This window comes from Pseudomonas sp. TE36184 (genome assembly GCF_054060055.1).
The window spans coordinates 2683298-2740968 of sequence record NZ_JBSSCU010000001.1 but is presented as its reverse complement, the minus strand read 5'-3'; the positions used below and the strand labels follow the sequence as shown (position 1 = coordinate 2740968).

52 protein-coding genes and 3 pseudogenes (2 of these 55 running past the window's edge) are annotated in these 57671 nt (G+C 55.4%); 41 read left to right on the top strand and 14 right to left on the bottom strand.

The window, feature by feature from the left end; translation table 11 throughout:
* Together ACVWZP_RS12070 and ACVWZP_RS12065 are read right to left on the bottom strand one after the other, a co-directional pair.
* Window positions 1–46, bottom strand: partial view of a proline iminopeptidase-family hydrolase gene (locus ACVWZP_RS12070; protein ID WP_457369768.1) — the 5' end (the start) only. Its footprint begins 887 nt before the window's first position; only the first 46 of its 933 coding nucleotides appear in the window; the start codon lies at window positions 44–46; the stop codon falls past the left edge of the window.
* A 94-nt stretch (window positions 47–140) separates the two neighbouring features.
* Window positions 141–905 carry a LuxR family transcriptional regulator gene (locus ACVWZP_RS12065; protein ID WP_046384289.1) on the bottom strand — a complete coding sequence of 255 codons (765 nt, stop codon included), beginning with the start codon at window positions 903–905 and terminating at the stop codon, window positions 141–143.
* Between the two features lie 184 nt (window positions 906–1089).
* Between ACVWZP_RS12065 and ACVWZP_RS12060 the strand changes: the two genes are divergently transcribed.
* Genes ACVWZP_RS12060 through ACVWZP_RS12035 form a run of 6 tightly spaced genes read left to right on the top strand, consistent with a single transcriptional unit; the run spans window position 1090 to window position 7265 of the window.
* Complete coding sequence (locus tag ACVWZP_RS12060) at window positions 1090–1977, top strand: proline iminopeptidase-family hydrolase (protein ID WP_457369767.1); 888 nt, start codon at window positions 1090–1092, stop codon at window positions 1975–1977.
* A gap of 3 nt (window positions 1978–1980) precedes the next feature.
* Window positions 1981–2928, top strand: a complete 948-nt coding sequence (locus ACVWZP_RS12055; RefSeq protein WP_046384288.1) for an ABC transporter permease — start codon at window positions 1981–1983, stop codon at window positions 2926–2928.
* Complete coding sequence (locus ACVWZP_RS12050) at window positions 2925–3782, top strand: ABC transporter permease (RefSeq protein WP_017848862.1); 858 nt, start codon at window positions 2925–2927, stop codon at window positions 3780–3782. The genes ACVWZP_RS12055 and ACVWZP_RS12050 overlap by 4 nt, the downstream gene beginning before the upstream one ends.
* Entirely contained in the window at window positions 3779–4735 is a 957-nt protein-coding gene (locus ACVWZP_RS12045) for an ABC transporter ATP-binding protein (protein WP_457369766.1), read from the top strand. Before ACVWZP_RS12050 ends, ACVWZP_RS12045 begins: the two co-directional genes overlap by 4 nt.
* Window positions 4732–5703 carry an ABC transporter ATP-binding protein gene (locus tag ACVWZP_RS12040; RefSeq protein WP_126587945.1) on the top strand — a complete coding sequence of 324 codons (972 nt, stop codon included), beginning with the start codon at window positions 4732–4734 and terminating at the stop codon, window positions 5701–5703. Before ACVWZP_RS12045 ends, ACVWZP_RS12040 begins: the two co-directional genes overlap by 4 nt.
* Window positions 5704–5750: 47 nt before the next feature.
* Window positions 5751–7265 (top strand): ABC transporter substrate-binding protein, encoded by a 1515-nt coding sequence (locus ACVWZP_RS12035; protein WP_457369765.1) that lies wholly within the window; start codon window positions 5751–5753, stop codon window positions 7263–7265.
* 118 nt (window positions 7266–7383) lie between these two features.
* Here the strand turns inward: ACVWZP_RS12035 and ACVWZP_RS12030 are convergent, their stop codons facing one another.
* From ACVWZP_RS12030 to ACVWZP_RS12015, 4 genes are all read right to left on the bottom strand, one after another.
* Window positions 7384–8124, bottom strand: coding sequence for a YciK family oxidoreductase (locus ACVWZP_RS12030; RefSeq protein ID WP_017848858.1), 741 nt, complete (start codon window positions 8122–8124; stop codon window positions 7384–7386).
* Between the two features lie 103 nt (window positions 8125–8227).
* Window positions 8228–8899 carry an N-acetylmuramic acid 6-phosphate phosphatase MupP gene (gene mupP, locus ACVWZP_RS12025; RefSeq protein WP_457369764.1) on the bottom strand — a complete coding sequence of 224 codons (672 nt, stop codon included), beginning with the start codon at window positions 8897–8899 and terminating at the stop codon, window positions 8228–8230.
* A 4-nt stretch (window positions 8900–8903) separates the two neighbouring features.
* Window positions 8904–9602 (bottom strand): bifunctional 2-polyprenyl-6-hydroxyphenol methylase/3-demethylubiquinol 3-O-methyltransferase UbiG, encoded by a 699-nt coding sequence (ubiG, locus tag ACVWZP_RS12020; protein ID WP_017848856.1) that lies wholly within the window; start codon window positions 9600–9602, stop codon window positions 8904–8906.
* A gap of 62 nt (window positions 9603–9664) precedes the next feature.
* Window positions 9665–10996, bottom strand: a complete 1332-nt coding sequence (locus ACVWZP_RS12015) for a TRZ/ATZ family hydrolase (RefSeq protein ID WP_046384283.1) — start codon at window positions 10994–10996, stop codon at window positions 9665–9667.
* 109 nt (window positions 10997–11105) lie between these two features.
* Here ACVWZP_RS12015 and mtnA point away from each other — a divergent pair, with 109 nt between their 5' ends.
* From mtnA to ACVWZP_RS11880, 27 genes and pseudogenes are all read left to right on the top strand, one after another.
* Complete coding sequence (mtnA, locus tag ACVWZP_RS12010; RefSeq protein WP_104903669.1) at window positions 11106–12182, top strand: S-methyl-5-thioribose-1-phosphate isomerase; 1077 nt, start codon at window positions 11106–11108, stop codon at window positions 12180–12182.
* A 424-nt stretch (window positions 12183–12606) separates the two neighbouring features.
* Window positions 12607–15261, top strand: coding sequence for a DNA gyrase subunit A (gene gyrA / locus ACVWZP_RS12005; protein ID WP_046384281.1), 2655 nt, complete (start codon window positions 12607–12609; stop codon window positions 15259–15261).
* A gap of 237 nt (window positions 15262–15498) precedes the next feature.
* On the top strand, window positions 15499–16584 hold the full coding sequence (serC, locus tag ACVWZP_RS12000) for a 3-phosphoserine/phosphohydroxythreonine transaminase (protein ID WP_026140261.1): 1086 nt from the start codon (window positions 15499–15501) through the stop codon (window positions 16582–16584).
* On the top strand, window positions 16584–17678 hold the full coding sequence (gene pheA / locus ACVWZP_RS11995; RefSeq protein WP_017848851.1) for a prephenate dehydratase: 1095 nt from the start codon (window positions 16584–16586) through the stop codon (window positions 17676–17678). The genes serC and pheA overlap by 1 nt, the downstream gene beginning before the upstream one ends.
* Window positions 17679–17687: 9 nt before the next feature.
* Window positions 17688–18800: a histidinol-phosphate transaminase gene (hisC, locus tag ACVWZP_RS11990; protein WP_017848850.1), complete on the top strand. Its 1113-nt coding sequence runs from the start codon at window positions 17688–17690 to the stop codon at window positions 18798–18800.
* 28 nt (window positions 18801–18828) lie between these two features.
* On the top strand, window positions 18829–21039 hold the full coding sequence (locus tag ACVWZP_RS11985; protein ID WP_457370394.1) for a bifunctional prephenate dehydrogenase/3-phosphoshikimate 1-carboxyvinyltransferase: 2211 nt from the start codon (window positions 18829–18831) through the stop codon (window positions 21037–21039).
* The gene (cmk, locus tag ACVWZP_RS11980; RefSeq protein ID WP_017848848.1) at window positions 21036–21725 is read left to right on the top strand and encodes a (d)CMP kinase; all 690 of its coding nucleotides are present in this window, start codon (window positions 21036–21038) and stop codon (window positions 21723–21725) included. Before ACVWZP_RS11985 ends, cmk begins: the two co-directional genes overlap by 4 nt.
* 119 nt (window positions 21726–21844) lie before the next feature.
* Window positions 21845–23539, top strand: a complete 1695-nt coding sequence (gene rpsA, locus ACVWZP_RS11975) for a 30S ribosomal protein S1 (protein ID WP_003218806.1) — start codon at window positions 21845–21847, stop codon at window positions 23537–23539.
* Window positions 23540–23701: 162 nt separating this feature from the next.
* Complete coding sequence (locus ACVWZP_RS11970) at window positions 23702–23986, top strand: hypothetical protein (RefSeq protein ID WP_177030485.1); 285 nt, start codon at window positions 23702–23704, stop codon at window positions 23984–23986.
* A gap of 131 nt (window positions 23987–24117) precedes the next feature.
* On the top strand, window positions 24118–24414 hold the full coding sequence (ihfB, locus tag ACVWZP_RS11965) for an integration host factor subunit beta (RefSeq protein ID WP_017848846.1): 297 nt from the start codon (window positions 24118–24120) through the stop codon (window positions 24412–24414).
* 24 nt (window positions 24415–24438) lie between these two features.
* The gene (locus ACVWZP_RS11960) at window positions 24439–24681 is read left to right on the top strand and encodes a LapA family protein (RefSeq protein WP_046384278.1); all 243 of its coding nucleotides are present in this window, start codon (window positions 24439–24441) and stop codon (window positions 24679–24681) included.
* A gap of 425 nt (window positions 24682–25106) precedes the next feature.
* On the top strand, window positions 25107–26375 hold the full coding sequence (locus ACVWZP_RS11955) for a Wzz/FepE/Etk N-terminal domain-containing protein (protein ID WP_261755090.1): 1269 nt from the start codon (window positions 25107–25109) through the stop codon (window positions 26373–26375).
* Between the two features lie 256 nt (window positions 26376–26631).
* Window positions 26632–27042, top strand: coding sequence for a sugar 3,4-ketoisomerase (locus ACVWZP_RS11950; protein WP_261755091.1), 411 nt, complete (start codon window positions 26632–26634; stop codon window positions 27040–27042).
* A 225-nt stretch (window positions 27043–27267) separates the two neighbouring features.
* The gene (locus ACVWZP_RS11945) at window positions 27268–28221 is read left to right on the top strand and encodes a glycosyltransferase family 2 protein (RefSeq protein ID WP_261755092.1); all 954 of its coding nucleotides are present in this window, start codon (window positions 27268–27270) and stop codon (window positions 28219–28221) included.
* Between the two features lie 77 nt (window positions 28222–28298).
* Window positions 28299–29474 carry a hypothetical protein gene (locus ACVWZP_RS11940; protein ID WP_261755093.1) on the top strand — a complete coding sequence of 392 codons (1176 nt, stop codon included), beginning with the start codon at window positions 28299–28301 and terminating at the stop codon, window positions 29472–29474.
* A gap of 14 nt (window positions 29475–29488) precedes the next feature.
* Window positions 29489–30523: a polysaccharide biosynthesis protein gene (locus ACVWZP_RS11935; RefSeq protein ID WP_457369763.1), complete on the top strand. Its 1035-nt coding sequence runs from the start codon at window positions 29489–29491 to the stop codon at window positions 30521–30523.
* 3 nt (window positions 30524–30526) lie between these two features.
* Window positions 30527–31645 carry a UDP-2-acetamido-2,6-beta-L-arabino-hexul-4-ose reductase gene (gene wbjC / locus ACVWZP_RS11930; protein WP_261754701.1) on the top strand — a complete coding sequence of 373 codons (1119 nt, stop codon included), beginning with the start codon at window positions 30527–30529 and terminating at the stop codon, window positions 31643–31645.
* A gap of 24 nt (window positions 31646–31669) precedes the next feature.
* Entirely contained in the window at window positions 31670–32800 is a 1131-nt protein-coding gene (wecB, locus tag ACVWZP_RS11925; protein ID WP_261754700.1) for a non-hydrolyzing UDP-N-acetylglucosamine 2-epimerase, read from the top strand.
* Between the two features lie 13 nt (window positions 32801–32813).
* Window positions 32814–34067 carry a glycosyltransferase family 4 protein gene (locus ACVWZP_RS11920; RefSeq protein WP_261754699.1) on the top strand — a complete coding sequence of 418 codons (1254 nt, stop codon included), beginning with the start codon at window positions 32814–32816 and terminating at the stop codon, window positions 34065–34067.
* Window positions 34067–35029, top strand: coding sequence for a UDP-glucose 4-epimerase family protein (locus tag ACVWZP_RS11915; protein ID WP_261754698.1), 963 nt, complete (start codon window positions 34067–34069; stop codon window positions 35027–35029). The genes ACVWZP_RS11920 and ACVWZP_RS11915 overlap by 1 nt, the downstream gene beginning before the upstream one ends.
* Entirely contained in the window at window positions 35026–36045 is a 1020-nt protein-coding gene (locus ACVWZP_RS11910; RefSeq protein ID WP_457369762.1) for an MraY family glycosyltransferase, read from the top strand. The genes ACVWZP_RS11915 and ACVWZP_RS11910 overlap by 4 nt, the downstream gene beginning before the upstream one ends.
* Before the next feature lie 105 nt (window positions 36046–36150).
* Window positions 36151–38145: a polysaccharide biosynthesis protein gene (locus ACVWZP_RS11905; RefSeq protein WP_261754696.1), complete on the top strand. Its 1995-nt coding sequence runs from the start codon at window positions 36151–36153 to the stop codon at window positions 38143–38145.
* 129 nt (window positions 38146–38274) lie between these two features.
* Window positions 38275–38409, top strand: a pseudogene (locus tag ACVWZP_RS11900) (ISL3 family transposase); the annotation flags it as partial.
* 88 nt (window positions 38410–38497) lie between these two features.
* Window positions 38498–38857, top strand: coding sequence for an IS66 family insertion sequence element accessory protein TnpB (tnpB, locus tag ACVWZP_RS11895; protein ID WP_261754694.1), 360 nt, complete (start codon window positions 38498–38500; stop codon window positions 38855–38857).
* Window positions 38858–38884: 27 nt separating this feature from the next.
* The gene (gene tnpC / locus ACVWZP_RS11890; RefSeq protein ID WP_457369761.1) at window positions 38885–40408 is read left to right on the top strand and encodes an IS66 family transposase; all 1524 of its coding nucleotides are present in this window, start codon (window positions 38885–38887) and stop codon (window positions 40406–40408) included.
* Window positions 40409–40475: 67 nt separating this feature from the next.
* A complete protein-coding gene (locus ACVWZP_RS11885; protein ID WP_261754692.1) occupies window positions 40476–40736 on the top strand; it encodes a DUF6429 family protein in 261 nt (86 codons plus the stop codon).
* A gap of 45 nt (window positions 40737–40781) precedes the next feature.
* Window positions 40782–40934: pseudogene (locus ACVWZP_RS11880) on the top strand (transposase family protein); the annotation flags it as partial.
* 163 nt (window positions 40935–41097) lie between these two features.
* Here the strand turns inward: ACVWZP_RS11880 and ACVWZP_RS11875 are convergent.
* The 6 genes from ACVWZP_RS11875 to ACVWZP_RS11850 all read right to left on the bottom strand — a co-directional run bounded on the left by ACVWZP_RS11875 (window position 41098) and on the right by ACVWZP_RS11850 (window position 48114).
* Window positions 41098–43062: an acyltransferase family protein gene (locus tag ACVWZP_RS11875; RefSeq protein WP_261754691.1), complete on the bottom strand. Its 1965-nt coding sequence runs from the start codon at window positions 43060–43062 to the stop codon at window positions 41098–41100.
* A gap of 90 nt (window positions 43063–43152) precedes the next feature.
* The gene (locus ACVWZP_RS11870) at window positions 43153–44415 is read right to left on the bottom strand and encodes an O-antigen translocase (protein ID WP_261754690.1); all 1263 of its coding nucleotides are present in this window, start codon (window positions 44413–44415) and stop codon (window positions 43153–43155) included.
* Between the two features lie 61 nt (window positions 44416–44476).
* A complete protein-coding gene (locus tag ACVWZP_RS11865) occupies window positions 44477–45586 on the bottom strand; it encodes a DegT/DnrJ/EryC1/StrS family aminotransferase (protein WP_457369760.1) in 1110 nt (369 codons plus the stop codon).
* On the bottom strand, window positions 45579–46520 hold the full coding sequence (locus ACVWZP_RS11860) for a GNAT family N-acetyltransferase (RefSeq protein WP_261754688.1): 942 nt from the start codon (window positions 46518–46520) through the stop codon (window positions 45579–45581). Before ACVWZP_RS11860 ends, ACVWZP_RS11865 begins: the two co-directional genes overlap by 8 nt.
* A complete protein-coding gene (locus ACVWZP_RS11855) occupies window positions 46514–47431 on the bottom strand; it encodes a glycoside hydrolase family protein (protein WP_261754687.1) in 918 nt (305 codons plus the stop codon). The genes ACVWZP_RS11860 and ACVWZP_RS11855 overlap by 7 nt, the downstream gene beginning before the upstream one ends.
* An 8-nt stretch (window positions 47432–47439) precedes the next feature.
* Window positions 47440–48114: an acetyltransferase gene (locus tag ACVWZP_RS11850; RefSeq protein ID WP_261754686.1), complete on the bottom strand. Its 675-nt coding sequence runs from the start codon at window positions 48112–48114 to the stop codon at window positions 47440–47442.
* 437 nt (window positions 48115–48551) lie between these two features.
* Here ACVWZP_RS11850 and ACVWZP_RS11845 point away from each other — a divergent pair, with 437 nt between their 5' ends.
* From ACVWZP_RS11845 to ACVWZP_RS11835, 3 genes and pseudogenes are all read left to right on the top strand, one after another.
* Window positions 48552–48884, top strand: a complete 333-nt coding sequence (locus ACVWZP_RS11845) for a ComEA family DNA-binding protein (protein WP_261754685.1) — start codon at window positions 48552–48554, stop codon at window positions 48882–48884.
* Window positions 48885–49314: 430 nt separating this feature from the next.
* Window positions 49315–49551 (top strand): annotated as a pseudogene (locus ACVWZP_RS11840) (GntR family transcriptional regulator); the annotation flags it as partial.
* A 15-nt stretch (window positions 49552–49566) separates the two neighbouring features.
* Window positions 49567–50415, top strand: coding sequence for an urea carboxylase-associated family protein (locus ACVWZP_RS11835; RefSeq protein WP_046384258.1), 849 nt, complete (start codon window positions 49567–49569; stop codon window positions 50413–50415).
* 57 nt (window positions 50416–50472) lie between these two features.
* Here the strand turns inward: ACVWZP_RS11835 and ACVWZP_RS11830 are convergent, their stop codons facing one another.
* Window positions 50473–50640 carry a DUF2897 family protein gene (locus tag ACVWZP_RS11830; RefSeq protein ID WP_079443146.1) on the bottom strand — a complete coding sequence of 56 codons (168 nt, stop codon included), beginning with the start codon at window positions 50638–50640 and terminating at the stop codon, window positions 50473–50475.
* A gap of 109 nt (window positions 50641–50749) precedes the next feature.
* Window positions 50750–52114 carry an ethanolamine permease gene (gene eat / locus ACVWZP_RS11825; RefSeq protein WP_079443147.1) on the bottom strand — a complete coding sequence of 455 codons (1365 nt, stop codon included), beginning with the start codon at window positions 52112–52114 and terminating at the stop codon, window positions 50750–50752.
* Between the two features lie 412 nt (window positions 52115–52526).
* Here eat and kdpF point away from each other — a divergent pair, with 412 nt between their 5' ends.
* The 5 genes from kdpF to ACVWZP_RS11800 form a co-directional block, all read left to right on the top strand.
* Complete coding sequence (gene kdpF / locus ACVWZP_RS11820; RefSeq protein ID WP_003218754.1) at window positions 52527–52616, top strand: K(+)-transporting ATPase subunit F; 90 nt, start codon at window positions 52527–52529, stop codon at window positions 52614–52616.
* A 9-nt stretch (window positions 52617–52625) separates the two neighbouring features.
* On the top strand, window positions 52626–54326 hold the full coding sequence (gene kdpA, locus ACVWZP_RS11815; RefSeq protein ID WP_177030662.1) for a potassium-transporting ATPase subunit KdpA: 1701 nt from the start codon (window positions 52626–52628) through the stop codon (window positions 54324–54326).
* 19 nt (window positions 54327–54345) lie between these two features.
* Window positions 54346–56403 carry a potassium-transporting ATPase subunit KdpB gene (gene kdpB / locus ACVWZP_RS11810; protein WP_026140253.1) on the top strand — a complete coding sequence of 686 codons (2058 nt, stop codon included), beginning with the start codon at window positions 54346–54348 and terminating at the stop codon, window positions 56401–56403.
* Window positions 56404–56470: 67 nt separating this feature from the next.
* On the top strand, window positions 56471–57016 hold the full coding sequence (gene kdpC / locus ACVWZP_RS11805) for a potassium-transporting ATPase subunit KdpC (protein WP_026140252.1): 546 nt from the start codon (window positions 56471–56473) through the stop codon (window positions 57014–57016).
* Between the two features lie 106 nt (window positions 57017–57122).
* Window positions 57123–57671: the beginning of a sensor histidine kinase gene (locus ACVWZP_RS11800; RefSeq protein ID WP_057003736.1), read on the top strand. 2103 nt of this gene lie beyond the right edge of the window; 549 of the gene's 2652 nt are visible here — the first part of the coding sequence; it begins with the start codon at window positions 57123–57125; its stop codon lies off the right edge, out of view.

Here is a 57671-nt window from a genome sequence, read left to right as displayed (position 1 = left end):
GGCCGAAGGGCGCAAACCCTTCGCGGACTTTTTCGATGAATTCCATTTCGTATCCTGCTTTGAAAAAAAAGTATCAGGGACACGATAATCGGCACGCGACGTTTAGGTAACTAGCAAAACAGCTAGGTTTTGCCGAAGGGTCAATCTTCCAGCAAGCGGTAATGAGTGGCGCGCACCACGGCCTGTACGCGATTTTTCGCCCCCAGTTTGTGCATTGCCGAGGCAAGATGCAGGGTGACGACCGCCAGCGAGCGGCTCAGCTGCGTGGCGATTTCGGCGGCGGTCAGGCCGTCGGCGGCCCATTTCAGGCACTCGCGCTCGCGTTTGGTCAGACGGATATGCGGGTAGGTGCGTAGTTCATTGCTGAACAGTGGGTAGGCCGCTTCCTGCAGGGCATGGGAAATCAGGCCGAAATCCGACAAGCTCTGTTGCGCGTCCTCCAGCACCGTATGCGCCTTGCCGGTGCGCAAGCCGGTCAACGATGCGAAGCCGCCCCGGGGCAGATGAATCGGCACGCTGACGCCGCAGGTCAGTTGCTGGTCATGCAGGTAAGACGAGACGGGGGCGTGGCACGGGTCGATGATCTTCTGCAGCGCCGTCTGCGCCTTAGCCTCGTAGGACCAGACAAACGGCGACACCGTATTCAAGGCCAGGTGCTGCACCGGATCGATCTGGTAGAACCCTTCGCCGCACCATAAGGCATGCCAATCGGAAGGCGTGTTGCGCAGTTGCAGCACCGAAGGTGTGATCAACGTGCCGTTGAGGTCGATGGGCACCGGTGAGTAGTCATACACCAGCGCATCGAAACCCAACTGTTGGGCTAGGATAAACGCATTGTCCATCTGCTCGTCCAGGCTCCTGCCCGGCATGAGACGGTGATTGAAGGCAGTTAGCTTGGCCAGCATCCGTTCTGCTCCCGAATTCATATGAATCTCGACTTGCTGCAAGTAGAATGCCACGCCCCGGCGAAGGACTGCCAGGCCAAACCTATAAGAAATACTAGGTTATGGATGCACGGCATCCTCGGTAGCTTATGGCCTCATAAGCGGCCGCAACCCGCCAGGCCGATACCACACAAGGAACGTATGCATGTGGCGTGAAATAGCCCCCGACCAGCAGTACACCGTGCAAGTCGATGGCCATGACCTCGCGGTCTACAGCTTTGGCGAAGGCGATGAGGTGCTGTTGTGCCTCAACGGCGGGCCAGGGCTACCGTGTGACTATTTGCGCGACGCCCATGGCTGGCTCAAAGAGCATGACCTGCGAGTGGTTGCATTCGACCAGCTTGGCACCGGTGCTTCAGCCAGACCGACCGATGTTTCCCTGTGGGAAATCGGCCGTTATGTCGAAGAAGTCGAAACCGTGCGCCAAACCCTGGGCCTGGGCCGTGTGCATTTGCTCGGGCATTCCTGGGGCGGCTGGCTGGGCATCGAATACGCCATCCATTACCCCGATGCGCTGAAAAGCCTGATCCTGGAAAACACCGTCGGCGACATTCCGCACCTCTCCCAGGAACTCGAACGCCTGCGCGGCGCCCTCGGCAGTGAAACCGTGGCGATGATGCAGCGCCATGAAGCCATGGGGACGCTGGATCATCCGCAGTACCAGGCCGCGATCACCTTGCTCAATTATCGCCATGTGTGCCGCCTGGACGAATGGCCGGCGCCGCTCCGGCGCTCCCTCGACGACTGGAACATGGGCCCTTACGCAACCATGCAGGGCCCCAACGAATTTCTGTATATCGGCAACCTCAAGGACTGGAACCGCATCGCCGAGATGGCCGATTTCAACATGCCGATGCTGATCACCACCGGTCAGCACGACGAGCTCACCCCGGCCTGCGCCCTGCGCATGAAACTGGCCGCCCAGCACGCCGAATTGCATGTGTTCCGCAACAGCAGCCATATGCCATTTTACGAAGAGCCCCAGGCGTACTTCCCGGTACTGCTGGACTTCCTCGCTCGTCACCGAGGCTGACGGATGAACCTGGCGCGCTACCGCTTCGTGCTGACCCGGCCGCTGCAATTGCTGCCGGTGCTGTTCGGCATCAGCCTGATCACCTTCGTGCTGGTGCGCTCGATTCCCGGTGACCCGGCGCGCGCGCTGCTCGGCTCGCGCAGCACGCCGGATGCGTTGCTGAAGATCCGCGCACAGTTCGGGCTCGACCAGCCGCTGTGGCTGCAATATTTTTACTTCTTGAAAAACCTGCTCAAGGGCGACCTCGGCCAATCGCTGTTGTACAAGGTCGACGCGTTGAAGCTGATCGTCACCCGTATCGAGCCGACCCTGGTGCTGGTGCTCGGCAGTGTGCTGCTGGCGCTGCTGATCGCAGTGCCGCTGGCCACCGTCGCGGCGCGGCGCAAAGGCGGCTGGGCGGACAACCTGATTCGCGTGTTCACCACCGTCGGCCTGGGGATGCCGGCATTTTGGCTGGGGTTGATGCTGATCCTGCTGCTTAGCGTGCAATGGGGCCTGTTTCCGGTGTCTGGCTACGGTCGCACCTGGCTGGACAAGGCGCACCATATGGTCCTGCCGTGCCTGACCATCGCCCTGGCCCTGTCGGCGGTGCTGGTGCGCAACCTGCGGGCGAGCATGTTGATGGAGTTGCAGGCGGACCATGTCACCGCTGCCCGGGCGCGCGGGTTGTCGGAAGCGGCGGTGTTTCGCCGGCATGTACTGCCCAATTCCCTGGTGCCGACGGTCAACCTGCTGGCGGTGAATATCGGTTGGCTGATCAGCGGCACGGTGGTTATCGAAAGCCTGTTCGCCATTCCCGGCATCGGCCAGTTACTGGTGCGCGGCATCTTTACCCGCGACTACATGGTGGTGCAGGGCGTGGCCATGGTGCTGGCCTGTGCGACGGTGGTGGTCAACTTCGTCGCGGATGTGGTGACCGTCGCCCTCGACCCACGAGTGAAGATGCAATGAGCACTCGTCCACTGATCGCGCCATGGCGCTTGCGCCTGCGCTTTGGCTTGCGCGACGGGCGGCTGACCGCCGCGTGGGGTTTGCTGATTCTGTTGACGTGGCTGGGCCTGGCGTTGTTTGCGCCGTGGCTCGCGCCGTTCGACCCGATCGCGCAGAACACCGATCTCAGCTTGCTCGGGCCGAGCCTGGGCCATCCCTTCGGTACGGATAATTATGGCCGCGATATTCTCTCGCGGGTGATCTGGGGCGCACGCATCGACCTGCAATTGGCGATTGTCGGGGTGATCTTCCCGTTCATGATCGGTACCTTTATCGGCGCGGTCTCCGGCTATATCGGCGGGCGTTTCGACAGCGTCTGCATGCGCGTCATCGACGTGATCCTGGCGTTCCCGTTCCTGGTGTTGATGCTGGCAATCATGGCCATCCTCGGTCCGGGCTTGAAGAGTTTCTATATCGCCATGGCGTTGGTGGGCTGGGTGTCGTATGCGCGGTTGATCCGCTCGCAGATCCTGGTGCTCAAGGAAAGTGACTTCGCCCTGGCGGCCAAAAGCCTCGGCTTTGGCCATGGGCGCATTCTGTTCCGGCACTTGCTGCCGAATGCGATGTTTGGCTCGATTGTGTTTTCCATGTCTGACGCGGTGCTGGTGCTGCTCAACGGCGCAGCGGTGAGTTACCTGGGCCTGGGCGTGCAACCGCCGACCGCCGAGTGGGGAACGATGGTCGCCGAAGGGCAGGCCTTCATTACCACCGCCTGGTGGATCTGTACTTTTCCGGGGCTGGCCATCGTGACCCTGGCCATGGGCTTCAGCCTGCTGGCCGATGGCGTGGCGCAAGTGTTGGGAGAGCGCCCATGAGCCTGCTGCAAGTGCGCGACCTGAGCGTGATCGCCAACAATGCCGGGCGCGACGTGACCCTGGTCGACCGCGTCTCCTTCGACCTGGCCGAAGGCGAGATCCTCGGCCTGGTAGGCGAAAGCGGCTCGGGCAAGACCATGGCCTGTCGCGGGCTGATCCGCCTGTTGCCGTCGCCCAACCTGCGCGTGCAGGGCGGCGCGGTGCGCCTGGCCGGCCAGGACTTGCTGCCACTGGACGACGCAGGCATGCGCGCAATACGTGGCGGGCAATTGGGCATGATCTTCCAGAACCCCAGCAGTCACCTCGACCCGCTGATGCGTATCGGCGAACAGATCGCCGAGGGCATCCGTCTGCATCAAGGCGCGTCGAAAAAAGACGCGCGCCGGCAAGCCATCGAAGTGTTGCGCCAAGTGGGCATTCCCGATCCCCAGGCGCGGGTCGACAACTACCCCCACGAGTTTTCCGGCGGCATGCGCCAGCGCGCCATGATCGCCGTGGCGTTGGGCTGCAACCCGACAGTGCTGATTGCCGACGAACCCACCACGGCCCTCGATGTGACCGTGCAGGCGCAAATCCTGCGGCTGTTGCTGGAGCTGCGCGACCAGCGTGGCTTGTCGATCATCATGATCACCCACGACCTCGGCGTGGTGGCGCAAACCTGCGACACCATCGCGGTGATGTACGCCGGGCGCCTGTGCGAGCACGCCAGTAAATACGAGCTGCTCGCCCATCCCCGACACCCGTACACCGCGGGGCTGATCGATTGCCAGCCGGCCCACAGCAGCGGCCACGCCTTGCTGCGCACCATTGCTGGCCAGCCGCCGTTGCTCGATGCGTTGCCCGTCGGGTGCCGCTTCCACCCGCGTTGCCCGCAAGTCGGCAGCCTGTGTCGCGAACGCTTGCCGGAAGGTGCGCGGGTGGCCTGTCACTATCCGTTGGGAGATCGCTCATGAGCCTGTTGCAGATCAAGGACCTGGAGGTACGGTTTGCCGCGTCCGGCAGCGGGATGTTCGGCCTGCACAAACAGTGGGTGAGGGCGGTCAACGGTGTGTCGCTGAACCTGGCGGCGGGCGAGACCCTGGGGCTGGTGGGCGAATCCGGCAGCGGCAAAAGCACCCTCGGCCGGGCGATTCTGCACCTCAACCCGATCAGCGCCGGGCAGGTGCTGTTCGACGGCATCGACATGGCCCACGGCAGCGCCGTCGACATCGCCCGCCTGCGCCATGAAACCGCGATGATCTTCCAAGACCCGTATGCCGCGCTGAACCCACGCCACACCATCGGCGAAACCCTTGCCGAAGTGTTGCGGGTGCAGCACAAAGTCGCGCCGCAGCAGATCGCGCGGCGTGTCGACGAGTTACTCGAGCTGGTCGGCCTGCGCCCTGAATTGGCCGCTCGCAAGCCCGGCTCCCTCAGCGGCGGCCAGTGCCAGCGAGTCGGCATCGCCCGGGCGCTGGCGGTGGAGCCGCGCTTGATCGTTGCCGATGAATGCGTGGCGGCACTGGATGTCTCGATCCAGGGGCAGATCATCAACCTGTTGCTGGAACTGCAACAGCGCATGAACCTGGCGATTCTGTTCATCGCCCATGACCTGGCCATCGTGCGCCGCCTGTGCGACCGCGTGGCGGTGATGTACCTGGGCCAGATCGTCGAGGAGGGGCCGGTGGAAGCGGTCTTCACTTCACCGCGTCACCCGTATACGGCGGCGTTGATCCAGGCGATTCCCGAGATCGATCCGCATCGGCCGTTGCCCACGGAACCCTTGCCCGGCGAGCCGCCGAGCCCGCTGAATCTGCCTACAGGCTGTGCTTTTCACCCGCGTTGCCGGTATGCCCAGGCCATGTGTTCCGTGGTGTTGCCGCCGACCCATTTCCTGCACGAGCATCGGTACAGTTGCGTGCTTGAAGAACCTTTGCTTTGACCCCTGCCATTCTTGAACAACCGCCGTTATAAACAAGGAGTTATGACATGCAATCGCGCCACTTGAAGTTGCTCGCCGCCGCCACATTGACCGCCTGGTCGCTGACCGCCGGTCTTGCCCAGGCTGCCGGTGTTCTCACCATCGGTTGCCGGGAAGACAGCACCACGTTCGATCCGATCAAAAGCGCGCAAAACCGCGACACCTGGGTCTTTGCCAACGTCTACGACACCCTGGTGCGCGTGGACAACCTGGGCACCAAGATGGAGCCGGGGCTGGCTGAAAGCTGGGAGATTTCCAGGGACGGCCTGACGTACACCTTCAAGCTGCGTGCGGCGAAGTTCTCGGATGGCTCGCCGATCACCGCAGAGGATGCGGCGTTCAGCCTGTTGCGCATCCGCGACAACAAGGCCTCGCTGTGGAGCGACCCGTTCAGCCTGATCGACACGGCCAAGGCCGCCGACCCGCAAACCCTGGTGGTAACGCTGAAGACTCCGGCGGTCGCGTTCCTCTCGCAACTGGCGTCGCCGACGGTGTCGATCCTGTCGGAAAAGGCCATGAGCAAAATGGGCGAAGACGCCTACGCGGAAAACCCGGTGACCTCCGGCGCGTTTACCGTGGGCGAATGGCGCAAGGGCGATCGGGTGATCCTGAAGAAAAACCCGAACTTCTGGCAGGCCGGGAACGTCAGCCTGGATGGCGTGGAGTGGGTCTCGGTGACCGACGACAACACGCGCATGCGTATGGTGCAGAACAACGAGCTGGACACGGCGATCTTCGTACCGTTCTCCCGGGTTGAAGAACTGAAGAAAGACAAAAACGTGGTGATCCATTCCGACCCGTCCACCCGCGAAGATCACCTGCTGATCAACCACGAGCACGGCCTGCTGGCCAAGCCGGAAGTACGCCAGGCGCTGGACATGGCCATCGACAAACAATCGCTGGTGAAGACGGCCACTTACGGTCAAGGCACCGTGGCTTATTCCTACATCCCCAAAGGTTCGCTGTACCACTACGCCAACAACCTGCAGCGCCCGTATGACCCGACCGCGGCGAAGAAACTGCTGGCCGACGCCGGCGCCAAGGACTTGAAGCTGAACTACGTGGTCAACGCCGGCAACGAAGCCGACGAGCAGATCGCGGTGATCATCAAGGACCAGTTGGCCAAGGTCGGCGTGACGGCCAACCTGCAGAAAGTCGACCCGACCCAAAGCTGGCAGATGCTGGTGGACGGTGAGTACGATATTTCGGTGATGTACTGGACCAACGACATCCTCGACCCGGACCAGAAGACCACCTTCGTGCTGGGCCACGACACCAACAAGAACTACATGACCCGTTACAGGAACGACAAGGTCAAGGAACTGGTCGCCGCCGCACGCATCGAGGCCGACCCGGCCAAGCGTGAGCAGATGTACGTCGACCTGCAGAAACTGGCGAAACAGGATGTGAACTGGATCGACCTGTACTACAGCCCGTACATCAACATCTCACGCAAGAATGTGAGCAACTTCCTGCAAAACCCATTGGGTCGCTTCACCCTCGAGGAAGTCGTGAAAAACTAAAGAACACCGCTAAATAAATGTGGGAGGGGGCTTGCCCCCGATAGCAGGGTGTCAGTCACTGCATCTGTGACTGACCCACCGCTATCGGGGGCAAGCCCCCTCCCACATGTGTCAGCCGTTACTGCGCGTCGAACGCTTGCCCGTTGATCCCGCTGCTGTCCGGCCCCATCAGGTACAGGTACACCGGCATGATGTCTTCCGGCGCCGGGTTGTCGGCCGGGTTTTCCCCCGGGTACGCCTGGGCCCGCATGCTGGTGCGTGTGGCGCCGGGGTTGATGCTGTTGGCCCGTACTGGCGCAACGGTGTCGAGCTCGTCGGCGAGGGTTTGCATCAGGCCTTCGGTGGCGAATTTCGATACGCCATAGGCACCCCAATACGCCCGGCCCTTGCGCCCGACGCTGCTGGAAGTGAACACCACCGAGGCGTCCTGGGACAGCTTGAGCAGCGGCAACAGCGTGCTGGTCAGCATGAACATCGCGTTGACGTTGATGTGCATCACCCGCATGAAGTTCTCACCGGACAACTGCTCGATCGGCGTGCGTGGGCCGATGATCGAGGCGTTGTGCAGCAGGCCGTCGAGGTGGCCGAATTCCTTTTCGATCATCGCCGCCAGCTCATCGTATTGATGGGGCAGGGCGGTCTCCAGGTTGAACGGGATCACCACCGGTTGCGGGTGGCCGGCGGCTTCGATCTCGTCGTACACCTGGGCCAGGTTGGCTTCGGTCTTGCCCAGCAACAGCACGGTCGCGCCATGGGCGGCATAGGTTTTCGCCGCCGCCGCGCCAATCCCGCGACCGGCACCGGTCACCAGGATGACGCGGCCTTTGAGCAGTTCGGGACGTGCAGAGTAATCAAACATAAATAGCCTCGACAAAATTCACTAGGTGACCAACACCGAGCTGGAAAACACTGAAGATCCCCTGTGGGAGGGGGCTTCATAGGTCAGCAAGACCGGTAGACCATCAGCAACTGCACAGCGCGTTATCCAGCACCTTGCGCAATTCCAGCGGGTGATCCACCACCACATCCGCGCCCCAGTGACGTGGGTTGTCGTCCGGGTGGATGTAGCCATAGGTGACCGCAGCCGTGCGGGTGCCGGCGTCGCGGCCGGACTCGATGTCGCGCAGGTCATCGCCGACGAACAGCACGCAGGCCGGGTCCAGGTTGAGCATCTGGCACGCCAGGATCAGCGGCTCCGGGTGCGGCTTGCTGTTCGTCACGTGGTCTGGGCAGATCAGCAGCGCCGAGCGCTCGGCCAGGCCCAGCTGCTGCATGATCGGCTCGGCAAACCGCAGCGGTTTGTTGGTGACCACGCCCCAGATCAGCTTGGATTTTTCGATGTCTGCCAGCAGCTCGGCCATCCCGTCGAACAACGCGCTGTGGATCGCGCAGCCCTTGAGGTAGCGCTCGAGGAACTCCAGGCGCAGTTCTTCAAAGCCCGGGGATTCCGGGTCCATCGAGAAGGTCACGGCGACCATCGCCCGCGCGCCGCCGGAGATTTCATCGCGGATATGCTGGTCGTTGATCGGCGCCAGGTTACGGTCGGCGCGCATGGCCTGGCAGATGGCGATAAAGTCCGGCGCGGTGTCCAGCAGGGTACCGTCCATATCGAAGAGAACCGCTCGCAACTTCACAGGCTTACTCCTCGCGCAGGGTCTGGATCATGTAGTTGACGTCGACGTCGCTGGCCAGCTTGTAGTGCTTGGTCAGCGGGTTGTAGGTCAGGCCGATGATGTCCTTGACGCTCAGCCCGGCCTGACGGCTCCAGGCGCCCAGCTCGGAAGGGCGGATGAATTTCTTGAAGTCGTGGGTGCCGCGCGGCAGCAGCTTCATGATGTATTCGGCGCCGATGATCGCGAACAGGTAGGCCTTGGGGTTGCGGTTGATCGTGGAGAAGAACACCTGGCCACCGGGCTTGACCATGCGGAAGCAGGCGCGGATCACCGAGGAGGGGTCCGGTACGTGTTCGAGCATTTCCAGGCAGGTGATCACGTCGAACTGCTCGGGCATTTCCTCGGCCAGGGCTTCGGCGGTGATCTGGCGGTATTCGACGTTCACCCCGGATTCCAACTGATGCAACTGGGCCACGGCCAACGGCGCTTCGCCCATGTCGATCCCCAGCACGGTGGCGCCGCGCTGGGCCATGGCTTCGCTGAGGATGCCGCCGCCGCAACCGACGTCCAGCACCTTCTTGCCGGCCAGGTTGATGCGTTCGTCAATCCAGTTGACCCGCAGCGGGTTGATGTCGTGCAGGGGTTTGAACTCGCTTTCGCGGTCCCACCAGCGGTGGGCCAGGGCTTCGAATTTGGCGATTTCGGCGTGGTCGACATTGCTCATGGTGGTTCCTCTAAATCGGATAAATCGGTTTGTCGGCCCTGAACACGGGTTCAGGACCGGCGTTATTCGCGGTGCCCGCTGATGCGCTGGCCCCAGGCAATGGCCATGGCGGTCAACTGTGGTTCATCCATGCGGGTCAACTGCCGGTTGTCGAGCAACTGCTTGCCGGCGACCCAAAGGTGTTTCACGCTATCGCGTCCGGTGGCATATATAAGCTGTGAGACCGGATCGTAGATCGGTTGTTGCGCCAGCCCCGAAAGATCAAAGGCGACGATATCCGCCGCCTTGCCGACCTCCAGCGAGCCAATCTCGCCCTCCAGGCCCATGGCGCGGGCGCCGTTGAGGGTCGCCATGCGCAAGGCACGGTGGGCATCCAGGGCGGTCACCGAACCGGAGACGGCCTTGGCCAGCATCGCGGCGGTACGGGTTTCGCCCAGCAGGTCGAGGTCATTGTTGCTGGCGGCGCCATCGGTACCGATGGCCACATTGACGCCAGCCTGCCACAGACGCTCCACCGGGCAGAAGCCGCTGGCCAGTTTCAGGTTCGATTCCGGGCAATGGATGACGCTGGTGTTGCTTTCTACCAGCAAAGCCAGGTCGTCCTCGCTGATTTGGGTCATGTGAACGGCCTGAAAGCGCGGGCCCAGCAGGCCAAGCCGGCCGAGGCGCGCCAATGGGCGTTCGCCGGTCTGCTCGACAGACTGTTGTACCTCGAACGCGCTCTCGTGCACATGCATATGGATCGCCGCGTCCAGCTCCTCGGCGATCACCCGGATCTTTTCCAGGTTGGCGTCGCTCACGGTGTAGGGCGCGTGGGGGCCGAAGGTGATCTTGATGCGCGGGTGATGCTTGAGGTCGCCGAACAACTCGATGCCCTGGCGAATCGCCTCGTCGGCGCTGCTGGCGCCGGGAATCGGGAAGTCGAGGATCGGAATCGCGATCTGCGCGCGCATCCCGCTGTTGTGGACGCAATCACTGGCGACCTTGGGAAAGAAGTACATGTCCGAGAAGCAAGTAATGCCACCCTTGAGCTGTTCGGCGATGGCCAGGTCGGTGCCGTCGCGCACGAAGGCTTCATCGACCCACTTGGTCTCGGCGGGCCAGATGTGTTTTTCCAGCCAGGTCATCAGCGGCAGGTCATCGGCCAGGCCGCGAAACAGGGTCATTGCCGCGTGGCCGTGGGCGTTGATCAGGCCGGGGCTGAGCAGCATGCCCGGCAGCTCGCGCACTTCACTGGCGGAAAGTTTCAGCGCCGCGGCCCGCGGGCCGATAAAGGCAATGCGCCCATCGCGGATGCCCAGGCCATGCTCCTTGAGCACCACGCCGGCGGGTTCGACAGGTACCAGCCACGTCGGCAGTAGCAATAAGTCGAGCGGGGCGGCAGTGGAGGTCATCGCAGGCTTCTTCCCGGGCAGCAATAAAAGAAGGGCGAAGTATACCCGAGCGTCCTGGCTGGCGGATCGCTATAATCGGCGGCTTTTGTTCATGAGTGCGGGGTGAGGGATGCGCGATCGACTGTTGGCTGCGGAGAAAGTGAAGGCCATCGATTGGCGCGATGGCGCACTGCACCTGCTCGACCAGCGTGTTTTGCCGTCCCGGGAAAGCTGGGTGACCTGCTCCACGGTCGATGAAGTGGCCGCGGCCATACGCTCGATGGTCGTGCGCGGCGCAGCGGCCATCGGCATCAGTGCCGCCTACGGCCTGGTACTCGCCGCCCGCGAACGGATCGCCGAGGGCGATGACTGGCAGGCTGGATGGGAAGAAGACTACGCACTTTTGGCCGATACTCGCCCGACCGGCGCAAACCTGCTCTGGGCCCTCAAACGCATGCGCGACCGCCTGGACCGTCTCAAACAGCACGCCGATCCGCTGGCGGTGCTGGAGGCCGAAGCCATCGCGATCCATGAGAGCGACCGCGAAGCCAACGTCGTCATGGCTCAGTTGGGCGTCGAGCGGATTCGCAAGCACCAGGGCAACGCCCAGGCGATCCTGACCCATGGCAACGCAGGCGCCCTGGCCACAGGAGGTGTCGGCACGGCCCTCGGCGTGATCCGCGCCGCCTTTCTGGAGGGTCTGGTCGAGCAGGTCTACGTCAACGAGACCCGGCCATGGTTGCAAGGTTCGCGGCTGACGGCGTGGGAATTGGCTGGCGAGGGGCTGCCCGTCACGGTCAATGCCGACTCGGCGGGCGCGCATATCCTCAAGACCAAAGGTGTGACCTGGGTGATCGTCGGCGCCGACTGCATTGCGGCCAACGGTGATGTGATCGGCAAGATCGGCACTTATCAATTGGCGGTGTGCGCCATGCACCATGGCGTGCGTTTCATGGTGGTGGCGCCGAGTTCGACCCTGGACCTGATGATGGCCTCCGGCGACGACGTGGCCCTGGAAGAGCGCGCTGCGGGCGAGTTGCTGGACGTCGCCGGGCAGCGTTTTGCTGCGGATGTGAATGCCTTCAATCCGGTGTTTGATGTGACCCCGGCCGACTTGATCGACGTGATCGTGACCGAAAAGGGTATTGTCGAACGGCCTGACACGGCCAAGCTCGCCAAGTTGATGTGCCGTAAACGCCTGCATTGAGGGCTTTGGTGGTTGTTAGATTGCCATCGGGAGCAAGCTCCCTCCCACATTTGACGGTGTTCACAATTTGAGTGTGGCAGGGGGGCTTGCTCCCGATAGGCCTTGAAAGGCCATGGTTTCTTCGGATCTGCCGCGCAAAAACAGCACCACCCCGGCTCTAAGCCCCTCTCGTCGCCCTCAAGCCTGTCATCCGTCAACTTACTATGCTCCATGCCCGTCAGGGGGATAGGTGCGTGGCGGCGATTGTGATAACATCCGGCGGTTTCCAGGGTCGCCCCGAGGGGCTGCCTTTAACGTGCAGATCCGTGTCATAACTCGTTGATTTGTCGTAAGTCGTTGCCAGGCACCATGCCGGCAGCGGCGAGCTTCGTTCGTCCCATATGGATGTGACGAGGTTTCACCCGAAAAAGGAATCAGGCTTCTCATGGGCGAACTGGCCAAAGAAATCCTCCCGGTCAATATCGAAGACGAGCTGAAACAGTCCTACCTCGACTACGCGATGAGCGTAATTGTCGGTCGGGCACTGCCTGATGCGCGCGATGGCTTGAAGCCCGTGCACCGGCGTGTGCTGTTCGCGATGAGCGAGCTGGGTAACGACTGGAACAAGCCGTACAAGAAATCTGCCCGTGTTGTCGGTGACGTGATCGGTAAGTATCACCCTCACGGCGACACTGCGGTGTACGACACCATCGTTCGGATGGCCCAGCCGTTTTCCCTGCGCTACCTGCTGGTAGACGGCCAGGGCAACTTCGGTTCGGTCGACGGCGACAACGCCGCTGCCATGCGATACACCGAAGTCCGCATGACCAAGCTGGCGCACGAGCTGCTGGCCGACCTGCACAAAGAAACCGTGGACTGGGTGCCGAACTACGACGGCACCGAAATGATCCCGGCGGTCATGCCAACCCGTATTCCCAACCTGCTGGTCAACGGCTCCAGCGGTATCGCCGTGGGCATGGCCACCAACATCCCGCCGCACAACCTCGGTGAAGTCATCGACGGTTGCCTGGCCCTCATCGACAACCCCGAGCTGACCGTCGATGAGCTGATGCAATACATCCCAGGCCCGGACTTCCCGACCGCCGCGATCATCAACGGCCGCGCCGGCATCATCGAAGCCTATCGCACCGGCCGTGGCCGCATTTACATGCGCGCCCGCTCGATCATCGAAGACATCGACAAGGTCGGTGGCCGCCAGCAGATCGTCATCACCGAGCTGCCTTACCAGTTGAACAAGGCGCGTCTGATCGAGAAGATCGCCGAGCTGGTCAAGGAGAAGAAGCTCGAAGGCATCACCGAGCTGCGCGACGAGTCCGACAAGGACGGTATGCGCGTCGTGATCGAGCTGCGTCGTGGCGAAGTGCCTGAGGTGATCCTCAACAACCTCTACGCCCAGACCCAGCTGCAAAGCGTGTTCGGTATCAACGTCGTGGCCCTGATCGACGGTCGCCCGCGCATCCTGAACCTCAAGGATCTGCTGGAAGCCTTCGTCCGTCACCGTCGCGAAGTCGTGACCCGCCGCACCGTGTTCGAACTGCGCAAGGCCCGCGAGCGCGGCCACATCCTGGAAGGCCAGGCGGTTGCGCTGTCGAACATCGACCCGGTCATCGCCCTGATCAAGGCTTCGCCGACCCCGTCGGAAGCCAAGGAAGCGCTGATCAAGATGCCGTGGGAATCCAGCGCCGTGGTGGCGATGGTTGAACGCGCCGGCGCCGATTCCTGCCGTCCCGAGACCCTCGACCCGCAATACGGTCTGCGCGACGGCAAGTATTTCCTGTCGCCGGAACAGGCCCAGGCCATCCTCGAACTGCGCCTGCACCGCCTGACCGGTCTGGAGCACGAGAAGCTGCTGGCCGAGTACCAGGAGATCCTCAACCAGATCGGCGAGCTGATCCGCATCCTCAACAGCGCCGTGCGCCTGATGGAAGTGATCCGCGAAGAACTGGAAGTGATTCGCGCCGAATACGGCGACGTGCGCCGCACCGAAATCCTCGATGCGCGTCTCGACCTGACCCTGGGTGACATGATCCCGGAAGAAGAGCGCGTCGTGACCATCTCCCACGGTGGCTATGCCAAGACCCAGCCATTGGCTGCGTACCAGGCCCAGCGTCGTGGCGGTAAAGGCAAATCGGCTACCGGCGTCAAGGATGAGGACTACATCGCTCACCTGCTGGTCGCCAACAGCCACACCACGCTGCTGCTGTTCTCCAGCAAGGGCAAGGTGTACTGGCTGAAAACCTACGAAATCCCGGAAGCCTCCCGTGCCGCCCGTGGGCGTCCGCTGGTCAACCTGCTGCCGCTGGACAGTGATGAGTACATCACCACCATGCTGCCGGTCGATGAATACACCGAAGGTCACTTCATCTTCATGGCCACCGCCAAGGGCACCGTGAAGAAGACCCCGCTGGAATCCTTCAGCCGTCAACGCAGCGTGGGCCTGATCGCCCTGGAGCTGGATGAAGGCGACGTGTTGATCTCCGCAGCCATCACCGATGGCGAGCGTGAAGTCATGCTGTTTTCCGATGGCGGCAAAGTGACGCGCTTCAAAGAATCCGACGTGCGTGCCATGGGTCGTACCGCCCGCGGTGTGCGCGGGATGCGCCTGCCGGAAGGGCAGAAGCTGATTTCCATGTTGATCCCGGAAGAAGGCAGCCAGATCCTCACCGCTTCGGCGCGTGGTTATGGCAAGCGCACCGCCATCAGCGAGTTCCCGGAGTACAAGCGTGGCGGCCAGGGCGTTATCGCCATGGTCAGCAACGACCGCAACGGCCGTCTGGTCGGCGCGGTACAGGTGCTCGATGGCGAGGAGATCATGCTGATTTCCGACCAGGGCACCCTGGTGCGTACCCGTGTCGCTGAAGTATCGAGCCTGGGCCGTAACACCCAGGGCGTGACGCTGATCAAGCTGGCCAACGACGAAACGCTGGTTGGCTTGGAACGCGTCCAGGAACCGTCGGAAGTCGAAGGCGAAGAGCTGGAAGGCGAGGCATTTGACGGCGAGGTGATCGCAACCGGCGATGACAACGTCGACGAGCCGACCCTCGACGCTGCCGCAGACGAAGAAGAACCGCAGGAATAAGCGGACAAACAGGGGGGCGGATGAAGATTCGCCCCTTGTTGTTTGTCACCTTTGAAATATCAATGCTCCCCCTGTAGGAGCGGGCTTGCCCGCGAAAATCGTCAACGATAACGCGTGCATCCTGGATAAACGCGGTGATCTTGCGTTTTTCGCGGGCAAGCCCGCTCCTACAGGCAGCGTTAGCAGTTAATATTCGATTTATTGCACCACCCCCACCAGATCAGAGTGAGATTGGATGTGAGCAAGAGAGCCTATAACTTCTGTGCCGGTCCCGCGGCGCTTCCTGAAGCAGTCCTGCAGCGCGCGCAGGGTGAACTCCTCGATTGGCATGGAAAAGGCCTCTCTGTGATGGAAATGAGCCATCGCAGTGATGAGTTCGTGTCCATCGCCACCAAGGCCGAGCAGGACCTGCGCGACTTGCTGGACATTCCCTCCGACTACAAAGTGCTGTTCCTGCAGGGCGGCGCGAGCCAGCAGTTCGCCCAGGTGCCGCTGAACCTGCTGCCCGAAGACGGCACGGCCGATTACATCGATACCGGTATCTGGTCGCAGAAAGCCATCGAAGAAGCTGCGCGCTACGGCAACGTCAACGTCGCCGGTACCGCCAAGCCTTACGATTACTTCGCGATTCCAGGTCAGAACGAGTGGAAGCTGTCGAAGGACGCGGCCTACGTACACTACGTGGCCAACGAAACCATCGGCGGCCTGGAATTCGACTGGGTGCCGCAAGTGGGTGACGTGCCGTTGGTGTGCGACATGTCTTCGGACATTCTCTCGCGGCCGATCGATGTGTCCAAGTACGGCATGATCTACGCCGGCGCGCAGAAGAACATCGGCCCGAGCGGCATCCTGGTCAACATCGTCCGTGAAGACCTGCTCGGTCGCGCCCGCTCGCTGTGCCCCACCATGCTCAACTACAAGGTCGCGGCCGACAACGGCTCGATGTACAACACGCCGCCAGCGTTTGCCTGGTACCTCTCGGGCCTGGTGTTCGAGTGGCTCAAAGAGCAGGGCGGCGTTGCCGCCATGGGCAAGCTCAACGAAGTGAAGAAGCGCACCCTGTACGACTTCATCGACGCCAGCGGTTTGTACAGCAACCCGATCAACCTGACCGACCGCTCGTGGATGAACGTTCCGTTCCGCCTGGCCGACGACCGTCTGGACAAGCCGTTCCTGGCCGGTGCCGAGGCGCGCGGCCTGCTGAACCTCAAGGGTCACCGTTCGGTGGGCGGCATGCGCGCCTCCATCTACAACGCTGTCGATATCAATGCCATCAACGCGTTGGTGGCCTACATGGCAGAGTTCGAAAAGGAACACGGCTAATGTCTGAGCAAGAACTCAAGGCCCTGCGTGTACGCATTGACAGCCTGGACGAGAAAGTCCTGGAGCTGATCAGTGAGCGCGCGCGCTGTGCCCAGGAAGTGGCGCGGGTGAAGATGGCGTCCCTGGCGGAAGGCGAAGTGCCGGTGTTCTACCGTCCGGAACGTGAAGCTCAGGTGCTCAAGCGCGTGATGGAGCGCAACAAGGGGCCGTTGGGTAACGAAGAGATGGCGCGGTTGTTCCGTGAAATCATGTCTTCCTGCCTGGCGCTCGAGCAGCCGCTGAAAGTGGCTTACCTCGGCCCGGAAGGCACCTTCACCCAGGCGGCAGCGATGAAGCACTTCGGTCACGCGGTGATCAGCAAGCCGATGGCAGCGATCGACGAAGTGTTCCGTGAAGTGGCGGCCGGCGCGGTGAATTTTGGCGTGGTGCCGGTGGAAAACTCCACCGAAGGCGCGGTCAACCACACCCTGGACAGCTTCCTTGAGCACGACATGGTGATCTGCGGCGAAGTCGAGCTGCGCATCCACCACCATTTGCTGGTGGGTGAAAACACCAAGACCGACAGCATCAGCCGTATCTACTCCCACGCCCAGTCCCTGGCCCAGTGCCGCAAGTGGCTGGATGCCCATTACCCGAATGTCGAGCGCGTGGCGGTGTCCAGCAACGCCGAAGCGGCCAAGCGGGTCAAGGGCGAGTGGAACTCGGCGGCGATTGCTGGCGATATGGCGGCGGGCCTGTACGGCCTGACGCGCCTGGCCGAAAAAATCGAAGACCGCCCGGACAACTCCACGCGCTTCTTGATGATCGGCAGCCAGGAAGTGCCGCCGACTGGCGACGACAAGACCTCGATCATCGTCTCCATGAGCAACAAGCCCGGCGCGCTGCATGAACTGCTGGTGCCGTTCCATGACAACGGGATTGACCTGACGCGCATCGAGACTCGTCCTTCGCGCAGCGGTAAATGGACCTACGTGTTTTTTATCGACTTCATCGGCCATCACCGTGATCCGCTGGTCAAAAGCGTGCTCGAGAAAATCAGTCAGGAAGCCGTGGCACTCAAGGTGCTGGGCTCTTACCCGAAAGCGGTTTTGTGAGGCGTTAACATGAGTGGCAACTTCCTCGCCCTGGCGCAGCCGGGCGTGCAACAACTGTCGCCTTACGTTCCAGGCAAGCCTGTGGACGAGCTGGCGCGTGAGTTGAACCTGGACCCGGCGAAGATCGTCAAGCTGGCCAGTAACGAGAACCCTCTGGGTCCAAGCCCCAAGGTGCTGGCGGCGATTCGTGAAGAGCTGGCCGAGCTGACCCGTTATCCGGATGGCAACGGTTTTGCCCTCAAGTCCCTGCTGGCGCAGAAGTGCGGGGTCGAGCTGAATCAGGTGACCCTGGGCAACGGCTCCAACGACATTCTTGAACTGGTCGGTCGTGCCTATCTGGCGCCCGGCCTGAACGCCGTGTTCAGCGAGCACGCGTTTGCGGTCTACCCGATCGTCACCCAGGCCGTCGGTGCCGATGCGCGGGTGATTCCTGCCAAGGACTGGGGTCACGACCTGCCGGCCATGCTGGCGGCGATCGATGCACAGACCCGCGTCGTGTTTATCGCCAACCCGAACAACCCGACCGGCACCTGGTTCGATGCACAGGCACTGAACGACTTCCTACAGGATGTGCCGGAACATGTGCTGGTGGTGCTGGACGAGGCCTACATCGAGTACGCCGAAGGCAGCGACCTGCCCGACGGCCTGGATTTCCTCGCGGCCTACCCGAACCTGCTGGTCTCGCGCACGTTCTCCAAGGCTTATGGCCTGGCGTCGCTGCGCGTCGGCTACGGCCTGTCGACGGCGGTGGTGGCTGATGTGCTCAACCGTGTGCGTCAGCCGTTCAACGTCAACAGCCTTGCCCTGGCGGCGGCCTGCGCAGCGTTGCAGGATGCCGAGTACCTGGAAGAAGGGCGTCGCATCAACGAAAGCGGCATGCTGCAGTTGCAGGCAGGCTTTCGTGAGCTGGGCCTGGGCTGGATTCCGTCCAAGGGCAACTTCATCTGCGTCGATCTCGGCCAAGTGGCGGCCCCGGTGTTCCAGGGCTTGCTGCGCGAAGGCGTGATCGTGCGTCCGGTGGCCAACTACGGCATGCCGAACCACCTGCGCATCACCGTCGGTCTGCCGGCTGAGAACAGCCGCTTCCTGGAGGCGCTGGCCAAGGTTCTGGCCCGTGGTTGATGTCACTGCATTGCAACCTGCTGTGCCTATGATCGGTCGCCTGGTGGTGGTCGGTCTGGGTTTGATCGGTGGTTCCTTCGCCAAGGGCCTGCGCGAGAGCGGGTTGTGTGGCGAAGTGGTCGGCGTGGACCTGGACCCGCAATCGTGCAAGTTGGCGGTTGAGCTGGGTGTCGTCGATCGCTGTGAAACCGACCTGGCGCTAGCATGCCGGGGCGCCGATGTGATCCAGCTCGCCGTGCCGATCCTGGCCATGGAGAAGTTGCTGGCGGTGCTGGCCGGCATGGACCTCGGCCAGGCGATCCTCACCGACGTCGGCAGCGCCAAGGGCAATGTGGTGCGGGCGGCGCAGCAGGCGTTTGGCGAGATGCCCGCGCGTTTTGTGCCGGGCCATCCGATTGCCGGTTCCGAGCAGAGCGGGGTGGAAGCGTCCAATGCGCAGTTGTTCCGTCGGCATAAAGTGATTCTGACGCCGCTGGCACAAACCGACCCGGCGGCCTTGGCCGTGGTCGACCGTCTGTGGCGCGAGCTGGGCGCGGATGTCGAGCATATGCAGGTCGAGCGCCACGACGAAGTGCTGGCGGCGACCAGTCATCTGCCCCATCTGCTGGCGTTCGGATTGGTGGATTCGTTGGCCAAACGCAACGAAAACCTCGAGATTTTCCGCTATGCCGCCGGTGGCTTTCGCGATTTCACGCGGATCGCCGGCAGCGACCCGGTGATGTGGCACGACATCTTCCTCGCCAACCGCGAGGCCGTGTTGCGCACCCTGGACACCTTCCGCAGCGACCTTGACGCCTTGCGCGACGCGGTCGATGCCGGGGATGGCCACCAATTATTGGGCGTGTTTACCCGTGCGCGGGTGGCGCGTGAACATTTCAGCAAGATCCTGGCACGCCGGGCCTACATGGAAACCGCTGTGAACGCCGACGACCTGACTTTCCTCGCCAACCCGGGCGGCCGCTTGAGCGGGCGTATCCGGGTGCCGGGCGACAAGTCGATCTCCCATCGGTCGATCATGCTCGGTTCGTTGGCCGAGGGCGTGACCGAAGTCGAAGGTTTCCTTGAGGGTGAAGATGCCCTGGCGACCTTGCAGGCGTTTCGCGACATGGGCGTGGTGATCGAGGGGCCGCACCACGGGCGCGTGATCATTCATGGTGTCGGGCTTCATGGTTTGAAGCCGGCGCCGGGGCCGATTTATCTCGGTAACTCCGGCACCTCCATGCGCCTGTTGTCCGGCTTGCTCGCCGCGCAGGCCTTCGACAGCGTGCTGACCGGCGATGCTTCGTTGTCCAAGCGCCCGATGAACCGCGTGGCCGAGCCGCTGCGGAAGATGGGCGCGGTGATCGAAACCGGGCCGGAAGGGCGCCCACCGCTGACCATCCGTGGCGGCCATAAGTTGAAAGGCCTGACGTATGTGCTGCCGATGGCCAGTGCGCAGGTCAAATCCTGCCTGCTGCTGGCGGGCCTGTATGCCGAGGGCAAGACGTCCGTCACCGAGCCGGCACCGACCCGCGACCATACCGAGCGCATGCTGCGCGGTTTCGGTTATCCGGTAGAGGTCGTGGGTGCAACGGCGACGGTCGAGTCGGGCCATGCGCTGGTCGCCACCCATATTGAAGTACCGGGGGATATTTCCTCGTCGGCATTTTTCCTGGTGGCGGCGTCAATCGCGGAAGGTTCCGAGCTGTTGCTGGAACATGTCGGCATCAATCCGACGCGCACCGGGGTGATCGATATCCTGCGGCTGATGGGCGCGGATATCAGCCTGGAAAACCCGCGCGAAGTGGGCGGCGAACCGGTGGCCGACCTGCGGGTGCGGGCGGCCGCGTTGAAAGGGATCGAGATCCCCGAAGCGCTGGTGCCGTTGGCAATCGATGAATTTCCTGTGCTGTTTGTGGCTGCTGCCTGCGCTGAAGGGCGAACCGTCCTGCGTGGTGCGCAAGAATTGCGGGTCAAGGAGTCCGACCGTATCCAGGTCATGGCCGACGGTCTGCTCGCCCTTGGCGTGAAGTGTGAACCCACCCCCGATGGGATTATCATTGACGGTGGCCTGATGGGCGGTGGCGAAGTGCATGCCCATGGCGATCACCGGATCGCCATGGCGTTCAGCGTGGCTTCGCTGCGGGCAACGGCGCCGATTCGTATCCGTGACTGCGCCAATGTTGCTACGTCTTTTCCGAACTTTCTTACACTGTGTGCCCAAGTCGGCATCCGTGTTGCCCAAGAGGCTCAATTGTGAATATCAAAGCACCGGTGATTACCATCGACGGGCCAAGCGGCTCGGGCAAAGGCACGATCGCCGGCATCCTGGCCAAGCGCCTGGGCTGGTGCCTGCTGGATTCCGGCGCGCTGTACCGCCTGCTGGCATTTGCCGCCCGCAACCACGGCGTCGACCTCACCAACGAAGAATCCCTGAAGCTGCTGGCGGCGCACCTTGATGTGCAGTTCGTCGCTGCGACGGAAGGTCATCCCCAGCGCATCATCCTGGAAGGGGACGATGTGACCGATGACCTGCGTAACGAACAAGTCGGTTCCTGGGCCTCCCAGGTTGCCGCGCTGCCGGCCGTGCGTGATGCGCTGCTGCAGCGCCAGCGGGCGTTTCAGGAGCCTCCGGGCCTGGTAGCCGATGGCCGCGACATGGGCACGGTGGTATTTCCCGAGGCGCCGCTGAAGATTTTCCTGACCGCCAGCGCCGAGGAGCGGGCGCGTCGCCGCTACTTGCAGTTGAAGGGCAAAGTGGATGGTGTTAGTCTGTCGAGTCTGCTAGATGAGATCCGTGCACGCGACGAGCGTGATACCCAGCGCGCAGTAGCCCCGCTCAAGCCGGCGGCTGATGCCATACAGCTGGATTCAACGGAGTTGTCCATCGAGCAGGTGCTGGAACGCATCTTGAGTGAAATCGCTATTCGCGATATCGCCGGGTGACCAAGAAGTCTGCAGGGGACCAGTCATAGTCCTGCGGTGCTTCTTTTAATTGAAACTAACCCACACCGTCTGGGGCGTGGAGATGGGCGTATTCTTCGCCCTTATCAACAGGAATTAAAATGAGCGAAAGCTTTGCGGAACTCTTTGAAGAAAGCCTAAAAACCCTGAACCTTCAGGCAGGCTCCATCATCACCGGTGTTATCGTTGATATCGATTACCAAGCTCGCTGGGTAACCGTTCACGCTGGTCTGAAGTCTGAAGCACTCATCCCGCTTGAGCAGTTCTACAACGACGCTGGCGATCTGACTATCAATGTCGGTGACGAAGTTCACGTTGCTCTGGACTCGGTTGAAGACGGTTTCGGTGAAACCAAGCTGTCCCGTGAAAAAGCCAAGCGCGCTGAATGCTGGATTGTTCTCGAAGCAGCCTTCGCAGCTGAAGAAGTGGTCAAGGGCGTTATCAACGGTAAGGTTAAAGGCGGCTTCACTGTCGACGTTAACGGCATCCGTGCGTTCCTGCCAGGTTCTTTGGTCGACGTCCGTCCAGTGCGCGACACCACGCACCTGGAAGGCAAGGAACTCGAATTCAAGGTCATCAAGCTCGATCAGAAACGCAACAACGTTGTCGTTTCCCGTCGCAGCGTCCTGGAAGCAGAGAACTCCGCCGAGCGTGAAGCTCTGCTGGAATCCCTGCAGGAAGGCCAACAAGTCAAAGGTATCGTCAAGAACCTCACCGATTACGGCGCATTCGTCGATCTGGGTGGCGTCGATGGCCTGCTGCACATTACCGACATGGCTTGGAAGCGTATCAAGCATCCTTCCGAAATCGTCAACGTTGGCGACGAGATCGATGTCAAGGTTCTGAAATACGATCGCGAACGCAACCGTGTTTCCCTGGGCCTGAAGCAACTGGGTGAAGATCCATGGGTCGCTATCAAAGCCCGTTACCCAGAAAGCACCCGCGTGACCGCGCGCGTTACCAACCTGACTGACTACGGCTGCTTCGCTGAGCTGGAAGAAGGCGTTGAAGGCCTGGTACACGTTTCCGAAATGGACTGGACCAACAAAAACATCCACCCTTCGAAAGTCGTACAAGTCGGCGACGAAGTGGAAGTTATGGTTCTGGACATCGACGAAGAGCGTCGTCGTATCTCCCTGGGCATCAAGCAGTGCAAATCTAACCCATGGGAAGATTTCTCTGGCCAGTTCAACAAGGGCGATAAAATCTCCGGCACCATCAAGTCGATCACCGATTTCGGTATCTTCATTGGTCTGGACGGCGGCATCGACGGCCTGGTTCACCTGTCCGACATCTCCTGGAACGAAGTGGGCGAAGAAGCTGTTCGTCGCTTCAAGAAGGGCGACGAGCTGGACACCGTTATCCTGTCGGTTGACCCAGAGCGCGAGCGCATCTCCCTGGGCATCAAGCAACTGGAAAGCGATCCGTTCTCCGAGTACGTTCAAGAGAACGACAAAGGCGCAATCGTTAAAGGCATCGTGAAAGAAGTTGACGCTAAAGGCGCCATCATCACCCTGGCCGACGATATCGAAGCGACTCTGAAAGCCTCCGAAATCAGCCGTGACCGCGTTGAAGACGCGCGCAACGTTCTGAAAGAAGGCGAAGAAGTAGAAGCCAAGATCATCAGCGTTGACCGCAAGAGCCGCGTAATCCAGCTCTCCATCAAGTCGAAAGACGATGCTGAAGAGAAAGAAGCCATCCAGAGCCTGCGCGACAAGCCAGCTACCTCTGAGCCTTCTGCTGGTCCTACCACTCTGGGCGACCTGCTGCGTGCACAAATGGAAAAACAGAACTGAGTTCTGTCAGACCATAGAAAAAGGGCGACTTCGGTCGCCCTTTTTTGTGCCTGAAATTTGTTGAATCAACAACTTGGAGCCACGTAGAGCTGATCGGTGTCAGAACTGATTATAGTCTTTGGATAAGCTATTCCCGTGTTGCTGATTCAGTAAGGATTTTCAATGAACAGGCTCATCTTAGTGTTCGCAATGGCCATGCTTGCAGGTTGCGCCGCCACCAATGCCAAGACTCACGCACGGCATGGCGTCAGTGGCATCGAGATCGACTGCTCAGGCTTGGGTTCCAACTGGGAGAAGTGCGAGAAGCGCGCGGCTCGAGAGTGCAAGACGCAGGGGTACAAGGTCGTCACAAGGTCCAGTGACGCCAAGGACGAGGAAGGGGATTACTTGTTCGGCTGGAACCCGGCAGGCGCCGTTACCCGCACGATGCTGGTGATCTGCAATTGAGCGCGTAAGCGCTTGATAGTGAAGTCGATCTGGCGTGTAGATAAGTTATTGGATGGGCTGTTCAAATTCATCAAGTCATGCTAAAACCTTTGAAGCGCTTTTCCTAGCTGCTTGAAAAAGAAGGGAAAAATATGACGAAGTCGGAGTTGATCGAACGAATTGTCACCCATCAAGGGCTGCTCTCATCCAAGGATGTGGAGCTGGCCATCAAGACCATGCTTGAACAAATGTCCCAATGCCTGGCTACGGGCGATCGTATTGAGATCCGAGGGTTTGGTAGCTTCTCGCTACACTACCGCGCCCCGCGCGTAGGCCGTAACCCTAAGACCGGGCAATCCGTCAGCCTGGACGGCAAGTTCGTGCCTCACTTCAAGCCGGGCAAGGAATTGCGTGATCGAGTGAACGAAGACGAAGAAGAAAACGTCTGAGTGTCTTTAGGGTAGGAGAAGATTATGCGTGGGATTAAGCGCGCCGTGGTGTTGCTGACAGTGCTGGTGGTCGCACTGGTGGTTATAGCGTTTGTGCTCGAAAACCAGCAGGGCGTGTCTCTCTCGTTCCTTGGCCTGGCGACCGGGCAGATGCCGGTGTCGGTGTTCGTGACCGTGGCGTTGATTGTCGGCATGCTGATAGGGCCGTTGTTAGGCATATTGGTGCGCAGTCGGCGTCATAAGTCGACCCCTGCAGGGCGTGCCTAGGGAGCTCTCTCCCGTTCCACAAAAATCGCATGCATGCTGAGACAACCGCTCGTCAGAAAACTGCCCTAAAATAGCCCGTCAATTTCAGCGCCGCCTTGTAATGATGCGGCCGCCCTCAAGTAAAAAATCCGCGGATTCATTGGGTTTTAGCTCGATAGTTCGGAGTTTTCTTTCTGTTTCAAGATTCCTCGGGCGTGTTCCATGAGGTTTGGCGCTATACGTGTAAGAAAACCTGATGCCTATGTCAATACTTGCAATATGTCAGAGAGATGGCAAAATGAAATCTGTTCTCGATAACGGGCAATTTGTGCGCTCAAAATTTGGCAGCGACGCTGGTTTTTGACGGTCATCTAATTAGAATAAAAAAGACACAATTTTGTCTGCATAACGAGCCCGCAGTTTCTTTTTGAAGGCAGGTTTTTGTTGTGAGTAGCAGCCTCCGTGTTTCCCCGCTCTCCGCAGTTGACAAATTTGATTTTGTTGTAGTTTTTAAGGCTGTTTGGCAGCAAAGAAAACTTATAGCGGCACTTATTGTGATCGGTGCCGCAGTTGGCTTCGGTTATGGCCTGCTGGCTACTCCTGAATACCAGGTAAGCAGCACCTTACGCCCTGCAGCGTTAAATGAGTTTGATGCTTTGAATCGGTCTGGGATTTATGTGCTACCGCCGCGTGAGGCGCTGACGAGATTAGGCGCTTCTCTGGAGTCTTACGAAACCCGCTTAGAATTTTTTAGGGCGAACCAAGACTTATTTCAGGCTTTCATGAAGCCAGGTCGTACATTGGAGCAAAGTTTCGAAGAGTTTAATATGAGCTCAGTAAGTGTTATGTTGCCTGATCCAAATAAGCCGGATTCGCTCAATACATATATAGAATTGAAGTTGAACTATCCGGGGAGGGTGGATGGCGTTGCCATTTTAAACGGGCTCGTAAATTATGCGATTAAAAAAGAGATTTCGCAAATTGGCGCTGATGTCAATGTTATTGTCGGCAATCGCTTAAATGAACTCAATGAGAAATTTTCAGCTGCGCGTGCAAGTTATCAATCTGAAAAAGAAGCGAAGATTGCCTCTTTGTTGGAAACCGATAATATTAAGCGTGCGAAATTGAACGATGAGCTTCGCGCATTACGAGCTCAATTAATAGTAAAGCGCGGTAATCGAGTAGCTCAGCTTGATGAGGCTATATCTATTGCTAAGAAATTAGGAATTAGAAAGCCTTCGACACCGTCGTCCATGTCGGAGTCATCCGGTGCTGGCGGCGCTAATGTAATGCATACGGAAGTTAATAATCAGCAATTCCCGCTTTATTTTATGGGGGTGGAAGCGTTGGAGGCTGAGCGCGTTGCGTTGCTAGGGCGTAAGTCAGATGACTTTAGCTCTTCCCGTATTTCACAAATTGCTAAAGAGCTACAGCTGCTTAAAAGCAATCGCGAAATAGATGTACTGTCTGGGCGGGAGAATGAAGATATTTTTTTGAGCGGTGTACAGCCCTTGCGTGCGGAAATTTCTCGATTAGGTAATATCAATACCGATATGAGTAAATTGAAGCTTGTGACGGTGGACAAGCAAGCGCTCGAACCTCTGGGTCCTGTGAAGCCGCAGAGAGGATTCAACCTCGTCCTCGGGCTCTTAGTGGGGGCTTTGGTAGGTGCCGCATTCGCGGTAATGCGCTACGCATTCCGTTCTCCTGAATAGTATTCTTTGTTCATATCGCATACTTAATCACAATTCAGCCTCTCGGAGGAGGGGCTTACCCATCCCCTGTGGACAGAGTTCGTGTGCTATGAGGCAGAGATCAAAAGCCTGTTGGCTGTGGTCTTCGTTAAAGAGAATGTGCTAAATTAAGACTAGCTTCTTGCTCAGCACCATGTTAGTCGGAAAAGGCTATTTAAGGCTATGGCATTGCAATTATTCTAAAAACAACCATTTTTTTGAGTTTTAGGTGTGGGATATGAATTTAGTTAGGTGGATTGATTTTCAGGTACTGGGTGATCATCGAGGTAGTTTGGTCGCTATTGAGCACGGAAAAGTTATCCCGTTTGATATAAAACGTGTGTATTACATATATGGTACCGCAAAAGGCGTGAGCAGGGGGTTTCATGCTCATCGTGAATTAAAGCAGGTTGCTATATGCGTTGCAGGAAGTTGCCGGATGATATTGGATGATGGTACTCATCGTGAAGAAGTAATCTTGGACTGCCCTAAAAAGGGGATAGTTATTGATGAGATGGCTTGGCATGAGATGCACGATTTCAGCGAGCATTGTGTACTCCTTGTATTAGCTAGCGATCATTATAATGAGTCGGACTATATTAGAGATTATGCGCAATTTATTGAGTTGAGCAAGGTGGCGCGTATTTAGAAGTATGCTTCGAGTTTATGAGTAATAAGTGTGCGCTTTTGTTTCGTTGTGTTGTCTTTGTCGTGCGTGCAAATATTTATGGTGATGCTGAAGTTGGATGGCGTAAAGTATAATAATATTGTGGTGGTGAGGTTGTAAATGATTTTATCTGAGGCTAAACAGCATTGCTGTTAAACGTTAGTGTTTTGGCAGTTGCGAAATGAATAACTGATTTTGGAGAAAACGGTGGCTGCAAAAATTAGCGTAATGGTACCAGTTTATAACTCTAAAGAATATCTACAAGAGTGCCTGGATTCCATATTTAGCCAAAATTATGAAAATTTTGAAGTTGTCGTTTCAGATGATGCTTCAACGGATGGTGGTCAGGAAATATTAAAAAAGTATGCTGCTCAGTACAAGAACATGATTTTGTTGCTTAATGAAAATAATTTAGGAATCACAGATAATTGTGACCAGGCTCTTCAGGCGTGTGACGGAAAGTATATAGTTTTATTTGCGGGTGATGATGTAATGTTGCCTGGAAAGTTGTCAATGCAAGTTGAGTTTATGGAGAGTCATCCTGATGTGGCGATAAGCTATCATTCTGTAGAGGTTTTTAACTCTGATACTAATACAGTGCTGGGATATACTAGTAGTACGCCTGCTGATGAAACGAATAATACCGTTGATATAATAACTAAGATGGGGATTGATGGCTCAATGAGCATCATGTCCAGATCCAGCATGGTGCCTAAGGATATATATAAAACGGATGTTAAATATATTAGTGACTGGCTTTTTCAAATAGAGGTATCTCTGGCGGGCAGGGTGGTTATGTTGCCAGGCGTATGGTGCAAATATCGAAAATATGGCACTAATAATGGGAAAGACCTTTCCAGATATCTTCATGAATTTGAGGAAGTTATTGGCTACGTGAAGACAAAGTATAGCAAAAATTCCCAGCTCGTGAATGCTTGTAATGTTGGTCTCGCCCGTTTTCTGGCAGGCGAAGCGTTTCGAAATATAGCGGCGGGGCAAAAAAAGCAAGCCAGAACCAACTTGAAGCGTGCTATCGGGTTAGACAGGAAACTCATTTATGTGGTGGCCTATCTATTTGCTTTTGTTCCTCTGGGCGCAAGTGTGTTACAGAAGATGAAATATAGTTTAAAGAAGGTCTTGAGCAGGCTGGGCTTGCTATGAGGAGTGTGTTAGTCGTTGGTCGCAGTAATGTTATGTTTTTTTGCGGATATGTAATTTTTATATTTTATATGTTTCATATGGCGCGTGGACTTTTTTACGTCTATCCGCTTCTGGTGTTTTTTTTAGTGTTGTGCGTAAATATTTGGGCAATATCCCATGCAGCCTGGAATGAACTGGACTCGGGCGGTTTGTTTCTTATTAGTATTATGATTGGATACTCGCTGTTAGTCATACCTATCATTTCATTGGTTTGTTACCCCGAATATTTTACGCTCACGTCTGTCGCACGTTTTTTGTTTGTGCTGCCTTTATTAGTGTTGACATTGGTTTTCGTGAGGGTTGATCGGTTTTCAAAGATATTAAAATTTTATATTTTGTTTTCGATTCTGTGCGGTGCCTCAGTTTTGTATCAAATAAAATTTGGTCCTGTCAGCTGGTTTGCTGAGGCATCTAGTCGCGATGGGCTGGTGCGGTATTCCTCTCTGGCCGGTAGTTTAACTATACTGGGTGTGTCCGGAGGGCTAGCGTTACCCTTCGCATTTTTTCTGATTAGGCGAGGTTTGTTGAGGTGCGTTGTGCTTGCTGCGATAGCAATTGGTATGTTGTTGTCGTTGCAAAAAGCGGCAGTTATTAATTTGGTTATTTTCGCTGGATTGGTGTTTTGGTATTTTTTGAAGAAGGGTGAGTTGGGTTTTATCGTTTTGATTGGAGTGCTGCTGACTGGTTTCGTTGCACTGCTGTATAGTTTCGATGTTAGTTATGCGGTTTCTGTTGTCAATAATGTTTTCAGGATTGGTCAGGCAAGTGAAAGCTACACCGATTACTCATTTTCCGAGAGTATTCTTTCTCGTTTATGGGGGCTGCCTTCCGTCGTTTTGGACTACCATGGTCCGTATTCGCTGATAGTTGGAGTAGGTATTGCTGGCGGAGCAGGAGTATTTGGGAATGAAGAATTACCCATGTCTCACAATGCGCTTCTTGACTATCTCTTCATTGGTGGAATTCCTTACCTGCTGATTTTCATGATTTCGGCAAGCTACGCAATTCAAAAATGCCTTCGTTGTATTCAACAGGATACGGCAAACCAGGGGTTGCATCGCGCTTGTCTATGGTTTTTCTTGATTTTTTTGGCTAATATGCCCTTTGCGTCTGGGATGCAGTTTCAGCCGGTTCTTGGTGGGATTTTCTATGCAGTACTAGGCTGGTATTTGATAGTTCCCAAGAAAACAGTCGACTCATTACAGAAAGATTAGATTTTGGAGGTAGTGTGTTTTCAGGTAAGAAGTTATTGATTAGTGGCGGCACGGGATCTTTTGGAAATGCCGTGCTTAGGCGTTTTTTAGCGACTGATATAGCAGAAATCAGAATCTTCAGTCGCGACGAAAAAAAACAAGACGATATGCGCAAGCGGTATAATAGTTCTAAACTGAAATTTTATATCGGTGATGTACGAGATTATCAGAGCGTGCTCAATGCTACGCGCGGCGTCGATTACATTTTTCATGCTGCAGCGTTGAAACAAGTACCTTCTTGCGAATTTCATCCAATGGAAGCAGTAAAGACTAACGTTATCGGTACTGATAATGTGCTTGAGGCCGCAATCCAGAACGAGGTCAAACGTGTTGTTTGTCTTAGTACGGATAAAGCGGTCTACCCTATTAATGCAATGGGTATTTCGAAGGCAATGATGGAAAAGGTTATGGTTGCCAAATCCCGAAATGTGGATGAAAGCAAGACTGTGATCTGCGGAACGCGTTACGGGAATGTTATGGCATCTCGTGGGTCGGTGATTCCGCTTTTCGTCGAGCAGATCAGGGCAGGTAAGGCGCTATCAATTACTGACCCTCATATGACCCGATTCATGATGACCCTGGCTGACGCTGTAGATCTTGTTCTTTATGCTTTCGAGCATGGTAACAATGGTGACTTGTTTGTTCAGAAGGCGCCTGCGGCGACGGTTGACACCCTCGCTCGTGCAATAACTTTGCTGATGGGGCTTCCTCAGCACCCTATTCAAGTTATTGGTACTCGTCATGGCGAAAAACTATACGAGGCATTATTAAGTCGCGAAGAAATGGCTTGTGCAGAGGATCGGGGTGACTATTTCCGCATACCGCCTGATTTACGAGATTTAAACTACAGTAAATTCGTTGAACAGGGTGAGGAGAAGATTTCCTCAACTGAAGACTATAACTCTCACAATACCGAGCGATTGGATCTTGATGGGATGCAAGAACTTCTATTAAAACTTGATTTCATGCGCTCAATTCAGTGTGGTGAACACGCAACGCCTGAGGAGTAAGTGATGAAAGTGCTAATCACCGGTGCGCAGGGATTTGTCGCTAAAAATCTGTACGCACACTTACGTGAGCGTCAGGACATAGAGATTTTTTCTTTTTCTCGTCAAGATAGCTTGGCCTCGTTAAAGAGCATGATTTCAGAAGTGGATTTCATATTTCATCTGGCTGGCGTTAATAGGCCGGATGATCCGGAAGAATTTCGGACTGGAAACACTGATCTGACGAAAGCAATTTGTGACGAAATAGCAGCTGCCGGTAGAAAAATACCCATTATTTATACATCATCGAGCCAGGCGGAACTTGATAATCTCTATGGAGCCAGCAAACTGGGCGCTGAGCGTGCGCTTGTTGACTTAGCCGCGAACTATGCTGTTCCTATTCATATTTTTCGTTTGCCCAATGTTTTTGGCAAGTGGGCGAAACCTAACTATAACTCAGCTGTTGCGACATTCTGTAATAATATCGCACGTGGGCTGCCGATTAAAATCAATAATTCGGATGCGCCTGTCACATTAGTTTATATCGACGATGTGATTGCTCAATTTATCGCCGTAATGGATGGCAAAGTTTCAGGTAACCCATTTATATCCGTCAGTCCGGCCTATGAGACCACCATCGGTAATTTGGCCGCTCAATTGGGTAAGTTTCGTGAAAGCCGCGAGACGCTTATTACAGAGTCTGTAGGCGCCGGCTTTGCCCGTGCCCTTTATTCGACTTATCTGAGCTATATTCCTCCAGAACGGTTCACCTATGAGGTTCCGAAGTATGGAGATCCTCGTGGTGTTTTTGTGGAGATGCTAAAAACCAAGGACTCAGGGCAGTTCTCGTATTTCACTGCACACCCCGGTGTTACGAGGGGTGGGCATTATCACCATTCCAAAACGGAAAAATTTCTAGTAATTAAAGGGTTAGCTTGTTTTCGCTTTCGTCGTATCGACTCTGGTGAGTTTTATGAACTTTTCACCTCAGGTGAAAAGCCGGAAGTTGTGGAAACGGTACCTGGTTGGACGCATGATATTACCAATGCCGGAAGTGATGAGATGATCGTGATGTTATGGGCTAACGAAATATTCGATCGCGAACGTCCCGACACCTATACCATGCCAGTAAGCATCGAAGCTTAAATATATTCGCACATAGAGACAGCTATGAAAAAAATGAAAGTTGTTACCGTAGTAGGAACTCGGCCAGAGATCATACGGTTATCGCGAGTTATTTATTCACTCGACAGGCATTGCGATCATGTGTTGGTCCATACTGGTCAGAATTATGACTACGAGCTCAACGAAATTTTTTTCCAGGATCTTGGGATACGTAAGCCGGACCATTTTCTAAATGCCGCCGGTGCGACTGGCGCTGAAACTATTGGTAACGTTATTATCGCGGTAGATCGAGTACTATCGGAGGTCAATCCTGAAGCGCTATTGGTCTTGGGCGACACCAATAGCTGCATGGCAGTTATCCCCGCAAAGCGTCGGAAAATTCCGATATTCCATATGGAAGCAGGTAACCGATGCTTCGATATGCGGGTTCCCGAAGAAATCAATCGTCGTATCGTCGATCACACGGCCGATATCAATTTGACTTATAGTACTATTGCACGAGATTACCTTCTTCGAGAAGGGCTGTCTCCTGACATGGTGATCAAAACGGGCAGTCCGATGTACGAAGTCCTTTCTCACTATAGATCAGGCATCGAAGCGTCTGATGTTCTTGATCGCTTGCGTTTAGAGCACGGCAAGTTTTTTGTTGTCAGTGCTCACCGTGAAGAAAATATCGATTCAGACAAGAATTTTTTGAAATTGGTTGATGTACTTAATACAGTGGCGAGTGAATATGGTTTCCCTGTAATCGTTTCCACTCATCCGCGTACGCTAAAACGTGTAAATTCAATGGGTGTAAAGTTTCACGACAATGTTCAGTTGCTGACGCCCTTGGGATTCAAGGACTATAATAAATTGCAACTGACTGCAAAGGCGGTGTTGTCAGACAGTGGCACAATCAATGAAGAGTCTTCGATTCTCAACTTCCCGGCCTTGAATATACGCGAGGCGCACGAACGTCCTGAGGGTATGGAAGAGGCCGCCGTGATGATGGTCGGCCTGGAAGTCAATCGAGTTCTTCAGGGTTTGACGATTTTGGAAAGTCAGGAAACCGGTTGTGCTCGCACTTTACGTTTAGTTGGTGATTACAGTATGCCCAATGTTTCTGAAAAAATTACCAGGATTATTCATAGCTATACTGACTATGTAAATCGTATTGTTTGGAAACGCTACTGATTGAGTTATTCAAATGTCTAAGGATAAGCTGAATATTCTTGTTGTCACACAGTATTTTTGGCCCGAGAATATGCGGATCAATGATCTTGTTAGAGATATGTCCGAAAAAGGCCATCAAGTGACTGTGCTGACGGGCTTGCCTAATTACCCCGAGGGCGAGGTTTACGAGCAATATAGAGATCATCCAGAGAAGTTCAGAGAGTTTGCTGGAGCCAAAATCGTTCGTATACCGCTTATACCTCGTGCGAAGCGCAGCTTGAACTTAATACTTAATTATCTTTCTTTCTTTACCATCGCGAGTGTAATAGGTCCGTGGAGGTTACGTCACGAACGGTATGACGCCATTTTTGTTTATGCAGTGTCGCCGATTATGGCGGCCATACCAGCACTGGTGATAGGGCGGTTAAAAAAAACACCGGTGTTCGTTTGGGTGCTGGATTTATGGCCGGAGACGCTCAGGGCGGTTGGCGTCCTTAAGCAGCCGCTGTTACTGGGGGGAGTGGGGCGACTGGTGTCCTGGATCTACAATCGGACCGATTATTTGTTACTGCAGTCGCACGGCTTTTTCGAAAACGTAAAACATTACTGCACGAAAGATATTTCTTCAGATCGTTTGGTTTACTTTCCAAGCTGGGCTGAGGACGATTTCTCGAATTCGAGCCAGCAAACCTCTACGTTACTTCATCCGGACTCAACGGTGTTTACTGTATTGTTCGCCGGAAACTTGGGGGAGGCTCAGGACCTTCCTGCCGTTATCGAAGCCGCTCAGGCGCTCGCGGGAAAGGTGTCCGTGCGTTGGGTCATTGTTGGTGACGGTCGAATGAGCCAATGGCTGGCTGACGAAGTGACGTCCCGTGGGTTGGGTAACGTTTTACTATTGGGTCGTCATCCACTTGAGGAAATGCCTGCGCTGTTTGCGTGTGCTGACGCGCTTCTTGTCTCGTTGAAGACGAATGATGTCTTTGAAAAGACAATTCCAGGTAAAGTCCAGGCTTATCTCGCATCTGGTAAGCCGATTCTCGGCATGATTAATGGAGAGGCGGCCCGTGTCATCAACGAATCTGGCGCTGGTTTATCTTGTGATTCAGGTAATGCAGCAGCGCTTGCGGAAATCACGTTCCAACTGGCCATGATGGATCCTGAGCAGCGTGTGTCCATGGGGAGATCTGGCCGTGATTACTATTTGGAAAACTATTCTAAATTCAGCCTTTTGAATCGATTGGAGCAGCTTTTTCGCGATGCAACCTTGCGTAAGGGACAACAGTGATGTCGCAATCTGTATTTTTGACCGGTGCTACTGGTTTCGTGGGCGGAGATTTACTGCGACGGTTGGTAGCAGATAGCTTCTCAGTAACAGCAGCTGTCCGTAAGGGAGCCGTGCTAGATGCAAGTGGCATCACTATTGTTGCGTTTGAATCCTTTGAAAGTGCTCGCTGGGATGAGGTTTTAACTGGTATTGATGCGGTGGTGCATTGCGCTGCGCGCGTTCATGTCATGGACGACAAAGAGGCTGATCCTCTGGCTGCGTTCCGTAAGGTCAATGTCGAGGGTACCCTGAGTCTTGCTCAACAGGCGGCTGAGGCGGGGGTACGACGCTTTGTCTTCATCAGCTCAATAAAGGTCAACGGAGAGGGGACGTCACTCGGCCGTCCTTATACAGCGGATGATCATCCCGAACCAGGCGATCCCTATGGTGTCTCCAAGATGGAAGCCGAACAAGGGCTACGAGCTCTTGCGGCTCGGACCGGTATGGAGGTTGTTATTATCCGACCAGTGCTTGTGTACGGTCCAGGTGTAAAAGCCAATTTTCTGAATATGATGCGGTGGCTGGACAAAGGTATACCGTTGCCCTTTGGCGCGATAAATAATCGTCGTAGTCTAGTTGCCTTAGGCAACTTGGTGGATCTCATAGTGACTGCCCTCACTCACCCCTCAGCTGCAAATCAAACGTTTTTGGCAAGCGACGGAGAAGACCTATCGACTACTCAATTGCTGCGTCGAATGGCAAGCGCACTGGGTAAGCCTGCGCATCTTTTACCCTTACCCAGTTGGGTGCTTAGCATCGCTGCAAATATGCTTGGTAAGCAATCGTTATCTCAACGACTTTGCGGGTCGTTGCAGGTAGATATCAGTAAAAACAAGGAATTGATGCACTGGACTCCACCCATATCAGTGGATGATGCGTTGAAAACCGCTGCGCAGCATTATACGGAACTGAAAAAAAAATGATTTATTGGTGGTTGATCCCCGGGGTTGTACTTGTTTCATTTGCGCTGACCGTAGCTCTGCGTCGTTATGCGCTTGCTCGTAGCATCATTGATGTCCCGAATGCCCGAAGCTCCCATTCGGTGCCTACGCCGAGGGGAGGAGGGATTGCGATTGTCCTTGCCTTTTTGTTGGTGTTGCCGTTCCTAACCTGGTCGCAACTGCTTCCTTTGCAGGTATTGATCGCAATTTGGTGGGCGGGTGCATTAGTGGCAGTAGTCGGGTTCCTAGATGACCATGGGCACATCGCAGCACGATGGCGCTTGCTTGGGCATTTCGCCGCAGCGGCTTGGGCCTTGTTCTGGTTGGGAGGATTACCCGTAATCCTTGTGTTCGGCATTTCTGTCGATTTGAGTTGGGCGGGTGGTTTTGTTGCCGCGTTTTACCTAGTTTGGATGCTCAATCTTTATAACTTCATGGACGGAATTGATGGGATCGCGAGTATAGAGGCCATCTGCGCATGTCTCGGAGCCTGTCTGATCTATTGGCTAGGTGGGTTTGAAGGTCTATTTTGGCTCCCATTGCTTCTTGCGATGGCAGTTGCAGGTTTTCTTTTTTGGAACTTCCCTCCTGCTCGTATTTTCATGGGAGACGCCGGGAGTGGATTTCTAGGTTTGGTGCTAGGTCTTATTTCTATCCAGGCTGCATGGGTGTCCTCACAACTGCTGTGGGCTTGGTTGATTCTATTGGGTGTCTTTATCGTAGACTCCACTTTCACATTGATTCGTAGGCTGCTACGTGGCGATAAAGTATATGAAGCTCATCGCAGTCATGCTTATCAGTTTGCCACCCGACGCTTCGGAAAACATTTGACGGTAACGCTTACGGTCGCAGTGCTTAACTTATTTTGGCTATTGCCGATCGCCATGGCTGTAGCCTTGCTGAATTGGGACGGCGCGTGGGGGGTGATTCTTGCTTACGCACCCCTCGTTGGTTTGGCGATTAAATTCAAGGCTGGTAGCGTTGAACGTAACGACTGAAGCAATCGCGCTGTGGCTCAGGATTAACCATCCAGTCAATGTCGGAAACGTAGAATGAACGCCTGGTAACAGTTATGGGAGCAGCTTCAAGTGGGTGAAGGGGTTATGGAAAAGTTACGAGCGTTTCTTGTTGGACTACCTCGCCGCAAGAAGCGACTGATACAGGTAACAGCGGACGTCTTTATAGTCTGGGTTGCATTATGGCTGGCATTCGTCGTGCGCTTGGGTATTGATGAAATGGTCAATCCGTTTCGGGATCACTTGTGGTTGTTCTTAGTGGCGCCCGTGGTGGCGATTCCTCTGTTCATTCGCTTCGGAATGTACAGGGCTGTGATGCGGTATTTTGGTAACGATGCACTGATCGCTATCATCAAGGCCGTTAGCCTGTCCTCTTTGATCTTGGGCGTCGTCGTCTACTGGTACAGTAATCATCAAAATGTTGTGCCGCGTTCCATTATCTTCAACTACTGGTGGCTCAGTCTGATTATGGTGGGCGGCCTGCGGTTGGCGATGCGTCAATATTTCCTTGGTGACTGGTTCGCGGCAGCACAGCATGTCCCTTTCACCAGTCGTGAAGATGGCCTCCCCCGTGTTGCAATCTACGGCGCTGGCGCAGCCGGCAATCAGTTGGTTGCCGCGCTCCGTATGGGCCGTGTCATGCGACCGGTGGCCTTTATCGACGATGATGTCAGTATTTCTGATCGCGTGATTTCCGGCCTTCAAGTCTACAAACCCAAGCACATCCAACGCATGATTGATACCACAGGTGCGCAGGAAATCCTGTTGGCAATTCCCTCATCTAATCGCGGTCGTCGCAGAGAGATTCTCGGTTTCCTTGAAGGGTTTCCGCTCCATGTGCGAAGTGTGCCAGGTTTCATGGATCTCGCCAGTGGCCGGGTTAAGGTGGATGATATCCAGGAAGTGGATATCGCCGACCTGTTAGGGCGCGATGCTGTTCCTGCCCAAGCTGAACTGCTGGAACACTGCATCAAGGGGCAGGTCGTACTGGTGACTGGGGCTGGAGGGTCTATCGGTTCAGAACTTTGCAGGCAAATCCTGTTCTTACGTCCGACGGTTTTGTTGTTATTTGAGCATAGCGAATTCAATCTATATAATATCTTGTCGGAGCTTGAACAGCGCGTCATTCGTGAATCATTGCCCATAAAATTATTACCAATATTGGGCTCGGTACGTAATTCATCCAAACTGCTGGATACTATGAAAGCTTGGCGGGTGAACACTGTTTACCATGCGGCGGCCTATAAACATGTTCCGATGGTAGAGCACAATATCGCCGAAGGCGTTTTGAATAATGTAGTAGGCACATTAAATACCGCTCAGGCCGCTCTACAGGCCTGTGTGGCAAACTTTGTGTTGATCTCTACCGATAAAGCAGTTCGCCCCACGAATGTAATGGGGAGCACCAAGCGTCTCGCCGAATTGACGCTGCAAGCCCTCAGCCGCGAGCTAGCCCCCGTCTTGTTTGGTGACAAGTCTAATGTCTCGCATGTAAACAAAACACGATTTACTATGGTGCGTTTTGGTAATGTGCTGGGCTCTTCGGGTTCGGTCATTCCGTTGTTCCACAAACAAATTAAGTCTGGTGGACCTTTAACGGTCACTCATCCTAAAATTACACGCTATTTCATGACTATCCCTGAGGCTGCTCAACTGGTGATTCAGGCTGGCTCTATGGGGCTTGGCGGTGATGTATTTGTATTGGACATGGGGGAGCCGGTAAAAATCGTTGAGTTAGCTGAGAAAATGGTCCATTTGTCCGGTCTGAGTGTGCGCTCAGAAAAAAATCCACATGGGGACATTTGCATTGAATTCTCCGGCCTGAGGCCAGGCGAAAAGCTGTATGAAGAGCTGCTGATCGGCGATAACGTTGTCCCCACTCAGCACTCAATGATCATGAGTGCCAATGAAGATCACCTGCCGTGGGAGAAGCTCAAAGAGATGTTGTCCGAGTTGCTTGCCGCAGTGGATAAGGATGACTACGATCGCGTACGACAGCTGCTTCGAGATACGGTCAGCGGTTATACGCCTGACGGTGAGATCGTAGATTGGATATATCAGCAGCGTCGCCTTGAGCCTTGAAGTCAAGTATGGATCCATGAACCCCACATTTAAGGTTCTTCACGGAATCCCGGGAAACACAGAAACAAGAACGCCGATTTGATGGATGATGTTCGTGCGAGCAAACACATCTAAAAAACCGGCGTTCTTATGCGCAATATTAATACTTTCCTTTCTTTTTGGGAGGGCTTTTCTGTCGTTGCGATCAAACCTGACGGCGATGCCCTTCAAATCGACCTGATCCCCCAGGCCACGCGATTTCCCACCTGTGGTGGCTGCCAAAAGCTCGTAAGCGCTCCATAAACCTCACATTCAAAGCCGCCACCTGACCCTCGATGATGTGCTCCCGATTTCTTTCCGGAGCCAGCACCTCATGATGCGTCCCGACGCAAAAGTCGAAAAAGTCTATCTGTACCCCAAGCCCGTCGACTTCCGAAAATCCATCGACGGCCTCGCCGCTCTGGTCGAACTGGACATCAAGGCCGCGGTGTTTGATCCGGTGCTTTTTGTCTTCCTCAACAAGCCTCGAAACCGAGTGAAGATTTTATATTGGGAACGCAACGGCTTTTGCCTTTGGCTGAAGCGCCTGGAGTCCGAGCGTTTCAAAACATCGCCGGATTGTTCGGATGAAGCCATCGTGCTGACGGTTCAAGAGCTCAACTGGTTATTGGACGGTTTTGATTTGTGGCGCAACCGGCCGCATCAAGTTTTGACGCCTCGATTCGTCGCCTGATTCGGTATAATCCACGGCACGATTTCCATGCCCAAAGACCTTCCTGACGACCCTGTTTTGCTCAAGCAACTGCTTGAGCAAATGCTGAGTGAGCGCGAGTCGGATAAGGGCAAGATCGTTCATCTTGAAGAAGAAAACGCGCTGTTGCGTCAGCACCTTTTCGGGCGCAAGTCAGAGCAGACAGCCGATCCCGCGACCCCGCAAATGGCCTTGTTCAACGAAGCTGAAAGCGTGGCCGAGTCTGTCGACGAAACGGTTGAAGAAGAGGTCGTAGCGCCGAGCAAACGACGAGGCAAGCGCAAGCCTCTGCCCGCCGATCTTCCACGTATCGAAGTCATTCACGAACTGCCCGATCACGAGCTGACCTGTGCCTGCGGTTGCCGTAAACACAGCATTGGCGAGGAAATCAGCGAGCAGCTGGAGATCGTGCCGATGCAAATCTGCGAGATCAAACATGTGCGCAAGGTCTACGCCTGCCGTGGCTGTGAAACCGCGCTGGTCACCGCCGACAAACCGGCGCAGCTGATCGAAAAGAGCATGGCTAGCCCCAGCGTTTTGGCGATGTTGCTGACGACCAAATACGTCGATGGCCTGCCCCTGCATCGCTTCGAAAAAGTACTCGGTCGCCACGGCGTCGATATTCCACGACAAACCTTGGCACGCTGGGTTATCCAGTGCGGCGAACACCTGCAACCCTTGCTCAACTTGATGCGTGATCGACTGCTGGAAAGTCGCGTCATCCACTGCGACGAAACACGCGTGCAGGTGCTGAAAGAGCTTGATCGAGAGCCGACCAGTCAATCCTGGATGTGGGTGCAAACCGGCGGGCCGCCGGATCAGCCTGTCATCCTTTTTGACTACTCGACCAGCCGGGCGCAGGAGGTTCCATCGCGCCTGCTCGAAGGTTATCGCGGCTACCTGATGACCGATGATTACGCTGGTTATAACTCCTTGGGCGCGCAATCCGGTGTCGAACGTTTAGGCTGTTGGGCACATGCGCGACGCAAGTTTGTCGAGGCGCAAAAGGTGCAGCCTAAAGGCAAAACCGGGCGTGCGGATATCGCCCTGAATCTGATCAACAAGCTGTACGGTATCGAGCGAGATTTAAAAGAAGTCGGCGATGAACATCGCCATGAAAGCCGACAGCAAAACAGCCTGCCGGTGTTGGCGCAGTTGCACACATGGCTGGAGAAAACCCAGCCACAAGTGACGGCGCAAAATGCATTGGGCAAAGCCATCAGCTACCTGGCCAGCAACTGGATCAAGTTGGTTCGCTACACCGAAGCCGGTTACTTGCCGATCGACAACAACGCCGCCGAGCGTGCGATCCGGCCCTTCGTGATCGGGCGCAAGAATTGGCTGTTCAGCGACACGCCCAAAGGCGCGACGGCCAGCGCTCAACTTTACAGCCTGGTCGAGACGGCTAAAGCCAACGGCCAAGAGCCCTATGCGTGGCTGCGCCACGCACTTGAGCGCCTGCCGACAGCTTCTTCGGTTGAGGACTACGAAGCTTTACTGCCCTGGAACTGCTCGCCGGTATCGCATAGTTAAACGCGCTGTCCATCTTGAGGGCCGGTAGGGTTTACGGTGAGTTTAAAGAACGAGCGGAGCAACGATCATGGAATACGACGATAAACTGATTGAAGAAGCCATGCTTGCCCTGTTGGTAACCTTCAGTTTTGATAACGGCGATGCTTGGAAAGGGTTCGACTTCGAGACCATGAGCCGATTGCATGAACATGGTTTCATCAGCAATCCGGTGAGCAAGAACAAATCGATTTGGTTGACGGCTGAAGGGCTGGAGCGCGGTCGACAGATAGCCGACCGATTGTTTGGGGTAAGAACTCAAGTGGAGCATGGATCCGACTCGGATACCTGACCTCATACCACGGCCATACTGTAGGTGGGGTTTATGGATCGCATACAAAAGCTCTGTCCAACAACTCATGAGTACTGCGATCGAGTCGTGCGTGACTTGCCGATTCTCGGTCGCGCAGTCCGCCTCAACGTGCAGCTCAGGCGTGTTGGCTGCCGTGATTGTGGCAAGCGCATGGAGGTCGTCAGTTGGATGGATCGCTTACGTTCATACCCTATCCACGAGAGCTAACTATGCATCCTTATCCCATAGCTCGCTTCGGCGTCAAAACCCAAGGCAGGAGCCGTATGCGGTAATTCTGCACGTACGGATCTGTGCGGGGGGGCTGGTGACTTTTTGATCTATATTAGCTATCCAGCCTATACTATTTTTTCAGAATCCCGGGCGCATGTATCGTGGCCCAAGTGACAAATAGATCAGCTAACTTTGAGCTGGCGTATTCTGAATAATGATAATACTCGTCTCTGAATACGGGCATTCCGTCAATTACCATTGAGCATTGCGTGTCGTCACAATACATTGAGTTTTGGTCAAAAAATTGCACCGTTGGGAAAGCATTCTTTATCTCGTTTTCCAAAGGTGCGAAGTCTGCTTCCAACTTGTTCAGTTTCTCCAGACCAATCGAACACTGGCTGTCAGACCCGGAATACAAGTGGGTTGAACGTGTAAAGCACCCTTTGACGTTGTAGTCAAAGGTGAGGTGAGGTTTAAATATAATAACTTTCTTATTGTTATCAAGTAAAAAGGCTATTCTCTGTTTTACGCTTTTTATATAGTCACCATCAAATACTTGAGGGAAGCCGTCAATGATAACGTACTCGATTGGCTTGGATCGTCTCACAATATTGTGAATGAAAATTTCCTGTCGCCGAGGACGCCCCCCGCTACAGGGCCATCCGCCGATCTCGGGCGTGCCATCGGCTTTATCAGCCCCGGCTATCCCACACACACCTATAGATAAAATAGTATTGCCCCTCAATTTTTCGTTATTGACGAGGCCAGGATATAAGTGGTTTGCAAAGCTATTTCCATATAGGAGTACGGTCGGTTCTGCATCTCGATTAATTACACAGAACCACCACCCGTAGGTCTTGCTTTCTTCAAACGGATATCTATTCAGGCATTGCTCATTCGACGCGTACTTCCAAATCGGCCCTACGAGTTGGGAGAGAGCACGCTCAGATTTCTCTACAATTGGTCTGTTGGGCAATCCGTTGCTATAGTTAGTGAAGTAACCAAGCGATGCCACTGACAGCATAGCGACGACCAGCAACGGGGTGATCGACTTATGGCCGCTGTGCCTTATGGGATGTTCAATGAAATTATAGGTCAGCCAGGCCAACACTACTGACAAGGTGACTAAGCTTGCGCGCATTTGCCAACTGGGCAAACCATTTTCCAGAAGTCTCGCAAAAGTGAGTATGGGCCAATGCCACAAATAAAGAGGAAAACTGATCAGTCCGATCCAAACCATGGGTCTATTCGATAACACTACTTTATTGAGCCAGGCATGCGGGCCGGCGGCAAGGATCAATACGGCACCTGTTGTAGGAACCACAGCCCACCAACTGGGAAAAGCCGCATGCTTATCAATAGCAATGAAAGAAAATGTAACAAGCAGGGCGCCGCTTACAGACAGCATGTTAGGCAGTGTGTTGTGATTAGCATCTAAAGGAGGAAAAAAATGTGGGTGTTGAAGTTTAATTAGTGCTAATAAAGCGCCAGCCAATAGCTCCCATGCTCTATTTTGAATTGTATAAAAGTCAGAGGCTGGATCAATAGTTGCATTATGGATATTTAATCCAAATGAGATGAGTGTGATGGTGATAACTGGAGTCGCATAATTAAGTCTTATTTTTTTTGATGAAAAAGCAAGTAGTGGCCATAACAAGTAAAATTGTTCTTCGACGCCTAGTGACCAAAGGTTAAGTAAGATTTTGGAGTCGGATAAATTATCAAAGTATCCAACCTCATTGAGTAAAATGACGTTTGATGAAAAAAAGGCACCTCCCAGAATATGTTTTCCGAGTTGGGCGTATTCATCTGCAAATAATGAAAACCAACCGAAGCACCAACAGCTGATGAAAACAATGATCAGGGCCGGAAAAATCCTATTGATCCGGCGTCGATAAAAATCCGTGAATGAAAATGTATGTTCTTCTAACCCGCCGAAAATGATAGTTGATATGAGAAAACCAGAAATTACAAAGAAGATATCAACGCCAACAAATCCACCAGTTATTGAGCTTGGAAAAGCGTGAAATAATACCACTGCGAGCACGGCGACTGCGCGAAGCCCATCTATGTCTGGCCTGTATATAGTTCCCACAAACTACCTGTACTTGTGAATGGTTGTTTAAAACTCTTTAAATAGCCCGTCGCTAGAGGTGGGCCCTGTTATTTATCTCTGGGTGTTTAATTAGGTGGGTGGGTCTAGTTTTCTCACGTAACGACATGCGATATACGCAGTAAATAGGAAATATAAAACGTAATTTACAATAAACGCATACATGGCGCCTATAAGTCCAAAATAGTCAGTGAGAGTGTAAACCCAGAGCACATAGGTCAATCCGAAAAATATTTCGGAAAATAGAAACGTTTTGGTCATCGCTTTGGCGAGCATTATAAAAGATAGTATAAAGGACGCTATTTTTATTACGTCGCCCACTAGTTGAGGAGCATAGAGATAGAGGCTGCTTAAAAAACTCTCGGAGAATAGTATTCGTGTTATTATGTCGCGCAATAGGTAAATAATTAATGCGAGAATACTTACCGTAGGTATCAAATATGCGTAGGCTTTTCTTATTTCAGATATGAGCAAATTTCTCTGTGTGGTTGCTGATAGCTTTGGAAGGTAATAAATGTTTATCGCCATTGTTATGAATAGTAGATAGGCATCTGAAATCTTACTGACCGCCTGCCAATAGCCTACTTGCTCCCAGGAAAACCGTTCGCTTAGGATGTTTCTTACTAGAATCTGCATTAGAGGTGCGAGAAGGGCGGACGTTAATGTCATTAGCGAATATTGTGCGAGCTTATTCATCATCGGTTTATTCCAGGTTACCTGGAAATAAAACCAATTGAAATAATTGCTTCTCTTAAAAAAAATCAGGCTGATTGCCAATAAACTTGCTTGGCCCAATAAAAAGGCAAGTAGTACGCCATAGAGTTGGTAGTAATACCCTAGCAGTAGGGGGGCCAAGATACCTATTATCGCGCCCCCCACATGTATTACAGCAAGGCGTTTAACGTCCATCATGCCATTGATGATGGCAATGATAAGATTGTTCAGTGCTACAAATATCTGCACAAATGCTAAAATCACTATCAAACTTTGGTAACGTAGATCGCCCAGCAGCCATTTGGTTATGTATTCACTCAGCGTCAATACGCTGATGCACATGACTAAGGATGAAACCAGCGAGAAACTGAATGCGCAGTTTAATAGAAGTTTAAAATCCTTGTTTTGCTCTCTGTACTGTGCGAGATACTTGACAACTCCAGATCCTACACCACCACCGGCAAACACTACCAGCAATGCCGTCAAGCTCATGAACTGTCCAAATTGGGCAACTCCTTCGGGGCCAGCCATTACCGCAACAAGTTTCATGACGAGGAATCCCGAGAGTAACCTTGCTAATGTAGCAACGAAGGTTAAAGCTCCCGTTTTTAATATATTCAAAGTCGTACCAATTTACTATTTTGCGGAATCGAAGCGTGGCCCGCCTTCACTGAGGTTCTGGTCAATCAGCAGCTTTAAAGTTATTCAGGCATTTGATGATTGTCTCGGCATCTGCTTCGCTTGTTTCAATGCTCAGTGGAACGCTTAATACACGCTCGTGAATGGCTTCAGTGATCGGGTAGCTGTGTGCGACGAATTCTTTATAAGCATTTTGTTTGTGCGCAGGAATAGGATAATGGATTAACGTTTGAACTCCATTGGTTTGTAGGTGTTCTTTCAAACTATCCCGATTTTTGGTTTGTATAACAAACAAATGCCAGACATGCTGTTCCTGCAGGGTAATATTGGGTAGGTGAATCAAGTTGTTTTTTACTTCCTGAATATATAGATTCGCAAGTTTTCTGCGCTCAAAAATTTCACTGTCAATGTAGTTAAGTTTTACTCTGAGCATCGCAGCTTGAATTTCGTCCAGCCGGCTGTTGACTCCCCTGTATTGATTTTCATATTTTTTGTAGCTGCCATAGTTTCCGAGCGCTCGGATAACGGAAGCCAGTTCTTCATCATTCGTTGTTACGGCGCCCGCATCTCCCAAGGCACCCAGGTTTTTACCGGGATAGAAGCTGAATCCCGATGCATGACCCCAGTTGCCGGACTTGCGGCCGTCGATACTTGCACCGTGAGATTGTGCGGAGTCTTCAAGTATTAACAAATCATGTTTTTTGGCGATGTTGCACAGGACTGGCATATCTGCTAACTGTCCATAGAGATGCACGGCGAGAATAACTTTTGTGCGTGGGGTAATTATTTTTTCTACAGATTCAGCGGAAATATTATACGTTTTAGGATCAGGTTCAACCAGAACAGGTATAAGGCGATTTTCACTGATCGCGAGGATACTGGCGATATAGGTGTTAGCCGGCACAATGACTTCATCGCCCTCCGATAACTTGCCCATCTCCTTCCAGGCGCGAAGCGTAAGAGTTAATGCGTCCAAACCGTTTGCCACACCGACGCAAAATTTTGTACCGCAATAGTTGGCAAATTCTTGTTCAAAGCTTGATAGTTCTTGCCCGCCAATATACCAACCCGAATCAATTACTCTTGCACACGCTTCTTTTAATTCCAGTGAATAACGCTGGTTGATTTTCTTCAGGTCTAGAAAGTTAATCATTTAAATTGATCTCATAAAAGTCAATAATTGCGCCGCGACCGCCGAAACTTTCTTTTTGAGCGATCAATCCACTATTCAGTTGGCGGCCCTGCTCCTCTGTTGAGATACCAAAGCTGAAGTACTCAAAGTTTTTTTGCTGGCTCTCTTGAATACAAGATTCAATTAGATGGTCAAGCGCGCCGACTTCCTTACCCTCTGCACTGGTCGCCAGATATTGAGTATGGACTACCGTATCAAATGTAAAAAGCACAGTGGCAGCGAGCATTTTTCCTTCGCTCTCAATGACCCTAAGTGAGATGTTTTCAGGAAATTTACTTGATAATAAGATTAGCTCCTCTGCGGTATGCACCGGAATCGCATCATGTCGCTCAAGTACGCGGCTCAAGAGTTCAACGAAGCCTTGCCAGTTTGTTGACGTGGTCATCGCCAGGTTGTTTTTCTTCGCTCGAGCGATCAGCCATTTTCTACCCTTGGACAGCTTTAGACGACGCTTAAGGTAGATGACACTGGAAAGGTCACGCCGGACTAAACTCGCACCTGCCCTGAACAAAGCGTAGAGATCTTCCTGTGCTCCTTGGTTTGCAAAAATAAAAGGTATGGCTTTGTAAATAATTTTCTTGACACCCGCTTCTCGGGAGAAATCGGCTACTGCTTCAAGGCAGGATAAAACGGTATCTGCTTTGACTTTTTGCGACAGAACCAACCCACCATAAGTTAATCCGGCGTGGCTAGTTAAAATATCATCTTTACGTGAAGCTGGTAACACAGCCAGCAGTACGTCATCTTCGTAGATCATCAGCGAAGCATCGGTAAACCGATCTGCGTGATACTCCATGAAATCGCGCTTGAATAGAAATAATGGCGTTTTGGAGTCAGCAATAAAGCTGTCCCAAATTGATTTGTCCACAGGGGAGTAAAAGCTGCAAACTACCACTCTATAAGCTCCGCAACACCAAAACCATCAATGCCCATATTGTTGCCATTATAGATGCAAAATACTTTGCCATGGGCGCAAACCAAACGCGGGTAGCACAGATGCGTAGAATCGAACTCTCCAGGGGAAAGAGTCAAACCGAAATCGCCATCTCGCCGTTCCCATTGTTTACCATCTTTAGAAAGTGCGATGCCCGGGAAGTAGTCTTCTCCAGAAGTGCTGCCTTTCGTATAAAACATATAGTAAGTGCCATCATGTTTGTACACGGACGGCCTTCCAATACGGTACTCGTCCCCTTCTACATCAACGCACAGTACTTCGGCCTGGTCAAAGCGTATACCATCAGCTGATTCCGTATACCATATATTGTAGTTAGGATATTGTTTACCCTTGATCTCTTCCCAAGAGTCGCCTACCGCAAACCATGCCTTCCAAAGGCCATCTTCAAATAGGATCGTGTGGATAGCACGGATGGTGGTACCTCCTTGGGCGCGATCCAGCACTGGGGTTTCTATTACCCGCTGAAAAGTATTGCCTCCATCGGTGCTTTCAGCTAACCCCGTAAAGGCCAGAAACTTGGCGCGCTTAACCAATTGGAATCCAACATAATACATTCTCAACACGTCGCCGTGTCTTACGATGTCTCCAAGAATTACGCCATTGTCATCGAAACAGCCATCTCGGCCGCGGTCCAATACTGGCTTATCGGAAATACCGAGGACTTTCGTCGGATCCTTAGCTGAAATATCAACATAACCGATTCTACTTATTCCCTCATTATCTCTGAAACCGGCATAAACACGGATGATATCGTCATTCAATAAGAAAGGCGTTGGTGTCATTGCAAAGTCTTTCTTCCAGTCATTGCTCCCTGCGGGGGAGAAAACATGACCTAATTTATTCCATTTCATGACGATACCTATAACTTAACGCTGAGTGAACTTTTCTTGGGTAATTCTTTAGCGGGAGCCCCGTAGTAGATACGCTCAGGCTCTTTCAGGCTTTTCGACACCAATGCGCCGGAGGCGACTATGCAGTCGCGGGCGATAGTGATGCGGTCGTTGATCGTCGCATTGACACCTAAAAAGCTGCCGCTTCCTATCCTGCAATAACCGGAAACTACAACATGTGAGGAAAGGAAACAGTTATCTTCTATCACTGTCCGGTGGCCGATGTGGTTGCCGCTCCACAGAATAACGTTGTTTCCTATCTCCACAAACGGTTGGACGGTATTGTTTTCAAAGATAAAGCAGTTATCCCCTATCTTTGCATTGCGCCAAACGAATGCTCGTGAACTGACATAGGTGGCGCAAGTGTAATTTTTTGACTTTGCCTCGTTGTATAGTCGAGTTCTTAGTCGATTAAGTTGTGAGGCGGGGATTGCTACGAACGCTTGAAAGCTACTCGGCGGGAAGTGCTGTTCTATCTCTTCAAATGGCACGATCGGTAAACCATAGAGTGTCTTCTCCACAATATATTCACGCTCGACCGCAAAGCCAGCGACGTCATAACTCGAATCATATGTGAAGTATTCGTAAGCAATCATCGCCATTTCTCCTGCTCCGATGATTACCAATTTCTTATCCTTCGTCATTCCGACCCCCTATTTGATTTTGATGTTTTTACGTCATGGTACACAAATTGGTAAAAAACGTTCTGCTGCCTGCGTTTCCCATCATGGATGCGTCAAAGCCTGCGCAAAAGCGGGCTTGGTTACTTCGCGCTCGCCGTTTGAGCACCGGAACCTTGTAGGCCGGAAGGGCTAATGCTTGAGGTTTTCGCATGCCCTCGAATCGTTTGTCAGTTGCTAGTGTACTGATAGCTGTGACGAAAATCTCCTTTGTACTCTCAATGCTGCAGCAAGCGGAATTGCCACCATGCACATTGCTCGCGGGGTTCGCGTCTCTGGGATGTCCAGGCGGATCTCACACTCTGTAACTCAGTCGTTTTTGAATCTTGCCGAACATCACCTAAGTTTGAAGAGCAGCTTAGGAAAGCTGCTTTTTTCACTGATTTCACGGAGCATCACCTATGCGTAAAGCGAGTTTTTCGTCCCTTGTTTTTGCTTTTCTTGCCAGTATTTCGCTAGCGGCCACTGCAGCGCCCCTCAGCAAACCGGAAGTGTCGGCTCCGACCACCGTCCAAATCGCCCAGCCGGGGATTTCTAATAAGGTGAGCCTCAACTCAGCTGACGCAGATACGCTTCGCCGTGATCTGTTTGGTATCGGCGCTGCGAAGGCCAGGGCGATCATTGCTTACCGCGAAAAAAATGGACCCTTCATTGCGGTAGATGAGTTGCTGGAGGTTAAAGGTATCGGCAAGGCGCTCCTGGAAAAAAATCGCGAACGGCTGGAGATCAAATAACTAGGCGGAAGCGGCAAGGGAGGCCGGTCATGAACCGGCCTTTTCATTATGAGATATCTAGGCGTTTAGGCGTTTACTCACTAGCGTCGAGATCATCATCAACCTTTGTTCGTCAGCATTCGCACAACCCAACATCCTTCCAAATTGCTCCATCCAATTGCTGAGCAATGTATCTGTCGTAGCACTGTGCAGCAATCTAGAATTCGACGCTGGTGACAGGGTCGACAGCGTGTATCCACGGCAAAGGGGAGGTCTGGCTGGCCTTCTATGAGCGCCTTAAACGACCTCCCTTTCTCCGAACGAATAAACCTTGAATAAATTTGCACAGTTCTCGCGGACTTGGCATGAATAATTATTACTCTATAGCTGGAGATTGTTCAACAATCATAGGTGGGTCATGACACTTAATTTGTCCTTAGCTGACCAGTTTGTCGGACCGATGCGCAGCCCGTTGTTCGACGAGTTTTTCGCCCAGGTGATTGCGCAGTTGCGTCTGGTGTTCTGCGCCGCGCCCGATGAGCAGCGTTTCCAGTCGCCCTGGCTGGAACGGGACCTTGAGATCCACACGTTATTAGCCAATAACAACAAGCTGGCGGCCGGGGAGGCGATGAGCGTGTACCTGGATGATTCAGAACGGCAGTCGTTGGCCCTGTTTACTTTCCCTTGATCGAGGATTCGCACCATGTACAAAGACTATCCAGCCGCTTACCAGGTCAGCAAAGGTTCGGCGTTGCAGGTCGACACCGCGTTTTACGAGCGTATCCGTGAGCGCAAGGATCAACGCACCTTGGTCGAACAGTTCGAGGTGCCGATTCGCACGGGCAGGGCGTGGAAGGTGCCGGCCGGGCATGTGTTCCGTGTGACTACGCCGGTGGGGCCACAGGTGGGCGACTTCAATGTGTGGAACGCCAACGACCCGCGCGAACGCCTGTGGGCCGCGCGCACGCGTCAGTTGCAGGGCGCGCATGTCAGCACCCATGACCGGTTGTGGTCGAACCTGCCGTTCCTGCGGCCGCTGGTGACCATCACCGATGACAGCCTGGCCAGCTACGGCATCGATGAGCACGGCGGGCGCCTGCATGATTTGCTCGGTACGCGCTGCGATCCGTATGTGAACCGCATGCTCACTGGTGAAGATTTCCATCATCACTGTCACTCGAACCTGACCCGTGCGGTGTTGCCTCACGGTCTGACGGAATTCGACGTGCATGACGTGCTGAACATCTTCCAATGCACCGGCCTCAATCACGACGACATGTATTTCATGAAAGCCTGTCCGGCGCAGAAGGGCGATTACCTGGAGTTTTTTGCCGAGATTGATTTGTTGTGTGCGCTGTCGACCTGCCCGGGCGGGGATCTGTCGCTGCCGATGTGGGGCCCGGATGCACAGGACCCGCTGACGGTGTGTCGTCCGCTGGGGGTTGAGATTTATCGACTGGAAGCCGAGTTGCTGAACGGCTGGAGTCAGCCGGAGCGTGCTGCTTATAAAGGGCAGCACGGTTTGCAGATTGCCAAGGCGGAATGGGAGTAGGGCAGAAGAGGGGCTGCATTGCAGCCCGACGGGAGCAAGCTCCCTCGCCACATGGGATCAGCGGTCCTGCCCATCCTTGGCATCCGCCTGCGCATTGCGCTCGGCCACGCGTTTGCGTTGTTCGTCGGTGAGTTCCACTTTGTTGGCGCTGTCACGCAGCATCAGCAGCCCGCCGACGATCGACCCGATCGCAACCACCATAATCAACCATGCATACCACGGCATAACGCTCTCCTTGAGGCAGATTGCCGTGGGAGGTTTTCCCACGGTAATAACTGCTTTGAGTTACAGGCTTTCTGAGTAGTTCAGTGTAGGCCTGTTCCGCCTCAAAACCTTAGAGCCCGGTCAACATTGCATCTGCCGGTGCCGCGGCGCGGTCGTGCGCGGTCATCTGGAAGTAGATGAAGCCGACCACCATGAAGCCGAGGAAGATCATGCCGATCAGCGCGTTGAACCAGGCCATGGCCACCAGGCACACCACCGCCAGCACCAGCGCGATGCCCGGCACGATCGGGTAGCCCGGAGCGCGGAAGGTGCGTTCCAGCAGCGGTTCGGTCTTACGCAGTTTGAACAGGCTGAGCATGCTCATGATGTACATCACGATGGCGCCGAATACGGCCATGGTGATCATTGCTGCAGTCAGGGTCATGCCGCCCAGGTTGATCAAACCGTCGCTGTAGATGGCGGCAATACCGACCACGCCGCCAGCGATGATTGCCCGGTGCGGTGTATGAAAACGCGACAGCTTGGCCAGGAACGGCGGCAGGTAGCCGGCCCGAGCCAGGGCGAAGAATTGGCGCGAGTAGCCAAGGATGATGCCGTGGAAGCTCGCCACCAAACCGAACAGGCCGATCCACACCAGCATGTGCAGCCAGCCGGAGCTTTCGCCTACTACGGTTTTCATCGCCTGGGGCAGCGGGTCGTTGATGTTCGACAGGGTGCGCCAGTCGCCCACGCCGCCGGCGAAGAACATCACGCCCATGGCCAGGATCACCAGGGTCAGGATGCCGCTGATGTAGGCTTTCGGAATGGTGCGCTTGGGATCTTTCGCTTCCTCGGCCGCCATGGCCGCGCCTTCGATGGCGAGGAAGAACCAGATCGCGAAGGGGATCGCCGCGAACATTCCGGCAATCGCCGGGGCCCCGAAGGTGTCGGAGCCGGCCCAGCCATTAAGGGCGAAGTTGCTGAAGCTGAACGCGGGGGCGACCACGCCCATGAACACCAGCAGTTCGGCGACGGCGAGTACGCACACCACCAGTTCGAAGGTGGCGGCGAGTTTCACGCCGAGGATGTTCAGGCCCATGAACACGATGTAGGCGCCGACGGCGGCGTGTTTCGGATCGAGTGCGGGAAACTGCACATTCAGATACGCACCGATTGCCAAGGCGATGGCGGGCGGGGCGAACACGAATTCGATCAGGGTCGCCAGGCCGGCAATCAGGCCGCCTTTTTCACCAAACGCGCGGCGGCTGTAGGCAAAGGGCCCACCTGCGTGGGGAATGGCGGTGGTCAGTTCGGTGAAACTGAAGATAAAGCAGGTGTACATCGCGGCGACCATCAACGAGGTCACCAGGAAGCCCAAGGTCCCGGCTACGCCCCAGCCATAGCTCCAGCCGAAGTATTCCCCGGAAATCACCAGCCCGACCGCGATGCCCCACAAATGCAGGGTGCCCAAGGTGGGTTTGAGTTGTGTGTTCATCGTATTGCGCTCCCTGAACCGGTTGGAATGATTCAAGGTGTTGCAGCGGCCATGCCAGCCTGAGAATCATTGTCGTAAAGCTGCGCTACTGTCGTTTGGGGGATGGTTTGGCGTTTGAATTTTCCTGTTGCTGCACCAGATAAGTGCGGCGGTGACTGTGCCGGTGCTATCGGGAGCAAGCTCCCTCCCACACTTGACCGAGTTGTCATGCCGAGCGCCGATCAACCTGTGGGAGGGCGCTTGCTCCCGATAGCGCCCGCCCAGGCACCGAAACCCCCGGTGTAAACCCCGCATAAACCCACTCTTTACGCCATCTTTACGCCTCACCCAGCCCCTCGCTCTCGTTCCTTTACACCACTCCTGCCGACAATTGCCCCACACGCGGCACTCGCCGCAAAACGGAGAGACTTCCATGAGCGTTCTGGACGGGGTGTCACTGCTATTGGCCGTGGCGCTGTTCATTTATCTGCTGGTTGCGCTATTACGCGCGGATCGGAACTAGGAGCAGGCTATGCACAGTTATGACTATTGGCTGATCATCGCCTTCTTCGCCGTGGTACTGGTGCCGGCCCCGTTCCTGGGGCGGTTCTATTACAACGTGATGGAAGGCCGGCGCACTTGGCTCACGCCGCTGCTCGGGCCCGTGGAGCGCGCGTGCTATCGCCTCTCGGGCGTGGACGCGCAACAGGAACAGAGCTGGCAGAAATACATGTTGGCGTTGCTGGCGTTCAACCTCGCCGGGTTTGTGTTGCTGTTCTCGATCCTTTTGTTCCAGGACTACCTCCCACTGAACCCGCAGAAATTGCCGGGCCAGGAATGGACCCTGGCCTTCAACACCGCGGTCAGCTTCATGACCAACACCAACTGGCAGTCCTACAGCGGTGAAGCGTCCCTCAGCTACCTCAGCCAGATGGCCGGCCTCACCGTGCAGAACTTCGTCAGTGCCGCCACCGGTCTTGCCGTCCTGGTCGCGCTGTGCCGTGGGATCGGTCGCAAATCCACCCAGACCCTGGGCAACTTCTGGGTCGACATGACCCGCGCCACGCTCTACGGCCTGTTGCCGTTGTGCCTGGTGATGGCGTTGTTCCTGGTGTGGCAGGGCGTGCCGCAAACCTTCGCGCATTATGTTGATGCCGTGACCCTGCAGGGCGTCGACCAGGTGATCCCTTTGGGCCCGGCGGCCAGCCAGATTGCGATCAAGCAACTGGGCACCAACGGTGGCGGTTTCTTTGGCGTGAACTCGGCGCATCCGTTTGAAAACCCGACGGCCTGGGCCAACCTGTTCGAGTTGTCGGCGATCATCCTGATCCCGGTGGCGCTGGTGTTTACCTTCGGCCATTACGTGAAGGATCTGCGTCAGAGCCGGGCGATCCTCGCTTGCATGCTGGCCCTGTTCCTGATCGGCGGTGCAACCTCGCTGTGGGCCGAGTACCAGCCCAATCCGACCTTGAACAACCCGGCGGTTGAGCAGACCGCGCCGCTGGAAGGTAAAGAAGCGCGCTTCGGCACCACTGGCACCGTGTTGTGGTCGGTGACCACCACCGCGGCGTCCAACGGTTCGGTCAACGGCATGCACGACAGCCTCAGCCCCCTCAGCGGGATGGTGGCACTGGTCAACATGATGGTCGGCGAAGTGATCTTCGGCGGCGTCGGCGCCGGTATGTACGGCATGTTGCTCAACGTGTTGATCGCGGTGTTCCTCGCCGGCCTGATGATCGGCCGCACTCCGGAATACCTGGGCAAGAAGCTGCAGGCCAAGGAAGTGCAATTGCTGGTCGTGACCCTGATGGTGATGCCGATCGGCGTGCTGGTGCTCGGTGCCCTCGCTTCCAGCCTGCCCGGCCCGGCCGGTGCGATCAGCAACCCTGGCCCCCACGGGTTCAGCCAGTTGCTCTATGCCTACACCTCGGCCAGTGCCAACAACGGTTCGGCGTTCGGCGGCTTCAGTGCCAACACGCCGTTCCACAACTTGATGCTGGGCCTGGGCATGTTGATCGGTCGCTTCGGCTACATCCTCCCGGTACTGGCCCTGGCCGGCAGCCTGGCGATGAAGAAGACCGCACCGATTGGCCAGAACAGCTTCCCCACCCATGGTCCGCTGTTCGTGACCCTGTTGACCGTGACCATTTTGCTGGTGGGCGGCCTGACCTTCCTGCCGACACTGGCACTGGGCCCTATTGCTGAACACCTGAGCATGGCTGCTTTTAAATGAAGAGCCGAGGGATATGAAAATGAACATGCCTGCAAAAAACGCGAGCCCGGTCAAAACCCACGAGCCCGCCAAAACCGCGATCTCCGCGCTGTGGCGCCCGGCGCTGGTCCAGGCGTTCGTCAAGCTCGACCCACGGCAACTGCAACGCTCGCCGGTGATGCTGGTGGTCGAACTGACCGCCATCCTCACCACCGTGCTGTGCCTGGTGCCCGACACCGCCGTGCCGACCTTCGTCGCCGCGCAAATCGCCGTGTGGCTGTGGTTTACCGTGCTGTTCGCCAACTTCGCCGAAGCCTTGGCCGAAGGGCGTGGCAAGGCCCGCGCCGACAGCCTCAAGGCCGGCAGCGAAGGCCTCAGCGCTCGGCGCAAGGAGGCCGATGGCAGCTTCAAGGTCGTGCCCGCCACCAGCCTGCGCAAAGGTGATGTGGTGCGCGTCGCCGCCGGGGAAATGATCCCCGGCGACGGCGAGGTCATCGAAGGCATCGCCGCGGTCAACGAAGCGGCGATCACCGGCGAATCCGCGCCGGTGATCCGCGAATCCGGCGGCGATCGCTCGGCCGTCACCGGCAACACGCGCCTGGTCTCGGACTGGCTGCTGATCCGCATCACCGCCAACCCCGGCGAGTCCACGCTGGACCGCATGATCGCGCTGGTGGAAGGCGCCAAACGCCAGAAAACCCCCAACGAAGTGGCGCTGGATATCCTGCTGATCGGCCTGACCCTGATCTTCCTGCTGGTGGTCGTGACCCTGCAGCCGTTCGCTCACTTTGCCAATGGCAGCTTGCCTCTGGTGTTCCTGGTCGCACTGCTGGTGACGCTGATTCCTACCACCATCGGCGGCTTGCTCTCGGCCATCGGTATCGCCGGTATGGACCGCCTGGTGCGCCTCAACGTGATCGCCAAGTCCGGTCGCGCCGTGGAAGCGGCGGGGGACGTGCATGTGTTGCTGCTGGACAAGACCGGCACCATCACCTTTGGCAACCGTCGCTGCGCGGCAGTGGTGGCGGCGCCAGGCGTGAGCGGCCGGGAACTGGCCGAGGGCGCGCTGCTGGCGTCCCTGGCGGATGACACGGCAGAAGGTAAATCCATCGTTGAATACCTGCGTGCCCTGCACCCACAGGCCGAGCCGTCCCTGGCGGAACTGACTGCTGTGCCGTTCACCGCCGAAACCCGTTTGTCCGGCGTCGACTATCAGGGCCGCGTATTCCGCAAAGGCGCCGTGGACTCGCTGCTGGCGTTTATCGGTCAGCCTCGCGGCGACCTGCAACCGGCCCTGTCGCGGGAAGTCGACAAGATCGCCCAGAGCGGCGGCACGCCGTTGCTGGTGTGCGCCGATGGCAAGTTGCTCGGTGCGATCCATCTGAAGGACGTGGTCAAGCCCGGCATCCGCGAACGGTTTGCCGAGCTGCGCAAACTGGGGATCCGCACCGTGATGGTCACCGGCGACAACCCGCTGACAGCGGCCGCGATTGCTGCGGAAGCCGGCGTGGACGACGTGTTGGCCGAAGCTACCCCGGAGAAAAAACTCGCACGGATCCGCCACGAACAGAACGACGGCCGACTGGTGGCGATGTGCGGCGACGGCGCCAACGACGCCCCGGCGCTGGCCCAGGCGGACGTCGGCATGGCGATGAACGACGGGACCCAGGCTGCCCGCGAAGCGGCCAACATGGTCGACCTCGACAGCGACCCGACCAAGCTGCTGGACGTGGTGCAGATCGGCAAGGAATTGCTGGTGACCCGCGGCGCGCTGACCACCTTTTCCATCGCCAACGACGTGGCCAAGTACTTCGCGATCCTGCCGGCGCTGTTCGCCTCGATCTACCCGCAACTGGGCGTGCTCAACGTGATGCACCTGCAGAGCCCGCAGAGCGCGATCCTCTCGGCCATCGTGTTCAACGCGCTGATCATCGTCGTGCTGATTCCCCTGGCGCTGCGCGGTGTGCGGGTGCAGGCGGCGAGTGCGGCGGCGTTGCTGCGGCGCAACCTATTGATCTACGGCCTGGGCGGGATTGTGGTGCCGTTCGTGGGCATCAAGGCGATCGACATGTTGCTGACCGCGCTGCACCTGGTTTGACCCGATGCCTGTGGGCACCGGCAAAGCGGTGGCCACAGGTTGCACTGACCGAATCGAGGAATTTGAAATGTCCAATATCATCCGCCCGGCCCTGAGCCTGCTGGTCCTCATGACCCTGATCACCGGCGTCGCCTACCCGTTGGTGGTGACCGGCGTCGCCCAGGTTGCCTTCCCGGACCAGGCCAACGGCAGCCTGGTGCGCGACGCCAGCGGCAAGGTGCGCGGCTCCAGCCTGATCGCCCAGGACTTTACCGGCGACAGCTGGTTCCACCCGCGTCCTTCGGCGGGCGCGTTCGCGACCGTGTCCAGCAGCGCGAGCAACCTGGGGCCAAGCAACCCGGCATTGGCCACGCGCGTGTTCGATGACGCGAATAAACAGTTCGTGCCCGCGCAAGGGCCGGTGCCGCTAGCCTCGCTGACTACCTCCGGCAGCGGTCTTGATCCACACTTGCCTCCGCAGGCGATTGCCTATCAACTGGCGCGGGTAGCCGCCGCGCGGAATGTGCCGGTGGCCACCCTGCAACGCTTGCTGGATGAACACATTGAAAGCCCACTGGTGGGCCCGCCGGTGGTGAATGTGCTGGCGCTGAACATGGCCCTGGAAAAATTGTAAACAGGAGCGCCGCTATCGCGGGCAATGCATTCCACATGTGAGAGCGGGCTTGCCCGCGATAGCGCCCTGAAAGACACCCTATAAACCCCTGAAGGAACCCCCGCGCATGAGCGACTCCGGCCGCGCCGATGCCCTGTTAGCCGATCTGCCCCGGGACGGCCGTGGCCGGCTCAAAGTCTTCCTGGGCGCCGCGCCGGGTGTGGGCAAGACCTACGCCATGCTCCAGGCCGCCCACACACAGTTGCGCCAGGGCGTCAGGTTGCTCGCTGGCGTGGTCGAAACCCACGGCCGCGCCGAGACCGAAGCGTTGCTCAGCGGCCTGCCGCAGCAACCGTTGCTGCGCAGTGAATACCGGGGCGTGATGCTCGAGGAAATGGACCTGGACGGCCTGCTCGCCGCCAAGCCGCAACTGGTGCTGGTGGACGAACTGGCCCACAGCAACGCGCCCGGCAGCCGCCATGAAAAGCGCTGGCAGGATATTCAGGAACTGCTCGCCGCCGGCATCAACGTGTTCACCACGGTCAACGTCCAGCACCTGGAAAGCCTCAACGATCAGGTGCGTGGCATTACCGGCGTGCAGGTGCGCGAAACCCTGCCCGATTGGGTCCTGCAGGAGGCCGATGAGCTGCTGCTGATCGACCTGCCGTCCCGCGAG

What these genes read in the sequence shown, in the direction of transcription:
- kdpB (WP_026140253.1), top strand. Translation starts at nt 54,346, where the DNA reads ATGAACATGCCTGCAAAAAACGCGAGCCCGGTCAAAACCCACGAGCCC.
- hisC (WP_017848850.1), top strand. Translation starts at nt 17,688, where the DNA reads ATGAGTGGCAACTTCCTCGCCCTGGCGCAGCCGGGCGTGCAACAACTG.
- gyrA (WP_046384281.1), top strand. Translation starts at nt 12,607, where the DNA reads ATGGGCGAACTGGCCAAAGAAATCCTCCCGGTCAATATCGAAGACGAG.
- ACVWZP_RS12015 (WP_046384283.1), bottom strand. Translation starts at nt 10,996, where the DNA reads ATGACCTCCACTGCCGCCCCGCTCGACTTATTGCTACTGCCGACGTGG.
- wbjC (WP_261754701.1), top strand. Translation starts at nt 30,527, where the DNA reads ATGAAAGTGCTAATCACCGGTGCGCAGGGATTTGTCGCTAAAAATCTG.
- ACVWZP_RS12040 (WP_126587945.1), top strand. Translation starts at nt 4,732, where the DNA reads ATGAGCCTGTTGCAGATCAAGGACCTGGAGGTACGGTTTGCCGCGTCC.
- ACVWZP_RS11920 (WP_261754699.1), top strand. Translation starts at nt 32,814, where the DNA reads ATGTCTAAGGATAAGCTGAATATTCTTGTTGTCACACAGTATTTTTGG.
- ihfB (WP_017848846.1), top strand. Translation starts at nt 24,118, where the DNA reads ATGACGAAGTCGGAGTTGATCGAACGAATTGTCACCCATCAAGGGCTG.
- ACVWZP_RS11970 (WP_177030485.1), top strand. Translation starts at nt 23,702, where the DNA reads ATGAACAGGCTCATCTTAGTGTTCGCAATGGCCATGCTTGCAGGTTGC.
- rpsA (WP_003218806.1), top strand. Translation starts at nt 21,845, where the DNA reads ATGAGCGAAAGCTTTGCGGAACTCTTTGAAGAAAGCCTAAAAACCCTG.
- ACVWZP_RS12030 (WP_017848858.1), bottom strand. Translation starts at nt 8,124, where the DNA reads ATGTTTGATTACTCTGCACGTCCCGAACTGCTCAAAGGCCGCGTCATC.
- ACVWZP_RS11850 (WP_261754686.1), bottom strand. Translation starts at nt 48,114, where the DNA reads ATGACGAAGGATAAGAAATTGGTAATCATCGGAGCAGGAGAAATGGCG.
- ACVWZP_RS11830 (WP_079443146.1), bottom strand. Translation starts at nt 50,640, where the DNA reads ATGCCGTGGTATGCATGGTTGATTATGGTGGTTGCGATCGGGTCGATC.
- ACVWZP_RS11940 (WP_261755093.1), top strand. Translation starts at nt 28,299, where the DNA reads ATGGCGCGTGGACTTTTTTACGTCTATCCGCTTCTGGTGTTTTTTTTA.
- ACVWZP_RS11865 (WP_457369760.1), bottom strand. Translation starts at nt 45,586, where the DNA reads ATGATTAACTTTCTAGACCTGAAGAAAATCAACCAGCGTTATTCACTG.
- wecB (WP_261754700.1), top strand. Translation starts at nt 31,670, where the DNA reads ATGAAAAAAATGAAAGTTGTTACCGTAGTAGGAACTCGGCCAGAGATC.
- ACVWZP_RS12050 (WP_017848862.1), top strand. Translation starts at nt 2,925, where the DNA reads ATGAGCACTCGTCCACTGATCGCGCCATGGCGCTTGCGCCTGCGCTTT.
- ACVWZP_RS12065 (WP_046384289.1), bottom strand. Translation starts at nt 905, where the DNA reads ATGCTGGCCAAGCTAACTGCCTTCAATCACCGTCTCATGCCGGGCAGG.
- pheA (WP_017848851.1), top strand. Translation starts at nt 16,584, where the DNA reads ATGTCTGAGCAAGAACTCAAGGCCCTGCGTGTACGCATTGACAGCCTG.
- kdpF (WP_003218754.1), top strand. Translation starts at nt 52,527, where the DNA reads ATGAGCGTTCTGGACGGGGTGTCACTGCTATTGGCCGTGGCGCTGTTC.
- mtnA (WP_104903669.1), top strand. Translation starts at nt 11,106, where the DNA reads ATGCGCGATCGACTGTTGGCTGCGGAGAAAGTGAAGGCCATCGATTGG.
- ACVWZP_RS11960 (WP_046384278.1), top strand. Translation starts at nt 24,439, where the DNA reads ATGCGTGGGATTAAGCGCGCCGTGGTGTTGCTGACAGTGCTGGTGGTC.
- kdpA (WP_177030662.1), top strand. Translation starts at nt 52,626, where the DNA reads ATGCACAGTTATGACTATTGGCTGATCATCGCCTTCTTCGCCGTGGTA.
- kdpC (WP_026140252.1), top strand. Translation starts at nt 56,471, where the DNA reads ATGTCCAATATCATCCGCCCGGCCCTGAGCCTGCTGGTCCTCATGACC.
- ACVWZP_RS12045 (WP_457369766.1), top strand. Translation starts at nt 3,779, where the DNA reads ATGAGCCTGCTGCAAGTGCGCGACCTGAGCGTGATCGCCAACAATGCC.
- tnpC (WP_457369761.1), top strand. Translation starts at nt 38,885, where the DNA reads ATGCCCAAAGACCTTCCTGACGACCCTGTTTTGCTCAAGCAACTGCTT.
- ACVWZP_RS11910 (WP_457369762.1), top strand. Translation starts at nt 35,026, where the DNA reads ATGATTTATTGGTGGTTGATCCCCGGGGTTGTACTTGTTTCATTTGCG.
- ACVWZP_RS11905 (WP_261754696.1), top strand. Translation starts at nt 36,151, where the DNA reads ATGGAAAAGTTACGAGCGTTTCTTGTTGGACTACCTCGCCGCAAGAAG.
- ACVWZP_RS11950 (WP_261755091.1), top strand. Translation starts at nt 26,632, where the DNA reads ATGAATTTAGTTAGGTGGATTGATTTTCAGGTACTGGGTGATCATCGA.
- ACVWZP_RS11985 (WP_457370394.1), top strand. Translation starts at nt 18,829, where the DNA reads ATGATCGGTCGCCTGGTGGTGGTCGGTCTGGGTTTGATCGGTGGTTCC.
- ACVWZP_RS11885 (WP_261754692.1), top strand. Translation starts at nt 40,476, where the DNA reads ATGGAATACGACGATAAACTGATTGAAGAAGCCATGCTTGCCCTGTTG.
- ubiG (WP_017848856.1), bottom strand. Translation starts at nt 9,602, where the DNA reads ATGAGCAATGTCGACCACGCCGAAATCGCCAAATTCGAAGCCCTGGCC.
- ACVWZP_RS12060 (WP_457369767.1), top strand. Translation starts at nt 1,090, where the DNA reads ATGTGGCGTGAAATAGCCCCCGACCAGCAGTACACCGTGCAAGTCGAT.
- ACVWZP_RS11835 (WP_046384258.1), top strand. Translation starts at nt 49,567, where the DNA reads ATGTACAAAGACTATCCAGCCGCTTACCAGGTCAGCAAAGGTTCGGCG.
- ACVWZP_RS11915 (WP_261754698.1), top strand. Translation starts at nt 34,067, where the DNA reads ATGTCGCAATCTGTATTTTTGACCGGTGCTACTGGTTTCGTGGGCGGA.
- ACVWZP_RS11845 (WP_261754685.1), top strand. Translation starts at nt 48,552, where the DNA reads ATGCGTAAAGCGAGTTTTTCGTCCCTTGTTTTTGCTTTTCTTGCCAGT.
- ACVWZP_RS12055 (WP_046384288.1), top strand. Translation starts at nt 1,981, where the DNA reads ATGAACCTGGCGCGCTACCGCTTCGTGCTGACCCGGCCGCTGCAATTG.
- ACVWZP_RS11855 (WP_261754687.1), bottom strand. Translation starts at nt 47,431, where the DNA reads ATGAAATGGAATAAATTAGGTCATGTTTTCTCCCCCGCAGGGAGCAAT.
- eat (WP_079443147.1), bottom strand. Translation starts at nt 52,114, where the DNA reads ATGAACACACAACTCAAACCCACCTTGGGCACCCTGCATTTGTGGGGC.
- ACVWZP_RS12035 (WP_457369765.1), top strand. Translation starts at nt 5,751, where the DNA reads ATGCAATCGCGCCACTTGAAGTTGCTCGCCGCCGCCACATTGACCGCC.
- tnpB (WP_261754694.1), top strand. Translation starts at nt 38,498, where the DNA reads ATGATGCGTCCCGACGCAAAAGTCGAAAAAGTCTATCTGTACCCCAAG.